Genomic DNA, 57,671 nt, shown 5'->3' on the forward strand with positions numbered 1-57,671 from the left:
GCGCGGGGGACGTCGCGTGCACGCGCCGCGAGGTCCACCGCCCGTCCCGGACCGCGGGGCCTGTGAACCCGGCGAGTCCTGTGAGGTACCCCACAGGAGTGGTGCCGGGCCGCCCGGAGGAGTGGATTTCCCCGCCGCCGCGCATCCCGCGTCCGGCGGCCGCCACGCGCGGGCCGGTTGATTGACCGCGAGACAGGGTGGACTAAAGTTGAGCGAAGCGGGAGGCACGGTCCTCCCTGCTGGACTGACTTCCCCCGTGAGGCCCCGGCGTGACCGGGCGTCTCCCCGCGTGCGCGGCGCGTACGTACGGCTCGGCCTCCTCCCGCTCCCGGTCGGCTGACGCCTCCCGGCGCCGGCGGGCCTTCCCTTCACGGAGCGGGCGGGGACCCGGCGGTGCGGACCGCCCGCCGGATCTGAGAGGGCCCCTTGAGCAGCAGTCGACACGTCCCGGTGATGCTCCAGCGATGCCTGGACCTGCTCGCCCCCGCCCTGCAGGAGCCCGGCGCGGTGGTCGTGGACTGCACCCTCGGCCTCGGCGGGCACAGCGAGGCGCTGCTCGCCCGGTTCCCCGAGGCCCGCCTGGTCGCCCTCGACCGCGACAAGGAGGCCCTGCGCCTGTCCGGGGAGCGACTCGCCCCCTACGGCGAGCGGGCCACCCTCGTCCACGCCGTCTACGACGAGTTGCCCGAGGTGCTGGCGCGGCTCGGCATCGCGCGCGTGCAGGGCGTGCTGTTCGACCTCGGGGTCTCCTCCATGCAACTCGACGAGGCCGACCGCGGCTTCGCCTACGCCCAGGACGCCCCGCTCGACATGCGCATGGACCAGACGACCGGCATGAGCGCCGCCGAGGTCCTCAACACCTACCCGCCCGGCGAACTGGTGCGCATCCTGCGCGCGTACGGCGAGGAGAAGCAGGCCAAGCGGATCGTCGCGGCCGTCGTGCGCGAGCGCGAGAAGGAGCCCTTCACCACCAGCGCGCGGCTCGTCGAGCTGATCCGGGACGCCCTGCCGCAGGCCGCCAAGCGCACCGGCGGCAACCCCGCCAAGCGCACCTTCCAGGCGCTGCGCATCGAGGTCAACGGCGAACTCTCCGTCCTGGAGCGGGCGATCCCCGCCGCCGTGCGGTCCCTCGCGGTGGGCGGGCGGATCGCCGTCCTGTCGTACCACTCGCTGGAGGACCGGCTGGTCAAGCAGGTCTTCGCGGCCGGCGCCGCGTCCACCGCCCCGCCCGGACTGCCCGTCGTCCCCGAGCGCTACCAGCCCCGGCTCAAGCTGCTCACGCGCGGTGCCGAACTTCCCACCGAGGAAGAGATCGCCGAGAACCGGCGGGCCGCCCCCGCACGGCTGCGCGGGGCCGAGCGCATCAGGGAGGACGTCGAGTGAGGGATCCGCACCGTGCCAGTGAGTAGGAAACCGCGCCTGAAGGGCCGGGCCGCGCGGCTCGCCCGGCTGCTGCCGGGCCGGCCGCGCCAGGCCGCCCGCACACCCTTCGTCCTGCTCGTCGTCCTCCTCCTCGGCGGTGGACTGATCGGCCTGCTCGTCCTCAACTCCGCGCTCAGCGAAGGCGCGTTCCAGATGGACGACCTCCAGCGGGACACCAAGAACCTCACCGACGAGGAGCAGGCGCTCCAGCGCGACATCGACTCCTACTCCGCGCCGGACGCCCTCCAGCACCGCGCCCGCGAACTCGGCATGGTGCCCGGCGGCGACCCCGCGTTCCTGGACCCCGACGGCACCGTGAAGGGCGTTCCCTCGCCCGCCGCGCAGGCCGACGGCGACTCCGGGTACGTACAGCCCCCGGAGGCCATCACGCTCGGCCAGACCCTCGCAGCGACCTCACCGAGCCCGGAGCCGGTCACGACCGACGACCCGGGCCGGGCGGCCGACGACGGCCAGAGCACCGGTCCGGGGCAGACCGGCACCGGTCAAGCCACCACCGGCCAGACCGGCACGGGGCAGACCGGCACCGGTCAGAACCCCGCCGGCCGGACCGCCGACTCCGGTCAGGCCGGCTCCGGCGGTCCCGCGCAGGCCCCCGTGCCCGGCGCGGACACCCTGTCCCGCACGTCCCCGACTCCGACCCCCGGCAGGTGACGGAAGTGGTCGACCCCTCCCGCAGGCAGCCGCCGCGCCGACGCGTGCCCGGCCCCGCCCGCCCCGCCTCCGCGCAGCGCCGCCCGGGCCCCGGCGCCCGGCCCGCCCGCCGCCCCGCGCCGGGCCGCCCGGCCGCCCCGCGCGTCATCAAGCTCGGCAGCCCTCGGCCCCGGCTGCGCATGGTCGGCCTGGCGCTGACCCTGGTCCTGGCCGCGTTCGTGCTGAGGCTGTTCCAGGTGCAGGCCGTCGACGCGAGCACCTACGCGGCCAAGGCCGACCAGAACCGGTACGTCGGACAGGTCCTGGCCGCCGAGCGCGGCGAGATCACCGACCGCACCGGGGTCGCCCTCGCCACCAGCGAGGACGCCTACGACATCACGGCCGACCCCACGATGTTCAGCCGCGCGCAGCTCAAGGTCGACGACGGACCCGAACAGGCGGCCGCCCTCCTCGCCCCGATCCTCGGCCAGGAACAGTCCGCCCTGGTCAAGAAGTTGCGGCCGAAGAACCCCGACACGCGCTACGCCAAGCTCGCCGGACGCCAGACCCCGCAGGTCTGGAAGCAGATCAAGGACCTCAAGAGCGCGCTCGCCGCCAAGGCCGGGACCGACCGCTCCACGGTCAACGTCCTCGCGGGCGTCTTCTCCGTGCCCAGCACCAAGCGCGTGTACCCCAACGGCACCCTCGCCGCCGGGATACTGGGCTGGGTCAACGCCGAGGGCAAGGGCGGCGGCGGTGTCGAACAGCAGCTCGACAGCACGCTCTCCGGCAAGGACGGCAAGATCCGCTACGCCCAGTCCGGCGGCCGCCAGGTGCCCACCGTGGGCTCCGCCGAGACGCCCGCCGTGCCCGGCGCCGACGTCGAGCTGACGATCGACCGGGACATCCAGTGGGCCGCGCAGAACGCCATCACCGAGCAGGTGGCCAAGTCCAAGGCGGACCGCGGCTACGTCATCGTGCAGGACGCGCGCACCGGCGAGATCCTCGCCATGGCCAACTCGCCCGGCTTCGACCCCAACGACCTGTCCTCCGCGAACCCCGCCGCGCTCGGCAACGCGGCCCTGCAGGACGCGTACGAGCCCGGCTCCACCGCCAAGGTCATGTCGATGGCCGCCGTGCTGGAGGAGGACGCCGCGACCCCGCTCACCCACGTCACGGTGCCCAACCGGCTGCACCGCGGCGACCGGCTCTTCCAGGACGACGTCGACCACGCGACCTGGTACCTCACGCTCAACGGCGTGCTCGCCAAGTCGTCGAACATCGGCACCATCCTGGCCACCGGACAGCTCGGCAAGACCCAGGCGGAGGCCAACAAGGTCCTCTACTCGTACCTGCGCAAGTTCGGCATCGGCAGCTACACCGGCCTCGACTTCCCCGGCGAGACCAAGGGCATCCTCGCGCCGCCCGGCACGTGGTCCACCTCGCAGCAGTACACGATTCCTTTCGGCCAGGGCGTGTCCATCAACGCCTTGCAGGCGGCGTCCGTCTACTCGACGATCGCCAACGGCGGCGTCCGGGTCCAGCCCACCCTGGTGCGCGGGACCAAGGGCCCCGACGGGCACTTCACCCCGGCCCCCGCCCCCAAGAAGACCCGGGTGGTCAGCGCCAAGACGGCCAAGGAGCTGTCGCAGATGCTGGAGTCGGTCGTGGACGACCGGGAGGGCACCGGCACCAAGGCCCGCATCCCCGGCTACCGCGTGGCGGGCAAGACCGGCACGGCCAACCGCGTGGATCCGGCCACCGGCAAGTACCGCGGCTACACGTCCTCGTTCGCCGGGTTCGCCCCCGCCGACAACCCGCGGATCACGGTGTACTGCGCCATCCAGAACGCCACCGCGGGCAGCTACTTCGGCGGCCAGATCTGCGGCCCCATCTACCAGCAGGTGATGGAGTTCGCCCTGAAGACCCTCCAGGTCCCGCCGACCGGCGGCAGGCCCGCGAACCTGCCGGTCTCCTTCGCCCCCTGACCCCCGGCCGCCCGGCCCTCCCCGCCCTCGCCCGCCCTCACCGACCTCTCCGTTCAGCGCCGAACAGCCAGGATCCAGCCCGTGACCATGATCACTCCCGATCCCGGGAACCACCGCCCGCCCGCGGCCTCGCTTCGCCCGCAGGCGGGTGCGCCCGGTACGCTCACCGCCGTGCCACACGCTGATCAGTCCCGAACCACCCAGAAGGGGCATCCTGTGACCTACCCGGGACTGCCCCGGCCGGAGCGGCTCTCCGCCACACCCCTCGCGGAGCTGGCCGACCAGCTGGGTACCGCCACGCCCGACGCCGCCGCCGGGATCACGGGGATCACCCACGACTCCCGCGCCGTGCGCCCCGGCGACCTGTACGCCGCCCTGCCCGGCGCGCGCGCCCACGGCGCCGACTTCGTCACCCAGGCCGCCGGACTCGGCGCCGCCGCGGTGCTCACCGACCCGGCCGGCGCCGAACGCGCCGCCGCGACCGGCCTGCCGGTCCTCGTGGTCGACGACCCGCGCGGACGGATGGGCGAACTGGCGGCCACGATCTACGGCCGGCCGGGCCGCGACCTGCTCCAGATCGGCATCACCGGCACCTCCGGCAAGACCACCACCGCCTACCTCGTCGAGGGCGGCCTGAAGACCGTGCGCAGCACCGGTCTCATCGGCACCGTCGAGATGCGCATCGGCGACGAGCGGATCAAGTCCGAGCGCACCACCCCCGAAGCCACCGACCTGCAGGCGCTGTTCGCCGTCATGCGCGAACGCGGCGTCGAGGCCGTCGCCATGGAGGTCTCCAGCCACGCCCTGGTCCTCGGCCGGGTCGACGGCTGCGTCTTCGACGTCGCCGTCTTCACCAACCTCAGCCCGGAACACATGGAGTTCCACTCCGACATGGAGGACTACTTCCGGGCCAAGGCACAGCTCTTCACGCCGCGGCGCAGCAGGCTCGGCGTGGTCAACGCCGACGACGACCACGGCCGCCGGCTGGCCCGGGAGGCGACCGTCCCGGTCGTCACCTACTCCGCCGAGGGGCACCCGGACGCCGACTGGCGCGCCGAGGACGTCCGGATCGGCCCGATGGACTCGACGTTCACCGTCGTGGGCCCGCAGGGCGAGCGGATCACCGCCAGATCCCCGCTGCCCGGCCCGTTCAACGTGGCGAACACCCTCGCCGCGATCGTCGCCCTCGCCGCCGCCGGGCTCGACCCGCAGGCCGCCGCCGACGGCGTCGCCGCCGTGCCCGGCGTACCGGGCCGCCTGGAGCGGGTGGACGCCGGACAGCCGTACCTCGCGGTCGTCGACTACGCCCACAAGACCGACGCCGTCGAGTCGGTCCTCAAGGCCCTGCGCAAGGTCACCAAGGGCCGGCTGCACGTCGTCCTCGGCTGCGGCGGCGACCGCGACCGGACCAAGCGGGCCCCGATGGGCGCCGCCGTCGCGCGGCTCGCCGACACCGCCGTACTGACCTCCGACAACCCCCGCTCGGAGGACCCCCTCGCGATCCTCGCCACCATGCTCGAGGGCGCGGCCTCCGTGCCCGCGCACGAGCGCGGCGAGGTCGTGCTGTTCGAGGACCGGGCGGCCGCGATCGCCGCCGCCGTGGCCCGCGCGCAGCCCGGGGACACCGTGCTGGTCGCGGGCAAGGGCCACGAACAGGGCCAGGACATCGCCGGGGTGGTCCGTCCGTTCGACGACCGCCAGGTGCTTCGCGAAGCTATCCAGAAGACCCAGGGATGAACTTGTGATCGCCCTCTCCCTCGCCGAGATCGCAGCAGTCGTCGGCGGGCAGACGCACGACATACCGGATCCGTCCGTGAAGGTCACCGGGCCCGTCGTCCGGGACTCCCGCGAGGCGGTCCCCGGCAGCCTCTTCGTCGCCTTCGTCGGCGAACGCGTCGACGGCCACGACTTCGCGGCGCAGGTGGTCGAGGCCGGTGCCGTCGCCGTCCTGGCCGCACGCCCGGTCGGCGTCCCCGCGATCGTCGTGGACGACGTCCAGCGGGCACTCGGCGCCCTCGCCCGCCGCGTCGTCACCGACCTCGGCGCGACCCTCGTCGGCCTCACCGGGTCCGCCGGCAAGACCAGCACCAAGGACCTCATCGCCCAGGTGCTGCAGCGCAAGGCGCCCACCGTCTACACCCCCGGCTCCCTCAACAACGAGATCGGGCTGCCGCTGACCGCGCTGACCGCCACCGAGGAAACGCGTTTCCTGGTGCTGGAGATGGGCGCGCGCGGCATCGGCCACATCCGCTACCTCACCGAGCTGACCCCGCCCCGGATCGGCCTCGTCCTCAACGTCGGCAGCGCCCACATCGGCGAGTTCGGCGGCCGGGAGCAGATCGCCCAGGCCAAGGGCGAGTTGGTGGAGTCGCTCCCGCCGGCCGAGGAGGGCGGCACCGCGGTCCTCAACGCCGACGACCCGTTGGTCCGGGCCATGGCCTCCCGTACGAAGGCGAAGGTGGTCCTTTTCGGAGAGTCCGACGAAGCGGACGTTCGCGCCGAGAACGTGCGACTCACGGACAGCGGACAGCCCGCCTTCAGGCTTCACACACCCTCCGGTGCAAGCGATGTGACCATGCGCCTGTACGGTGAGCACCACGTGTCGAACGCGCTCGCCGCGGCCGCCGTCGCCCATGAGCTGGGCATGTCCGCGGAAGAGATCGCCACCGCGCTCTCCGAGGCGGGCTCCCTCTCCCGCTGGCGCATGGAGGTCACCGAGCGCCCGGACGGCGTGACCATCGTCAACGACGCCTACAACGCCAACCCCGAGTCCATGAAGGCCGCTCTGCGCGCGCTGGTGGCCATGGGCAGGGGACGGCGCACCTGGGCGGTGCTCGGCAAGATGGCCGAGCTCGGGGACGAGGCTCTCGCCGAGCACGACGCGGTCGGACGGCTCGCCGTCCGGCTCAACGTCAGCAAGCTCGTCGCGGTCGGGGGGATCGAAGCCTCCTGGCTGCAACTGGGCGCATATAACGAGGGTTCGTGGGGTGAGGAGTCGGTGCACGTGTCCGACGCACAGGCGGCGGTCGACCTGTTGCGCAGCGAGTTGCGCCCGGGGGACGTCGTCCTCGTGAAGGCGTCCCGTTCGGTCGGCCTGGAGGGCGTCGCGCAGGCGCTGCTCGAGACCGGTGCCGAGGGTGAGGTTTCCGCCCGATGATGAAGCAGATCCTGTTCGCCGGTGTCATCGGTCTGTTCCTGACACTGATCGGCACCCCGCTGCTGATCAAGCTGCTCGCGCGCAAGGGCTACGGCCAGTACATCCGGGACGACGGCCCGCGCGAGCACGCCAGCAAGCGCGGTACGCCGACGATGGGCGGCATCGCCTTCATCCTGGCCACGATCGCGGCCTACTTCCTGTCGAAGCTCATCACCGGCTACCCGCCGACCTACTCCGGTCTGCTGGTGCTGGGCCTGATGTTCGGCATGGGCCTGGTCGGCTTCCTCGACGACTACATCAAGATCGTCAAGCGGCGCTCGCTGGGCCTGCGGGCCAAGGCGAAGATGGCGGGCCAGCTCCTCGGCGGCATCGCCTTCGCCGTGCTGTCGCTGCAGTTCGCCGACTCCCGCGGCAACACCCCGGCGTCCACCAAGCTGTCGTTCATCACCGACTTCGGCTGGACCATCGGCCCGGTGCTGTTCGTCGTCTGGGCGCTGTTCATGATCCTCGCGATGTCGAACGGCGTGAACCTCACCGACGGCCTGGACGGCCTGGCCACCGGCGCCTCCGTCCTCGTCTTCGGCGCCTACACCTTCATCGGCGTCTGGCAGTTCCAGGAGTCCTGCGCCAACGGCGAGACCCTCACGAACCCCAACGCCTGCTACGAGGTGCGCGATCCGCTGGACCTCGCCGTGGTCTCGGCCGCCCTGATGGGCGCCTGCCTCGGCTTCCTGTGGTGGAACACCTCGCCGGCCAAGATCTTCATGGGCGACACCGGTTCGCTCGCGCTCGGCGGTGTGCTCGCGGGCCTCGCGATCTGCTCCCGCACCGAGCTACTGCTCGCCATCCTGGGCGGCCTGTTCGTCCTGATCACCATGTCGGTGGTCATCCAGGTCGGCTCGTTCCGGCTGACCGGCAAGCGCGTCTTCCGGATGGCGCCACTGCAGCACCACTTCGAACTCAAGGGCTGGTCCGAAGTCCTGGTCGTGGTCCGCTTCTGGATCATCCAGGGCATCTGCGTCATCGTCGGACTGGGCCTCTTCTACGCGGGATGGGCAGCGGACAAGTGACCGACTGGCAGGGCAAGCACGTCACCGTCGCCGGACTCGGCGTCTCCGGCGTCCCGGCGGCCAAGGTGCTGCACGGGCTCGGCGCGCGGGTCACCGTCGTCAACGACGGCGACGACCCACGCACGCGGGAGCAGGCCGCAGAGCTTCAGGCGCTGGGCGTCACCGTGCGCCTCGGCGACGGCGCGACCCTGCCCGAGGGCACCGAACTCGTCGTCACCGCGCCCGGCTGGCGGCCCGACAAGCCGCTGTTCCTCGCCGCCGAGCGGGCCGGCGTGCCGGTCTGGGGCGACGTGGAGCTGGCCTGGCGGCTGCGGGGCACCGTCCCCGGCAAGCCGGTGGCGCCCTGGCTGTGCGTCACCGGCACCAACGGCAAGACCACGACCACGCAGATGCTGGCCTCGATCCTGCGGGCGGCCGGCCTGCGCACCGCGGCCGTCGGCAACATCGGCGTCTCGCTGCTCGACGCGGTCCTCGGCGACGAGCCGTACGACGTCCTCGCGGTGGAGCTGTCCAGCTACCAGCTCCACTGGGCGCCCTCGCTGCGCGCCCACTCCGCGGCGGTGCTCAACCTCGCCCCGGACCACCTCGACTGGCACGGTTCCATGGAGGCGTACGCCCGCGACAAGGGCCGCGTCTACGAGGGCAACCAGGTCGCCTGCGTCTACAACGTGGCCGACAAGGCCACCGAGGACCTGGTGCGCGAGGCCGACGTCGAGGAGGGCTGCCGGGCCGTGGGCTTCACCCTCGGCACCCCCGGCCCCTCCCAACTCGGCGTGGTGGAGGGCATCCTGGTCGACCGCGCGTTCGTGGAGAACCGGCGGGAGAGCGCCCAGGAGCTCGCCGAGGTGTCCGACGTGAACCCGCCGGCCCCGCACAACATCGCCAACGCCCTTGCCGCGGCGGCCCTCGCCCGCGCCTTCGGGGTGCCGCCGCAGGCCGTACGGGACGGCCTGCGGGCCTTCACCCCGGACGCCCACCGCATCGCCCACGTCGCGGACGTGCACGGTGTCGCGTACGTCGACGACTCCAAGGCCACCAACACGCACGCGGCCGAAGCCTCGTTGGCCGCGTACGGGTCGATCGTGTGGATCGCGGGCGGTCTCGCCAAGGGCGCCACCTTCGACGAACTGGTCGCGCGCTCCGCCGGGCGGCTGCGCGGCGTCGTCCTCATCGGCGCCGACCGGGCGCTGATCCGGGAGGCGCTCGCGCGACACGCCCCCGAAGTCCCCGTGGTGGACCTCGACCGGACGGACACTGGGGCGATGCTCCAGGCCGTCCAGGAGGCCGCACGGCTGGCGCAGCCCGGCGACACGGTGCTGCTGGCCCCGGCCTGTGCCTCCATGGACATGTTCGCCAACTACAACAAGCGCGGTGACGCGTTCGCGGAGGCGGTCCGCGAACTCGGCGCGGGCGCCTGACGGCGGGTCTCGGCCGCGACAGTCGCTCGGGACCCATGGAGGGACGCGTGACTCGGATGTCGCTGGGACCAGCCGGCTCGGGTACCCGGGCGGTGAGCGCCGATGGCCGGTAGCCGTACCGGAGGGCCGCCCGTCCAGCGGGCCGTGCGGCGGCCCGCCGCCCCGCGGGCGCCGCGCGAGAACCCCGTGCTGCGGACGTACACCCGCGCCCGCCGGGCCTGGGACCGGCCGCTGACCGCCTACTACCTGATCCTCGGCGGCAGTCTGCTGATCACCGTGCTGGGGCTGGTGATGGTCTACTCGGCCTCCCAGATCACCGCGCTGCAGATGTCGTTGCCGGGGTCGTTCTTCTTCCGCAAGCAGTTCCTGGCCGCCGCGATCGGCGCCGGGCTGCTGCTGGTCGCCTCGCGGATGCCGGTCCGGCTGCACCGGGCGCTGGCCTACCCGATCCTGGCCGGCGCGGTCTTCCTGATGGCCCTGGTGCAGGTGCCGGGGATAGGGATGGCGGTCAACGGCAACCAGAACTGGATCTCGCTCGGCGGCTCCTTCCAGATCCAGCCCAGCGAGTTCGGCAAGCTCGCCCTGGTGCTGTGGGGCGCCGACCTGCTGGCCCGCAAGCAGGACAAGAGGCTGCTCGCGCAGTGGAAGCACATGCTGGTGCCGCTCGTCCCGGTCGCCTTCCTGCTGCTCGGGCTGATCATGCTCGGCGGCGACATGGGCACCGCGATCATCCTCACCGCGATCCTGTTCGGCCTGCTGTGGCTGGCCGGTGCCCCGACCCGGCTGTTCGTCGGGGTGCTGTCGATCGCCGGCGTGCTCGGTGTGATCCTGATCAAGACGAGCCCCAACCGGATGGCCCGGCTGGCCTGCATCGGCGCCACCGAGCCCAAGTCCGGCGCCGCCGACTGCTGGCAGGCCGTGCACGGCATCTACGCCCTGGCCTCGGGCGGGATCTTCGGTTCCGGACTCGGTGCGAGTGTGGAGAAATGGGGCCAACTCCCCGAAGCCCACACCGACTTCATCTTCGCCGTCACCGGTGAGGAACTGGGCCTCGCGGGGACGCTGTCGGTGCTCGCCCTGTTCGCGGCTCTAGGCTATGCGGGTATCCGCGTGGCCGGTCGCACGGAGGACCCCTTCGTGAGGTATGCCGCGGGAGGCGTGACCACCTGGATCACGGCGCAGGCCGTGATCAACATCGGTGCGGTGCTCGGCCTGCTGCCGATCGCCGGTGTCCCGCTCCCGCTGTTCTCCTACGGGGGGTCCGCCCTGCTGCCGACCATGTTCGCCATCGGGCTGCTGATCGCCTTCGCGCGTGACGAGCCCGCTGCGCGGGCGGCGCTTGCGATGCGGCAACCCCGCTTTGGTAGAAAGCGGGGGGCTGGGGGCACTCTTTCCGATCGACGTCCCCGGAGATGGAACACGATGCGACGGCGTGCCTCGGCGGCGCGTTCGTCCGGAGAGCGGTGAATTTCGGTGCATGTCGTACTCGCCGGTGGGGGGACCGCCGGCCACATCGAGCCCGCGCTCGCCCTCGCGGACGCCCTGCGCAGGCAGGATCCGACCGTGGGGATCACGGCCCTGGGCACGGAGCGCGGCCTGGAGACCCAGCTCGTCCCGCAGCGGGGCTACGAGCTGGCGCTGATCCCGGCGGTGCCGCTGCCGCGCAAGCCCACCCCCGAACTGATCACCGTCCCGGGCCGGCTGCGCGGCACGATCAAGGCGACCGAGCAGATCCTGGAGCGCACCAAGGCGGACGCCGTGGTCGGCTTCGGCGGCTACGTCGCGCTGCCCGGCTACCTGGCCGCCAAGCGCCTCGGCGTGCCCATCGTGGTCCACGAGGCCAACGCCCGCCCCGGCCTGGCCAACAAGATCGGCTCCCGGTACGCCGCCCAGGTGGCCGTGGCCACCCCGGACAGCAAGCTGCGCAACTCCCGCTACATCGGGATCCCGCTGCGGCACTCCATCGCCACCCTGGACCGGGCCGCCGCCCGCCCCGAGGCCCGGCACCTGTTCGGCCTGGACCCCAACCTGCCCACGCTGCTGGTCTCCGGCGGCTCGCAGGGCGCCCGCCGCCTCAACGAGGTGGTCCAGCAGGTCGCACCCTGGCTGCAGCAGGCCGGTATCCAGATCCTGCACGCGGTCGGCCCGAAGAACGAACTGCCGCACGTGCAGCAGATGCCGGGGATGCCCCCCTACATCCCGGTAAGTTACCTGGACCGGATGGACCTCGCGTACGCCGCGGCCGACATGATGCTGTGCCGCGCGGGCGCGATGACCGTCGCCGAACTCTCCGCCGTCGGGCTCCCGGCCGCCTACGTCCCGCTGCCCATCGGCAACGGCGAACAGCGGCTGAACGCCCAGCCGGTGGTGAAGGCCGGCGGCGGACTGCTGGTCGACGACGCGGAGCTGACCCCGGAGTGGGTCCGGCAGAACGTCCTGCCCGTGCTCGCCGACCCGCACCGGCTGTACGAGATGTCCCGCGCCGCCGCCGAGTTCGGCCGCCGGGACGCGGACGACCTCCTCGTCCGCATGGTGTACGAGGCGATCGCCGCGCATCGTGCACAGCGCTAGGAGCACATGACGAAAGGGCAGGAGCGTGGCCGGACCTACTTCCACCGCCGAACGCGGTGCACGCCGACAGGAGTCGTCCGGCCCGCCCCCCGCCCGGGCCGCGGCCCGGCGGCGCCTTCGTACGATCATCATCCTCGCGTTCCTCCTGGTGGTGCTCGGCGCGGGCGGCACCTGGCTGCTCTACGGCTCGCCGTGGCTGCGGGCGGAACGGGTCGCCGTCTCCGGCACGGACGTGCTGACGCCCCGGCAGGTGCGTGAGGCGGCCCACGTGCCCGTCGGGCAGCCGATGGTCTCCCTGGACACCGACGCCATCGCCGCCCGGGTGCGGCGGGCGCTGCCCCGTGTGGACCGGGTGGACGTGACGCGCTCCTGGCCGCACGGCATCCGTCTCGACGTCACCGAGCGCAGGCCGGTGCTGCTCCTCGCGGGCACCGGCCGCAGGGCCGGCCACTTCACGGAAGTCGACGACGACGGCGTGCGGTTCGCGACCGTCCCCCGGGCGCCGAAGGGCGTGCCGCTGCTGGAACTGGCCACCTCCCCGCACGGCTCCGCCTCGGCCAGCCTGCGCCGCTTCGGCGAGGACCGGCTCGTACGGGAGGCGGTCCGGGTCGCCGGGGACGTACCGGCCGCCGTGGCCCGCGTCACCAGGGCCGTGAAGGTGCGCTCCTTCGACGCCGTCTCCCTGGAGTTGGGCGACGGGCGCACAGTCGCCTGGGGGAGCTCCGAGCAGGGGGCCGCGAAGGCCCGTACGCTCACCGCTCTCATGAAAGCATCCCCGGACGCACGGCACTTCGACGTCAGCGTCCCCACCGCCCCCGCGTCATCGGGGAGTTGACGCACATCAGCGCAGGCCAGCACCCTGGTTGGGCAGCGACATGGCTGATCACATAGGGTGAAAAGAAAAACGGGAGGTTCGGCGTGTTCGTTGAACGGGCGCCACTTGTCGACTTAGTGTCCTGTTCAGAAGACTCCAAGGAACGGACACACTGGTAACCCTAAACTTCAGCGTTAGGGTTCGGGTCGGCGCAACGGACCGTCCCATTCGGCATCAGTCGGCGGAGCGCGGACGACCGCGCACCGGCGACACGTAACTCGAGGCGAGAGGCCTTCGACGTGGCAGCACCGCAGAACTACCTCGCAGTCATCAAAGTCATCGGTGTCGGCGGCGGTGGTGTCAATGCCATCAACCGGATGATCGAGGTCGGTCTCAAGGGCGTCGAGTTCATCGCCATCAACACCGACGCGCAGGCGCTGTTGATGAGCGACGCCGACGTCAAGCTCGACGTCGGCCGCGAACTCACCCGCGGGCTCGGCGCCGGCGCCAACCCGGCCGTCGGCCGCAAGGCCGCCGAGGATCACCGCGAGGAGATCGAGGAGGTCCTCAAGGGGGCCGACATGGTCTTCGTGACGGCCGGTGAAGGCGGCGGCACCGGCACCGGCGGAGCCCCCGTCGTGGCCAACATCGCGCGCAATCTCGGCGCCCTCACCATCGGCGTGGTCACCCGCCCGTTCACCTTCGAGGGACGGCGCCGCGCCAACCAGGCCGAGGACGGCATCGCCGAACTCCGCGAAGAGGTCGACACCCTCATCGTCATCCCCAACGACCGGCTGCTGTCCATCTCGGACCGCCAGGTCTCGGTCCTCGACGCCTTCAAGTCGGCCGACCAGGTGCTGCTCTCCGGCGTCCAGGGCATCACCGACCTGATCACCACCCCCGGCCTGATCAACCTCGACTTCGCCGACGTCAAGTCGGTCATGTCGGAGGCCGGTTCGGCGCTCATGGGCATCGGCTCCGCCCGCGGCGACGACCGCGCGGTGGCGGCGGCCGAGATGGCGATCTCCTCGCCGCTGCTGGAGGCGTCCATCGACGGCGCCCGCGGTGTGCTGCTGTCCATCTCCGGCGGCTCCGACCTCGGCCTGTTCGAGATCAACGAGGCCGCCCAGCTCGTCAGCGAGGCCGCCCACCCCGAGGCGAACATCATCTTCGGCGCGGTCATCGACGACGCCCTCGGCGACGAGGTGCGGGTCACCGTGATCGCGGCCGGCTTCGACGGGGGCCAGCCCCCGGCCCGCCGGGACAACGTCCTCGGCTCGTCGTCCGGGTCCTCGTCGGTCTCGGCGCCCTCCCCGGCGGCCCGCCGCGAGGAGCCCACGCCGGTCCGGCAGCCCGAGTCCCGGCCGAGCTTCGGCTCGCTCGGCAGCGTGACGCCGAAGGAGGAGCCGGAGCCCGCGCCCGAGCCCGAGCCGGCCGCCGACCTCCCGGTCGCCCCGCCGGTGCCGCCGTCGCGGACCTACGCCGACAGCGCGGCCGAGGAACTGGACGTCCCGGACTTCCTCAAGTGATCCTTCTGACGTGACAGCACAGCGCGAGAACCTGAGCGGCGCGCACTTCGCCTTCACCGACCGGTGGGGCGGGGTGAGCGCCGCTCCGTATGCGGAGCTCAACCTCGGCGGCGCGGTCGGCGACGACCCCGCCGCCGTGCGGACCAACCGGGAGCTGGCGGCCAAGGCGCTCGGCCTGGACCCGGACCGGGTGGTCTGGATGAACCAGGTGCACGGCCGCGACGTCGCCGAGGTCGACGCACCGTGGGGGACCCGGCCGGTGCCGGAGGTGGACGGCCTGGTGACCGCGGCCCGGGGGCTCGCCCTCGCCGTGCTCACCGCCGACTGCGTGCCGGTCCTGCTGGCCGACCCCGTCGCCGGCGTGGTCGCCGCCGCGCACGCCGGCCGGCCGGGAATGGTCCAGGGGATCGTGCCCGCCGCCCTCGACGCGATGCGGGCGCTGGGCGCCGACCCGGCCCGGATCGTCGCCCGCACCGGACCCGCGGTCTGCGGCCGGTGCTACGAGGTGCCCGAGGCGATGCGCACCGAGGTCGCCGCCGTGGAGCCGGCGGCGCACGCCGAGACCAGTTGGGGCACGCCCGCGGTGGACGTCGCCGCCGGAGTGCACGCCCAGCTCGCGCGCGCCGGGGTGCGCGACCGGGAGCAGTCGCCGGTGTGCACCCTGGAGTCGGTGGATCACTTCTCGTACCGCCGCGACCGCGCCACCGGGCGACTCGCGGGATATGTCTGGCTGGACTGAGAGAACATGACGGAGCGTAGGGACGAACTCGCCGGGAACCTGGCGAAGGTGGAGCGGCGCATCGCCGCCGCGTGCGAGGCCGCCGGGCGCAAGCGCGAGGAGGTGACCCTGATCGTGGTCACCAAGACCTACCCGGCGAGCGACGTGCGCATCCTGGCGGAGCTCGGGGTGCGGCACGTCGCCGAGAACCGCGACCAGGACGCGGCACCGAAGGCCGCCGCGTGCGCGGATCTGCCCCTGTCGTGGCACTTCGTCGGTCAGCTCCAGACCAACAAGGTGCGCTCCGTGGTCGGTTACGCCCACACCGTGCAGTCCGTCGACCGGTCCCGGCTGGTCACGGCCCTGTCGAAGGAGGCGGTGCGCCGGGAGCGCGAGCTCGGCTGCCTGATCCAGGTCGCGCTCGACGCCGGGGTGAGCGGGCGCGGCGAGCGGGGCGGGGTCTCGCCGGACGGTGTCGAGGAGTTGGCCCGTCTCGTCGCCGACTCCCCGGGACTGCGGCTCGACGGGCTGATGACCGTCGCACCGTTGACCGGAGAGTATGCCGGACGGCAACAGGCGGCGTTCGGGCGGTTGATGGAATTGTCGACCTCAGTGCGCCGAGCCCATCCGGCTGCAACCATGGTCTCGGCAGGGATGAGTGCGGACCTCGAGCAGGCCGTGGCGGCCGGGGCGACACATGTACGCGTCGGTACGGCGGTACTCGGAGTCCGCCCCAGGCTCGGGTAACGTCGCCAGGAAGTCGGACCACAGCAGAAAATATGGTCATTTCCGCCACAGGGCGGGGCAGAAGGACCACGTGGATCGCGGGACTTGGCAGTCGTCAGCCGATCCACCACAGAGCGGAGGACTCAGAGCATGGCCGGCGCGATGCGCAAGATGGCGGTCTACCTCGGCCTCGTGGAGGACGATGGGTACGACGGCCGGGGGTTCGACCCCGATGACGACTTCGAGCCCGAGCTCGACCCCGAGCCGGAGCGCGACCACCGACGGCACGAGCCGTCCCACCCGTCACACTCCGCACACCAGTCCCAACGGGACGAAGAGGTGCGAATCGTACAACCGCCCGCGCCCCGCGAGCCGGTGGCCCGCTCGACTTCGCTTCCCGCGGAATCGGGTCGTCCGGCGCGGATCGCCCCCGTGGCATCCATCACACAAGAACGCCAGTCCCTGGAGAAGAACGCACCGGTGATCATGCCCAAGGTCGTGTCGGAACGAGAGCCGTACCGGATCACCACACTTCACCCGCGGACCTACAACGAGGCCCGTACCATCGGGGAACACTTCCGTGAGGGCACCCCGGTGATCATGAATCTGACTGAGATGGATGACACAGACGCGAAGCGACTTGTCGACTTTGCGGCCGGTTTGGTGTTTGGTCTTCACGGCAGCATCGAGCGGGTGACGCAGAAGGTGTTCCTGTTGTCGCCTGCTAACGTCGATGTCACGGCGGAGGACAAGGCCCGCATCGCAGAGGGCGGGTTCTTCAACCAGAGCTGAGACGCACGACCGGAAAACAGCAGTACGCAGCACGGAAAACAGGGGAGAGGGAAGCACCGAACATGGGCGTGGTCCTGGATGTCGTCTACATCGCGCTGATGGTGTTTCTCATCGTGCTCATCTTCCGGTTGGTCATGGACTACGTCTTCCAGTTCGCCCGCTCATGGCAGCCCGGCAAGGCGATGGTGGTCGTTCTGGAGGCCACCTACACTGTCACCGATCCACCGCTCAAGCTTCTGCGGCGGGTCATCCCGCCGCTGCGTCTCGGGGGCGTGGCGCTCGACCTGTCCTTCTTCGTACTGATGATCATCGTCTACATCCTGATCTCGATCGTGAGCCGGCTGTGAGCGATGTGAACTACCGTCTTGCCGAATGCCGACGACTACGTTGAGGTGAAGAGATGCCGTTGACCCCCGAGGACGTGCGGAACAAGCAGTTCACGACCGTCCGCCTCCGAGAAGGCTATGACGAGGACGAGGTCGATGCCTTCCTCGACGAGGTCGAAGCCGAACTGACCCGGCTGCTCCGCGAGAACGAGGACCTGCGCGCCAAACTGGCCGCCGCGACGCGTGCTGCTGCCCAGAACCAGCAGAACATGCGCAAGCCGCCGGAGCAGCAGGACCAGCAGCAGCAGGGCATGCCTCCCCAGCAGGGGATGCGAGGCCCCGGCGCTCCGGTGCCCGCCGGGATATCGGGCCCGCCGCAGCAGCAGATGGGTGGCCCCATGGGTGGTCCGCCCCAGCTGCCGAGCGGTGCCCCGCAGCTGCCCGCCGGCCCCGGTGGCCAGGGCGGTCAGCAGGGTCCCGGCCCCATGGGCCAGGGTCCGATGGGCCAGGGCCCCATGGGTCAGGGCCCGATGGGCGGTCAGCCGCCCATGCAGCAGATGGGCGGTCCGATGGGCGGCCCCGGCCAGGGTCCCGGCGGCGACAGCGCCGCGCGCGTCCTGTCGCTGGCCCAGCAGACCGCCGACCAGGCGATCGCCGAGGCCCGTTCCGAGGCCAACAAGATCGTCGGCGAGGCGCGTTCGCGTGCCGAGGGTCTCGAGCGTGACGCCCGTGCCAAGGCCGACGCCCTGGAGCGGGACGCGCAGGAGAAGCACCGCGTCGCGATGGGCTCCCTGGAGTCCGCCCGCGCCACGCTGGAGCGCAAGGTCGAGGACCTGCGCGGCTTCGAGCGCGAGTACCGCACGCGGCTGAAGTCGTACCTCGAGTCCCAGCTGCGTCAGCTGGAGACCCAGGCCGACGACTCCCTCGCCCCGCCGCGCACCCCGGCCACGGCCTCCCTGCCGCCGTCCCCGGCGCCCTCGATGGCCCCGGCCGGCGCGAGCGCCCCGTCCTACGGCGGCAACCAGGGCATGGGCGGCGGTCCGAGCCCCGCGGGTCCGTCCTACGGCGGCCAGCAGCAGATGTCCCCGGCGATGACCCAGCCCATGGCTCCGGTCCGCCCGCAGGGTCCGTCGCCGATGGGCCAGGCGCCCTCGCCGATGCGTGGTTTCCTGATCGACGAGGACGACAACTGACGGCCGCTCGTACGCCTTAGGCGTCGGCAGCGTTCGAGGGGCGGGGCCCCGGATTCCGATCCGGGGCCCCGCCCCTTTTACGCGTGTTGCGGAGGGCCGGGCACCGACGGGCCACGGCCGGGGTGCCCGGTGCCGGACAGCGCAACGGCGGCCGCCCCCGAGGGGCGACCGCCGTGCGGCACGGGCGCGGCCCGCGCGTTACGCCTTGCGCAGGCGGAACGTCAGGGACAGGCCCTCGTCCGTGAAGGGCGCACCGTAGGTGTCGTCCGCCTCGCCCTGGGCGAAGTCCGTCGCCAGGACCTCGTCCGCGATCAGCCCACCGTGCCGGCTGAGCGCGTCGATCGTCGCCGGGTCGGTCGCCGTCCAGCGCAGCGCGATGCGGTCGGCCACGTCCAGCCCGCTGTTCTTGCGGGCCTCCTGGATCAGCCGGATCGCGTCCCGGGCGAGCCCCGCCCGGCGCAGCTCCTCGGTGATCTCCAGGTCCAGGGCGACCGTGGCGCCGGAGTCGGACGCCACCGACCAGCCTTCGCGGGGCGTCTCGGTGATGATGACCTCGTCCGGGGCCAGCGTCACCGTCTCGCCGTCGACCTCGACCGACGCCGTGCCCTCGCGCAGCGCCAGGGACAGCGCGGCCGCGTCCGCCGCGGCGACCGCCCGGGCCACGTCCTGCACCCGCTTGCCGAACCGCTTGCCCAGCGCCCGGAAGTTGGCCTTGGCGGTCGTGTCGACCAGGGACCCGCCGACCTCGCTCAGCGACGCCAGCGACTCGACGTTCAGCTCCTCGGTGATCTGGGCGTGCAGCTCCGGGGAGAGCGCGTCGAAGCCGGTCGCCGCGATGAGCGCCCGCCGCAGCGGCTGACGCGTCTTGACGCCGGACTCGGCGCGCGTGGCACGGCCCAGCTCCACCAGCCGCCGCACCAGCACCATCTGCTTCGACAGCTCCGGGTCGATCGCCGACAGGTCGGCCTCCGGCCACGAGGACAGGTGCACCGACTCCGGGGCGTCAGGGGTGACCGGGACGACCAGGTCCTGCCAGACCCGCTCGGTGATGAACGGGGTCAGCGGGGCCATCAGCTTGGTGACCGTCTCCACGACCTCGTGCAGCGTGCGCAGCGCGGCCTTGTCGCCCTGCCAGAACCGGCGCCGCGAGCGCCGCACGTACCAGTTGGACAGGTCGTCGACGAACGCCGAGAGCAGCTTGCCGGCGCGCTGGGTGTCGTAGGACTCTAGGGACCGGGTGACCTGGTCGGTCAGCGCGTGCAGCTCGGACAGCAGCCAGCGGTCCAGCAGCGGGCGGTCGGCCGGGGCAGGGTCGGCCGCGGAGGGGGCCCACCCGGACGTACGGGCGTACAGCGCCTGGAAGGCCACCGTGTTCCAGTACGTCAGCAGGGTCTTGCGGACGACCTCCTGGATCGTGCCGTGGCCGACGCGGCGGGCCGCCCACGGGGAGCCGCCGGCCGCCATGAACCAGCGCACCGCGTCCGCGCCGTGCTGGTCCATGAGCGGGATCGGCTGCAGGATGTTGCCCAGGTGCTTGGACATCTTGCGGCCGTCCTCGGCGAGGATGTGGCCCAGGCACACGACGTTCTCGTACGACGACTTGTCGAAGACGAGGGTGCCGACCGCCATCAGCGTGTAGAACCAGCCGCGGGTCTGGTCGATCGCCTCGGAGATGAACTGCGCCGGGTAGCGGCTCTCGAACAGCTCCTTGTTCTTGTACGGGTAGCCCCACTGCGCGAACGGCATCGAACCCGAGTCGTACCAGGCGTCGATGACCTCCGGCACGCGCGTGGCCGTGCGGCCGCAGCCGTCCTGCGGGCAGGCGAAGGTGACGTCGTCGATGAACGGGCGGTGCGGGTCCAGCTCCGACTGGTCGCTGCCGGTCAGCTCGGTCAGCTCCGCGCGCGAGCCCACGCAGGTGAGGTGGTCGTCCTCGCAGCGCCAGATGGGCAGCGGCGTGCCCCAGTAACGGTTGCGGGACAGCGCCCAGTCGATGTTGTTGTTCAGCCAGTCGCCGTACCGGCCGTGCTTGACCGTGTCGGGGAACCAGTTGGTCTTCTCGTTCTCCTCGATCAGCCGGTCCTTGACGGCCGTGGTGCGGATGTACCAGGACGGCTGCGCGTAGTAGAGGAGCGCGGTGTGGCAGCGCCAGCAGTGCGGGTAGCTGTGCTCGTACGGCAGGTGCCGGAAGAGCAGGCCGCGCTCGGCGAGGTCCTCGGTGAGCTTCTCGTCGGCCTTCTTGAAGAAGACGCCGCCGACCAGCGGGACCTCCTCGCCGAAGGTGCCGTCCGGGCGGACGGGGTTGACGACGGGCAGGCCGTAGGCGCGGCAGACCTTGAGGTCGTCCTCGCCGAAGGCGGGGGACTGGTGGACCAGACCCGTGCCGTCCTCGGTGGTGACGTACTCGGCGTTCACCACGTAGTGGGCCTCGGTGCCCTCGGGGAACTCCACCAGCTCGAACGGGCGCTGGTAGGTCCAGCGCTCCATCTCGGCGCCGGTGAAGGTCTCCCCGGTGGGCTCCCAGCCCTCGCCGAGCGCCTTGGCGAGCAGCGGCTCGGCCACGACCAGCCGCTCCCGGCCGTCGGTCGCGACGACGTAGGTGACGTCGGGGTGCGCGGCGACCGCGGTGTTGGACACCAGGGTCCAGGGGGTCGTCGTCCACACCAGCAGGGCGGCGCGGCCGGCGAGCGGGCCGGAGGTGAGGGGGAAGCGGACGTAGACGGAGGGGTCGACGACCGTCTCGTAGCCCTGGGCCAGCTCGTGGTCCGACAGGCCGGTGCCGCAGCGCGGGCACCAGGGGGCGACGCGGTGGTCCTGGACGAGCAAGCCCTTGTTGAAGATCTCCTTCAGGGACCACCAGACGGACTCGATGTACTCGGGCTCCATCGTGACGTACGCCTCGTCGAGGTCGACCCAATAGCCCATGCGGGTCGTCAGCTCGGCGAAGGCGTCCGTGTGGCGCAGGACCGACTCACGGCACTTGTAGTTGAACGCGGCGATGCCGTACGCCTCGATGTCCTTCTTGCCGCTGAAGCCGAGTTCCTTCTCCACCGCCAGCTCGACCGGCAGGCCGTGGCAGTCCCAGCCGGCCTTGCGGGCCACGTGGTAGCCGCGCATGGTGCGGAAGCGCGGGAAGACGTCCTTGAAGACGCGCGCCTCGATGTGGTGGGCGCCGGGCATGCCGTTGGCGGTGGGCGGGCCCTCGTAGAACACCCATTCGGGGCGGCCCTGGGACTGGTCCAGGCTCTTCGCGAAGATCTTCTGCTCGCGCCAGAAGTCGAGCACCGCGTGTTCGAGCGCGGGCAGGTCGACCTGGGCGGGCACCTGGCGGTACTGCGGCTGCGTGTTCAACGCGCTTTCCTCCGGCGGACGTGCTGCCTTCCGTCGGAGGGACGAGAGCCGTGTCCTGCTCGTACGCCGGTTCGGCGGGCTCCCGCGGTACCACCCTCCTTGGCCCCCGGTGCGCCGTACGCGCCGGTGAGCCCCCTCATTGGGCTCGCGATGCCGGTTCTACTGACCGCTGCGGCGGCTTTCTTCCGGCGGCTCCGGGGTGATCTTCACGTCGCGCTCGCCCCCGGGCTCCCACCGTCCCCGGGTCGCTCTGGGCTGCGTACGCCGCTACTCGTCCCCATCCACGCTTCTCGCTCCGCCCAGTGTACGGCGCGGCGGGGGCGGCGGCCGACCGGATTGCCGGGGCGGGGGTGACCCGAACGGCGAGGGGGTGCCGGGCGGGTGCGGGGGCGCTCGCGGGGGCGGCCCGTGCGGCGGATTACCGGGCGGGGAGCCGGGCACAACGCAGGCAGGCTCACCGCGCGGCGTGCGCGGGGCGGGCGAATCGGGCGGTGTGCCCCGTTGCCGCGGGACTCAAGTCGATTTATCGTCCCAGCACGATACGCGCGCAAGATCACAATATGTGAAGGGGCCGCGGCCATGGTGGCGAAGAAGACCGCCGTACAGCAGTCGGCGCCGGGCAGGTCCCGGAACCCGGACACCTCCGCCGGGGTGGCCGAGGGGGTCGGCGGAGGGGCCTCGGGACGGGCTCGTGGCGCGCGGGCGGCCGAGGCGACGGGGGCGGTGAAGCGGGTACGGACGAGGACCGCGGCCGGTGCGGGCCCCGAGCGGGGATCGGAGACGACGTCCGGAGGCGCACCCGCGAAGAAGGCGGCCACCGGGCAGAACGCGGCCACCGGGAAGAACGCGGCCACCGGGAAGAACACGGGCGCGACCGCAGCGGCCTCGGGCACCGGTACGGCCGGACGCAGGGCCACGGCGAGGACGGCCTCGGCGAAGAGCGGGGCGGGTACGGGAGCGGCGTCCCGGAAGGGGGCCGCGGGGGAGGCGACCGCGAAGAAGACCGCGGCGGCGCCCGGAACCGGGGCGGCCGCGAAGACCGCCTCCGCTGGGAAGGGCACCGCCGCGACGGCGGGGACGCGGGCCGCGAAGAAGGCGGCCGGTGCCAGGAAGTCGGCCGCGGCGGCCGAGAAGGCGCCGGCCGGCGGTGCGGACCCGGCCGTCGGTGAGGAGGCCGTGACGGGGAACGTGACGGGGAACGGGACGGGGAAGAAGAGCGCGGGGAGCGGGAACGTGAAGGGGGGCCGCGGGGGGAAGGCTGCCGGGGCCGGGGCGGTGTCGGGTGCCCGGGGGAAGAGCAGGGCCAAGAAGGCGGGCGCGGCCTCGGCCGCGGAGCAGACGGGAGCCACGACGGTGGTTGCGAAGAAGACTCCAGGCACGGCCACGGCGGCGAAGACCGCCGTACCCAAGGCGAGGATCGGGGCGGCCGAGCCCGGCGACCTCGCGGTGCGCCCCGGCGAGGAGCCCTGGACGCCGGAGGAGGTCGAGGAGGCCCGCACCGAGCTGACCGGCGAGAAGGACCGGCTGCGCGCCGAGCTCGCCTCGTCGGAGGCGGCGCTCGCCGGCCTGATGCGCGACTCGGGCGACGGCGCCGGCGACGACCAGGCGGACACCGGGACCAAGAACATCACCCGGGAGCACGAGCTGGCGCTCGCCGCCAACGCGCGCGAGATGCTGGAGCAGACGGAGCACGCCCTGGAGCGGCTCGACGCGGGCACGTACGGCCTGTGCGAGAACTGCGGCGACCCCATCGGCAAGGCCCGCATGCAGGCGTTCCCGCGCGCGACCCTGTGCGTGGAGTGCAAGCAGAAGCAGGAACGCCGGTAGGGAACCCGGCAGGCCGGCGGGGAGGGCGTGCCGTACCCTCGTCCTCAGTCAGGTACCTAGCTTGAGGGACTCACGTGGCAGAGGCGGAGCGGATCATCGGTACGCCGGACACCCCCGGGGCGGGGCCCGGGCCGGAGCAGCCCGACGCGAGCGGCACGGACCGTGCGGACGGCGCGGGGCGTGCGGACACCGCGTCCGACGCCTCCGCCGCCCGCCCCCGCAGCCGGCGGATCGCCGTGCTGTTCGCGGTCGCCGCGTTCGCCTACGCGCTCGACCTCGCCAGCAAGATGCTCGTGGTCGCCAAGCTGGAGCACCACCGCCCCATCGAGATCGTCGGCGACTGGCTGAAGTTCGAGGCGATCCGCAACGCCGGGGCCGCCTTCGGCTTCGGCGAGGCCTTCACGGTGATCTTCACCGTGATCGCCGCCGCGGTGATCGTGGTCATCGCCCGGCTCGCCCGCAAGCTGTACAGCCTGCCCTGGGCGATCGCGCTCGGCCTGCTGCTCGGCGGGGCCCTCGGCAACCTCACCGACCGGATCTTCCGCTCGCCCGGCGTGTTCGAGGGCGCGGTCGTGGACTTCATCGCGCCCAAGCACTTCGCCGTGTTCAACCTGGCCGACTCGGCGATCGTGTGCGGCGGCATCCTGATCGTGCTGCTGTCCTTCCGGGGCCTCGACCCGGACGGGACCGTCCACAAGGACTGAGTAACCCCGACGGTACGGCCGCCGGAGCACCGAGCGGGCGTACGGGCGGGCCGGACCCGTCCGGCATACTCGACGGGTGAGCACGATTCCCGAGATCCGTACCCTGCCCGTGCCCGACGGCCTGGAGGGCGAGCGCGTCGACGCCGCCATCTCCCGCATGTTCGGCTTCTCCCGCACCAAGGCGGCCGAGCTCGCCGCCTCGGGGAAGGTCACGGTCGACGGGTCGGTGGTCGGCAAGTCGGAGCGGGTGCACGGCGGGGCCTGGCTCGAGGTGGAGATGCCGCAGGCGCCCCAGCCCGTCCAGGTGGTCGCCGAGCCCGTCGAGGGCATGGAGATCGTGCACGACGACGACGACGTCGTCGTGATCGTCAAGCCGGTCGGGGTCGCCGCCCACCCGTCGCCGGGCTGGACCGGGCCCACCGTGATCGGCGGGCTCGCCGCCGCCGGGTACCGCATCTCGACCTCGGGTGCCGCCGAACGCCAGGGCATCGTGCACCGCCTGGACGTCGGCACCTCCGGCCTGATGGTCGTCGCCAAGTCGGAGCGCGCGTACACCTCGCTCAAGCGCCAGTTCAAGGAGCGCACGGTCGACAAGCGCTACCACACGCTCGTCCAGGGCCACCCGGACCCGACCAGCGGCACCATCGACGCGCCCATCGGCCGGCACCCCCAGCACGACTACAAGTGGGCGGTCACCGCCGACGGCAAGCCCTCGGTCACGCACTACGACCTGATCGAGGCGTTCCGCGCCGCGTCCCTGCTCGACGTGAAGCTGGAGACCGGCCGCACCCACCAGATCCGCGTCCACATGGCCGCCCACCGCCACCCGTGCGTCGGCGACCTGACCTACGGCGCCGACCCGACGCTCGCCAAGCGGCTGCGGCTGACCCGCCAGTGGCTGCACGCCGTGCGCCTGGGCTTCGAGCACCCCGGGGACGGCGAGTGGGCGGAGTTCGCCAGCGACTACCCCGAGGACCTGCAGCGTGCGCTGGACCAGGTCCGTGAGGAGACCTACGGATGACCGGGGCACCGGGCGTCCCGTCGTACACCGTGCGGGTCGTCGAGGACCTCGCCGGCCGTGAGGCGTGCTTCGCGGTGCGCAAGGAGGTCTTCGTCGCCGAGCAGGGCGTCCCCGAGGAGATCGAGTACGACGCGTACGACGCCGTCGCCGTGCACGTGCTGGCGGTCCGCGAGGACGGCCTGCCGCTCGGCACCGGGCGGCTGCTGCACGGCGAGGCGGCCGTGGGCAGGACCGGGGGCGACGCCTCGGTGGGTTCGCTGGGGCGGCTCGCGGTCGCACGCGCGGCGCGCGGCCTCGGCGTGGGCGCCGCGCTGGTGCGGGCCATCGAGGAGGCGGCCCGCGCGCGGGGCCTGGCGGCCGTGGACCTGCACGCGCAGACGCACGCGCTGGGGTTCTACGAGCGACTGGGGTACACGGCGTACGGACCGGAGTTCCCCGACGCCGGGATCGCGCACCGGGCGATGCGCAGGGTTTTGCCCGCGGTGTGATCGCGTCGGCGTGGCACGCTGGAGATCCGTTCCCGCGCCGTCGACCTGCCCGGAGTGCTGACCGTGGACCAGCTGGCCCTGTTGTTCGTGCTGCTGCTCGGGGCTGTGCTGAGCGTCCCGGTGGGGGACCGGCTCGGACTGCCCGCGCCGGTGCTGATGACCCTGCTGGGGATCGCGCTCGCGCTGCTCGACTTCGTGCCCAACGTGCAGGTGCCGCCCGACCTGATCCTCCCGCTGGTGCTGCCGCCCTTGCTGTACGCGGCGGTGCGGCGCACCTCCTGGCGGCAGTTCACCGCCAACAAACGGCCGATCTTCCTGCTGGCCGTGGCGCTGGTGTTCGTCACGACGGCGTGCGTCGCCGTCGTCGCGCACACCGTGGTGCCCGGCCTGCCGATCGCCGCCGCCGTGGCGCTGGGCGCGCTGGTCGCGCCGCCCGACCCGGTCGCCGCCACCGCCGTCGCCGGACAGCTCGGGCTGCCGCGGCGCCTGGTGTCCATCCTGGAGGGCGAGGGCCTGTTCAACGACGTGACCGCCATCGTGCTCTACCACGTGGCGATCACCGCCGTCGTCAGCGGCAGCTTCGAGCTGGGCGGCGCCGCGCTGGAGTTCGTGCTCTCCGCCGTGGTCGCGGTCGCCGTCGGGCTGGCGCTCGGCTGGGGCGCCAACAAACTCCTCGACCGGCTCGGCGAGGCGACCCTGCAGATCGGCCTCACGCTGCTCGTGCCGTACGCCTCCTACGTCCTCGCCGAGGAGCTGCACGGCTCCGGAGTGCTCGCCGTGCTCACCACCTCGCTGTTCATCGCGGAGTACGCCACCGACCCCGACGACGTGCTGACCCGGCTCGCCGGGCACGCCTTCTGGGACATCGTCGACACGCTCGTCACCGGCGTGGCGTTCGGCCTGATCGGGCTGGAGCTGCACAACGCGGTCCGTACGGCGTCCGGGCGGTGGAGCGAGATGCTGGGGTGGGCGGGGATCGTGGTGGCCGTCGTCATCGTCGTACGGCTGCTCTGGCTGCTGCCGGCGACCTGGCTGACGCAGCGGCTGCACGCCCGGCGGGACCGGGACGAGGACATCCCGGTGAGCTGGCGGGAGACCGTCGTCATGTGGTGGTCCGGGATGCGGGGCGTGGCGTCGGTGGCGCTGGCCCTGGCCGTCCCGCTCAAGACCGACGACGGCGGTGCGTTCCCCGACCGGGACGAGATCATCTTCATCGCCTTCGGGGTGATCATGGCGACGCTGGTGGTGCAGGGGCTGACGCTGCCGTGGCTGGTGAAGCGGCTCGGGGTACGGGCCGACACGGAGCGGGAGAAGGCGTTCGAGCGGGAGCTGGCGGTGCGCGCCGCGAAGGCGGCGAAGGCGCGGCTGCGGGAGATCGAGGCGGTGGAGGAGCTGCCCGAGGACTTCTCCGAGCAGATGCTGCGGCGGGCGTTCGAGATCGGTGTGCGGATCAGCCCGGACATCGGCGAGGAGGAGCGCAAGGAGGGGCACGAGAAGCGGGTGCGCCGGCTGAAGCGGGTGCGGCGGATCCAGGGGGAGATGCTCAGCGCCGCGCGGCACGAGGTGCTGGCGGCGCGCAGCGAGGCGGGGGCGAACCCGGAGGTGGTGGACCGGGTGCTGCGGCAACTGGACGTGCGCAGCCTGCGGTGAGCCGTCCGGGGGCACGGTGCCGGCCCCGCTTTCCCGCCCGTTTCGCGACAGTCGTGTCAAGGGCGGCCCTCGGCCCGGCCCCTGCGGGTACGCTCCGATCATGGCTCGGAACATCGTTGTCAGTGGTGGGGGCAGTGGAATCGGGTTGGCCGCGGCGCGGGTGTTCGCCGCCGACGGGGACCGGGTGCTGCTGCTCGGGCGCCGGGCGGAGGTGCTCGAGCGGGCCGGGGTGCCCGGGGCGCTCACCCGGGCCGCCGACCTGAGCGACGTGGACGACGTGCGGGGCGTCGCCCGGTTCGTCGCGGAGGAGCTGGGCACCGTCGACGTGCTCGTCCACTGCGCGGGCGGCACCGGGCAGCTCGAACCGCTGGCCGGCACCGACGACCCCCTGGAGCGCGTCGCCCACGACTGGGGCGTGAACTTCCGGCTCAACACCCTCACGGCCGTGCTGCTCACCGAGGCGTTGAAGGAACGGCTCGCCGAGCCCGGCGGGCGGGTGCTCTTCCTCAGCTCGGTCGCCGCCTACCGGGGGTCGGGCAGCGGGGCGTACGGCGGGGCCAAGGCGGCCCTGCACCCCTACGCGCACGACCTGGCCCGGCAGGTGGGGCCGCGCGGGATCACGGTGAACGTGGTGGCGCCCGGCTACGTCGAGGACACCGAGTTCTTCGGGCCGGCCATCGACCCGGCCCGCCGGGAGCGGCTGGTCGCCGAGACCTCCACCGGGCGGGCCGGGACCCCGGGGGACGTCGCCGCCACCCTGCACTGGCTGGCGTCGCCCGGCGCCGCCCACGTCACGTCCCAGATCATCCAGGTCAACGGCGGCGCCGAGCGGGGCCATTGAGGACGGCCGGGGCTCTCAGCCCCGGCCGGTGCGCGGCTTCTCGTACGCCCGGTGGTCGCTCCGGAACTCCTCCCACGGCGTCTGCGAGGGCACCCGGCCCGGCGGGGGCACCGCGCCCGCGGTGTTGACCCGGGGCAGCGCGTACGGGTGGTGCTCGGCCAGCCAGCGGATCATCTGCTCGCGCACCGCCACCCGCACCGTCCACACGTCGTCGGCGTCCTTCGCCGTCACCAGGGCGCGCACCTGCAGGGTGTTGGGCGTGGAGTCGGTCACCACCAGGCCGTAGTCGCGGCCGTCCCAGGCGGGGCACTCGCGCAGGATGTCGCGCAGCTTCTCGCGCATCAGCTCGGTCGGCGCCGAGTGGTCCAGGTGCCAGTACACGATGCCGGTCATCTGGGGGGTGCCGCGCGACCAGTTCTCGAACGGCTTGGAGGTGAAGTACGACACCGGCATGGTGATCCGGCGCTCGTCCCAGGTCCGCACGGTCAGGTAGGTCAGCGTGACGTCCTCGACCGTGCCCCACTCGCCGTCCACGACCACCACGTCACCGAGGCGCACCATGTCGCCGAAGGCGATCTGGAACCCGGCGAACATGTTGCTCAGGGTCGACTGCGCGGCCACACCGGCGACGATGCCGACGATGCCGGCCGAGGCGAGCAGCGAGGCGCCGGCCGCGCGCATGGCGGGGAACGTCAGCAGCATCGCCGCGACGGCCACCACCCCGACGACCGCCGACACCACCCGCATGATCAGCGCGACCTGGGTGCGCACCCGGCGCACCCGTGCCGGGTCGCGCTGGGCGCGGGCGCTGGCGTACCGCTCGTACGAGGTCTGCACGATCGCGGAGGCGATCCGGATGATCAGCCAGGCCGCGGAGCCGATCAGCACCAGCGTCAGGAAGCGGCCGATGCCGACCCGGTGTTCCAGGAGCAGTTCCGCCTGGTCGTAGGAGCCTCTGAGCAGGGCCGCGCACAGCACGAGCTGGTAGGGGATGCGGCCGCGGCGCAGCAGGCCCCACAAGGGTGTCTCGTGGTGCCGGGCGTCCGCCTTGCGCAGCAGAAGGTCGGAGGCCCAGCCGATGACGAGTGTCAGTACGACCGCACCCCCGACCACGATCACGGGTCGGAGCAGGTTCTCCATGTCTTCGAACGTAACCGGGACCGCAGGGGGCTGAACCTGAGGTTCCTGTGACGATCGCCATGAACTTCTGTGCGCGGGGTGCCCCGAGCGGTGTCGTGAGGGCCGTCGGCGGGGCTGGCACCATGGTCCCCATGAACGTCATGCTGTTTCACTCGACCCATGGCCTCAGGCCCGCCGTGCACGCGGCGGCGGACCGGCTGCGTGCCGCCGGGCACGAGGTGTGGACGCCGGACCTCTTCGACGGGCGCACGTTCGAGGACGTCGAGGAGGGCATGGAGTTCAAGGAGCGCCTCGGCAAGGAGGAGCTGCTGCGGCGGGCCGTGCTGGCGGCCGCGCCCTACTCGGAGCGGCACCTGGTGTACGCCGGGTTCTCGCTCGGCGCGTCGGTCGCGCAGACCCTGGCCCTCGGTGACGACAAGGCGCGCGGGCTGCTGCTCCTGCACGGCACCTCCGACCTCGCGCCGAACGCCTCGGTGGACGACCTGCCGGTGCAGCTCCACATCGCGGAGCCGGACCCCTTCGAGACGGAGGACTGGCTCGGCTCCTGGTACCTGCAGATGCGCCGGGCGGGCGCCGACGTGGAGATCCACCGGTACGCCGGGGCCGGCCACCTCTACACCGACCCCGACCTGCCCGACTACGACCGCGAGGCCGCCGAGGCCACCTGGCGGGTGGCGCTCGGCTTCCTCGCGTCGCTCCAGGAGGATCAGCCCGCGCGGTAGGCGGCCCAGCTCTGCTGCATGCGGGTCACCTGGCCCGGGGTGAACTGGTACATGCAGGCGTCGTACGTGTAGTCCATGAAGTTGTGGATGGGGTCGACGCCCGCCTTGTTGGTGCAGGTGTCACGGCCCGTCGGGCACTGGTACGCGGCGCTCTTCTCGGCCGGGGTGTCGTCGACGTAGTCGCCGCTGCCGCTGCAGCCGCCCTGGAAGGTGTGGTAGAGCCCCAGCCAGTGGCCGACCTCGTGGGTGGCGGTGTCGCCCTGGTCGTAGTTGGTCGCGGTGCCGCCCGGCAGGGACGCGTCGAGGATGACGACGCCGTCCATGGACGGGCTGGACTTGTAGGAGCTGGGGAAGGTGGCCCAGCCGAGGAGGCCGCCGCCGAGGTTGGCGGTGTAGATGTTCAGCGCGTTGGCGCCGCCCTTGCGCAGCGCGGTCTTCATGGCCTTCTCGGCGGTGGAGCCGGAGGACAGGTTGTACCAGGTGGCGTTGTCCGTGTAGTCGGTGCCGGCCAGCGTGAACTGGAAGCCGGAGTCGGTGTTCCCGGTGCCCTGGCCGGCGTAGGCCGCGTTCAGCACGTTGATCTGGGAGCTGATCGCCGAGGAGCTGAGCTGGCCCTTGGCGCCGTCGTGGATCACGTGGAAGTAGACCGGGATGCTGGCCGCGGCCACTGCGGAAACGTTTCGGCCGCTGACGCGCAACTGGTCCAGCTTCTTGCGCAGGTCGGCGTTCATGGCCTGGGCCCCCGCCTCGGTGACCTCGTTGGGCTCGGCGGCGTGCGCGCCGTTGCCGGGGCGGGCCTGGCGGGCCGTCGCGTCCGCGGTGTCCGCGCAGGCGGAGGCGGCGGTGTGGGCGAGGGTGCCGGCCGCGGCCACACCGGTGGGCGTCGACAGCGGGGCGAGCATCAGGGTGCCGGCCACGGCGGCCGTGCCGAGAAGGCGTCTGCGCGTCTGGGGGGACGTCCGGGCGAACGCACGCATGCTGACTCCTGGTGGAATCGGTGGGGAGAGGGGCGCAGGGGTCTTCCTGGCCACCGCCCGGAGATTACGTGGACATGACCATGTCCGAAGAGCATCGTTCCAGCCATCAACTGCCCGGTGACCGTGGGTGATCGAAGCGGGGGTGGCGGGTCGAGCGGGTGGAGGCATGAGACGGTGTGCGCCGGTTCGTGACCGGAACACGCCGCCCGTCGTCCCCGCCTGACCCGCCGAGGCGGGTACGGGGGTGGCCCGTACCCGCCTCGGGGGTGACCCGCAGGTGGCGCCGAGGTGGCCGGAAAGCGCCCCTCACGCACCGTCGTTACGTCGTCCACACACAGCTTTTACACAGGGTCGTAGGTCCGCTCGACCTTCTGCGTGCCGCTGCGCGTGCGGTACGAGCGCGCCCAGGACGAGGTCGCGTCGGGCCGGGTGCGGTCGGAGAGCACGTAGTAGTCCATCTGCGCGCGGGCGGCGGTGATGTCCAGGACGCCGTAGCCGTGGCGGTCGGTGTCGACCCAGTGGACGTGCCGGTTGGCGGCGCGGATGAGCGGCGCGGCCACCGCGGAGACCGTGCCCTCGGGGACCTTCACCAGGTCGTCGAGGTTGTCGGAGGTCACCGAGGTCACCACGAACTCGGTGGCGGCGGAGGCGGACAGCGGGTACGTGCCGGCGTCCACCGGCACGTCGTTGGCCCACGCCATGTGGATGTCGCCGGTCAGGAAGACGGTGTTGCGGATGGCGTGCGCGCGCAGGTGGGCCAGCAGCTCGCGGCGGTCGTCGGTGTAGCCGTCCCACTGGTCGGTGTTGAGGGCGAGGCCCTCCTTCGGCAGGCCCAGCAGCTCCGCCAGCGGCTTCAGCAGGTCCGCGGTGAGCGCGCCGATCGCGAACGGCGAGATCATGACCGAGTTGCCGACCAGCCGCCAGGTGGTGTCGGAGGACTGCAGGCCCGCCTTGAGCCAGTCGAGCTGGGCGCGGCCGGTGAGGGTGCGGTCCGGGTCGTCGACGCCGCCGTTGCCGGTCTTGACCTGCTGGGAGCGGAACGAGCGCAGGTCCAGCAGCGACAGGTCGGCCAGCTTGCCGAAGCGCAGCCGGCGGTAGGTGGTGCCGGCGATGGCCGGGCGGACCGGCATCCACTCGAAGTAGGCCTGGCGTGCGGCGGCCTGACGGGCCGTCCAGGTGCCCTCGGCGCCCTCGGTGTGGTTCTCGGCGCCGCCCGACCAGGCGTCGTTGGCGAACTCGTGGTCGTCCCAGATCGCCACGACCGGCGCCTTGTGGTGCAGCGCCTGGAGGTCCGGGTCGGTCTTGTAACGGCCGTGCCGGGTGCGGTAGTCGGCGAGGGTGAGGATCTCGTGGGCCGGCGCGTGCGGCCGTACGACCGTGTCGCGGGTGCCGTACTGGCCGGTGCCGTACTCGTAGATGTAGTCGCCCAGGTGCAGCCAGGCGTCCAGGTCGGAGCGGGCGGCGAGGTGGCGGTAGGCGGAGAAGTAGCCGGCCTCCCAGTTGGCGCAGGAGACCACGCCGAAGCGCAGGCCCGGCACCGCGGCGTCCACCGCCGGCGCGGTGCGGGTGCGCGCCACCGGGGAGTCGGTGCCGCCGGCCGAGAAGCGGAACCAGTAGTCGGTGGCGGGCTGCAGGCCGCGCACGTCCGCCTTGACGGTGTGGTCGGAGGCGGCGGTGGCGGTGACGGACCCCTTGGCGACGACGGTGGTCAGCGCCTTGTCCTGGGCTATCACCCACTCGACCTTGATGTCGGGGCCGATGCCGGAACCCGGTGTCGCCCCGGCGGTCGGGGTCACGCGGGTCCACAGCAGGATGCCGTCCGGGAGCGGGTCGCCGGAGGCGACGCCGTGCAGGAAGGCCGGCGTGTCGTCGGCGGCCCGGGCGGGCAGCGCGGCGGCGAGCGGTCCGGCCAGGACGGCGGTGGCCGCGGCGGCCTTGACGACCGTACGGCGGCGCGGGGCAAGCGGCTTGAGGCCTTGTGAGGCTCTGTCTCGACTGGTCACGGGCGATCAGGTTACTCAGCGGTACGCCGAAAAGCGGGCGAACTCCCGAAAGTTCGCCCGCTCTTCGCGTGCCGGTCGGCAGTACCGGGCCGGCGAGCCGTGCCGGGCCCGCGTGCCGGATCGCGCCGTGCGCCGGGTCAGCCCTTGAGGGCCGCCGTGAGCGCCGTGGTGAAGTCGGCCACCGTCATCGGGGCGTTCTTGCCGTCCGAGCCGGTGAGGGTCTTGCCGTCCATCTTCAGCGTCGGGGTGCCGCTGACGCCGCTCTTGTCGAACACCTTGGACATCTCCAGCGCCCACCGGTCGTAGGTGCCGTCCTTGACCGCCTTCTGGAACTTGGCGTTGCCCTTCAGCGCCGGGACGGTGTCCGCGATCTTGATCAGGTAGGCGTCGCTCTTGAACTTGTCGTCGGTCTCCTCGGGGTGCCACTTCGCCGAGTACATGGCGGTCTTGTACTCGAAGAACGCCTCGGGGCTGACGTCGAGCGCGGCACCGAGCGCGCTGAGGGCGTTCTTGGAGCCCTCACCGCTCATGGTGTTGTCCAGGAAGGTGGCGCCGATGTACTGGATCTTGAACTTGCCGGCGTCCAGGTCGGACTTCACCGTCGGGCCGACCGTCTGCTCGAACTGGGAGCAGATCGGGCAGCGCGGGTCCTCGTACATCTCGAGGGTCTTCTTGGCGGTGCTCTTGCCGACCACCACGGTGGTGCCGTTCTTGCCGCTGGAGTTCGCGGGCTTGACCAGGGTGGCCGTCTTCGCCTCTTCCCAGTGGCCGGGCTTGTTGGCCTGGACGACGGCGTAGCCTATGCCGCCGGCCGCGGCCAGCACGGCCACCGCGGAGGCGGCGACGATGACCTGGCGGCGGACCTTCGCGCGCTTGGCAGCGCGCTCGCGCTCGATGCGCAGCCGCTCGCGGGCCGCCGTCTTCGCGGCCTGGCTGTTGCGCTTGCTCATGTCTGTGTTCTCCCTGGGGGACGCGCACGGGCTCGTGCGCGGATACGTGTGGGGGTGCTGCTCGTGCTCGACGAGGTGCGCGGGGGCCGCGCAGGAGGATCTCCCGGCCCGCCGCTCAGGCGGCGAGGCGCAGGGCGTCGGGGCGCGGGGGGCCGCGTCGGCCCGGGCCGTGCACGAGGAGCGGGTCCCGAGGGAGGTCCGGACGCAGCGCGGAGCGCGGCGGGCGGGCGGCCGACGGGGCGCGTCGTACGGTCGAGGCGGCCACCGCCAGCAGCAGCGGGCGGAACGTCGTCGCGGTCGCCGCGCGCAGGAGCTGGGCCAGGGCCCGCTCACCCCGGCGCAGCCAGGCCGCGGCGGTCAGGCCCACCGTGAGGTGCGCGGCCAGCAGCAGCCAGGCCGTCCCGGGGTCGGAGTGGGCCAGCACCCCGCCGAGGCGGTCGGCGTCGGTGCCCGTGAGTCGGGCCAGCGGGGTGCCCACGCGGGTGCCGTCGCCGCACAGGACGTCCCAGCCGACCGAGCGCAGCGGGCCGGTCACCGGGCCGCCGGCCGGGCCGTAGCAGACGTGCTGGCCGGTGGTGAGGACCGTGTCGGCCGCCAGCTCCAGCGGCACCAGCAGCGCGGCGATGTGCCCGAAGCCGCGCTCGCGGCCCGCCAGGGCGTAGGCGAGCGCGAACACGGCGGCCGCGACGGCGGCCACCGTGTTCAGCGGCAGGGGAGCCCGCGACAGCAGCACGTGCGACGCGGTGCTGAGCGTCACGACGAGTGCCGTGAACAGCGCCGCGCGTACGGCTCTGAGGCGGGTCCCGGATATGTCCATAGCGACAACGAGTGTGGCACGCGCTCCTGTAAGGGACCCCTAAAGGGGACCTGTGAGCGTCCTTTCCGTCACAGACCCGGAATCCGCCCGTTGCGGAACAGGTCCACGAAGATCTGGTGGTCCGCCCGCGCGCGGGCGCCGTAGCGGTGCGCGAAGTCGACCAGCAGCGGCGCGAAGCCCTCCTCGTCGGCCGCGATCGCCGCGTCGATGGCCCGCTCGGTGGAGAACGGCACCAGGGACTCCCCGGAGGTGTCGTCCGCCGCCGAGTGCATCGACGCCGTGGCCCGGCCGAGGTCGGCGACGACCGCCGCGATCTCCTCCGGGTCGTCGATGTCGCCCCAGTCCAGGTCCACCGCGTACGGCGAGACCTCCGCGACGAGCTGCCCGGCGCCGTCCAGCTCGGTCCAGCCCAGCCACGGGTCGGCGTGCGCCTGCAGGGCGCGCTGGGAGATCACCGTGCGGTGCCCCTCGTGCTGGAAGTAGTCCCGGATCGCCCGGTCGGTGATGTGCCGGGAGACGGCCGGGGTCTGGGCCTGCTTGATGTAGATCACGACGTCGTTCTCCAGGGCGTCGCTGTGGCCCTCCAGCAGGATGTTGTACGACGGCAGGCCCGCCGAGCCGATGCCGATGCCGCGCCGGCCCACGACGTCCTTGACGCGGTAGGAGTCCGGGCGGGCCAGCGAGGAGTCCGGGAGCGTCTCCAGGTAGCCGTCGAAGGCGGCCAGCACCTTGTAGCGGGTGGCCGCGTCCAGCTCTATCGAGCCGCCGCCGGGGGCGAAGCGGCGCTCGAAGTCGCGGATCTCGGTCATCGACTCCAGCAGGCCGAACCGGGTCAGCGAACGGGCGTCGCGCAGGGCGTCCAGCAGCGGGCCGGTCGCCGTGTCCAGGGTGAACGGGGGCACCTCGTCGCTCTTGGCGCCGGTCGCCAGCGAGCGGATGCGTTCGCGGTACGCGCCCGCGTAGATCCCCACCAGCTCGCTGATCTGCTCGTCGCTGAGCGCCTTGGCGTACCCGATCAGCGCGATCGACGCCGAGAAGCGCTTCAGGTCCCAGGTGAAGGGGCCGACGTAGGCCTCGTCGAAGTCGTTGACGTTGAAGATCAGCCGGCCGTTGGAGTCCATGTACGTGCCGAAGTTCTCCGCGTGCAGGTCGCCGTGGATCCACACGCGCGAGGTGCGCTCGTCCTGGTAGGGCCCGCTGTCCCCGCGCGACTCGCCCGGTCCGTTCGCCGCGTCCAGGTCGTGGTAGAAGAGGCAGGCCGTGCCCCGGTAGAAGGCGAACGCCGAGGCCGCCATCTTGCGGAACTTCACCCGGAACGCGGCCGGGTCGGCGGCCAGGAGCTCGCCGAAGGCGGTGTCGAAGACGGTGAGGATCTCCTCACCGCGCTGCTCCTCGTTGAGCGGGGTGACCGACATCGCGGGGTGCCTCCTGGTGCATGACGTGTACGACAGCGTTCCTGTCGTCTCCCAACGGACGGGGCCGCCGGGAAGTGCCCGCGGCCCTCGCTGTGAAGGTACGCGGGGCGACCCGCCCGGTGTCAGTCCCGAGGCATAGACTTCGACGCTGACCCCGGACTGTCCGCCGTCCCGTCGCCGCTCGTTCCCCTGGAGGCCGCACCGTGTCGAAGCCGCCGTTCACGCACCTGCACGTCCACACCCAGTACTCGCTGCTGGACGGTGCCGCGCGGCTGAAGGACATGTTCAACGCGTGCAACGAGATGGGCATGACCCACATCGCCATGTCCGACCACGGCAACCTGCACGGCGCGTACGACTTCTTCCACTCCGCGAAGAAGGCCGGGATCACCCCGATCATCGGGATCGAGGCGTACGTCGCCCCCGAGTCCCGGCGCAACAAGCGCAAGATCCTCTGGGGCCAGCCGCACCAGAAGCGCGACGACATCTCCGGTTCCGGCGGCTACACCCACAAGACGATGTGGGCGGTGAACCGGACCGGACTGCACAACCTCTTCCGGCTGTCCTCCGACGCCTACGCCGAGGGCTGGCTGCAGAAGTGGCCCCGGATGGACAAGGAGACCATCGCCCAGTGGTCCGAGGGCATCGTGGCCTCCACCGGCTGCCCCTCCGGCGAGGTGCAGACCCGGCTGCGCCTCGGCCACTTCGACGAGGCGCTGAAGGCCGCCGCCGAGTACCAGGACATCTTCGGCAAGGACAAGTACTTCCTGGAGCTGATGGACCACGGCATCGAGATCGAGCGCCGGGTCCGCGACGGCCTGCTGGAGATCGGCCGCAAGCTCGGCATCCCCCCGCTGGTCACCAACGACTCGCACTACACCTACGCGCACGAGGCGACCGCCCACGACGCCCTGCTGTGCATCCAGACCGGCAAGAACCTCTCCGACCCCGACCGCTTCAAGTTCGACGGCACCGGCTACTACCTGAAGTCCACGGACGAGATGTACGCCATCGACTCCTCGGACGCCTGGCAGGAGGGCTGCGCCAACACGCTGCTCGTCGCCGAGATGGTGGACACCACCGGCATGTTCGAGAAGCGCGACCTCATGCCCAAGTTCGACATCCCCGAGGGCTACACCGAGGTCACCTGGTTCAAGGAGGAGGTCCGCCGCGGCATGGAGCGCCGCTACCCGGACGGCATCCCCGAGGACCGCCAGAAGCAGGCCGAGTACGAGATGGACACCATCATCTCGATGGGCTTCCCGGGCTACTTCCTCGTGGTCGCCGACTTCATCATGTGGGCCAAGAAGCAGGGCATCGCGGTCGGCCCCGGCCGTGGCTCCGCGGCCGGCTCGATCGTCGCCTACGCCATGGGCATCACCGACCTCGACCCCATCCCGCACGGCCTGATCTTCGAGCGGTTCCTCAACCCCGAGCGCATCTCCATGCCCGACGTCGACATCGACTTCGACGAGCGCCGGCGCGTCGAGGTGATCCGGTACGTGACCGAGAAGTACGGCGCCGACAAGGTCGCCATGATCGGCACCTACGGCACCATCAAGGCCAAGAACGCGATCAAGGACTCCGCGCGCGTGCTGGGCTACCCGTACGCGATGGGCGACCGCATCACCAAGGCCATGCCCGCCGACGTCCTCGGCAAGGGCATCCCGCTGTCCGGCATCACCGACCCCAGCCACCCCCGCTACTCGGAGGCGGGCGAGGTCCGGGCGATGTACGAGAACGAGCCGGACGTGAAGAAGGTCATCGACACCGCGCGCGGCGTGGAGGGCCTGGTGCGGCAGATGGGCGTGCACGCCGCCGGCGTGATCATGTCCAGCGAGACCATCACCGAGCACGTCCCGGTCTGGGTGCGCCACACCGACGGCGTGACCATCACCCAGTGGGACTACCCGAGCTGTGAGTCGCTCGGCCTGCTGAAGATGGACTTCCTGGGCCTGCGCAACCTCACGATCATGGACGACGCGGTCAAGATGGTGAAGGCCAACAAGGGCCTCGACATCGACCTGCTGTCCCTGCCGCTGGACGACCCCACGACCTTCGACCTGCTCCAGCGCGGCGACACCCTCGGCGTGTTCCAGTTCGACGGCGGCCCGATGCGCTCGCTGCTGCGGCTGATGAAGCCGGACAACTTCGAGGACATCTCCGCCGTGTCGGCCCTGTACCGGCCGGGCCCGATGGGCATGAACTCCCACACGAACTACGCGCTGCGCAAGAACGGCCAGCAGGAGATCACGCCGATCCACCCCGAGCTGGAGGAGCCGCTCAGGGAGGTCCTGGACGTCACCTACGGCCTGATCGTCTACCAGGAGCAGGTGCAGAAGGCCGCCCAGATCATCGCGGGCTACTCGCTCGGCGAGGCCGACATCCTCCGCCGCGTGATGGGCAAGAAGAAGCCCGAGGAACTGGCGAAGAACTTCACCATCTTCCAGGCCGGCGCCCGCAAGAACGGCTACAGCGACGAGGCCATCCAGGCGCTGTGGGACGTGCTGGTCCCGTTCGCCGGCTACGCGTTCAACAAGGCGCACTCCGCCGCGTACGGCCTGGTGTCGTACTGGACCGCCTACCTCAAGGCGAACCACCCCGCCGAGTACATGGCCGCCCTGCTGACCTCCGTCAAGGACGACAAGGACAAGTCGGCGGTCTACCTCAACGAGTGCCGCCGCATGGGCATCCGCGTCCTGCCGCCGAACGTCAACGAGTCCGAGGCGAACTTCGCCGCGCAGGGCGACGACGTGATCCTCTTCGGCCTGTCCGCCGTGCGCAACGTCGGCACCAACGTCGTCGAGTCGATCATCAAGTGCCGCAAGGCCAAGGGGAAGTACACCTCCTTCCCCGACTACCTCGACAAGGTCGAGGCGGTCGTCTGCAACAAGCGGACCACGGAGTCCCTGATCAAGGCCGGCGCCTTCGACTCGATGGGTCACACCCGCAAGGGCCTCACCGCGCAGTACGAGCCGATGATCGACAACGTGGTCGCGGTCAAGCGCAAGGAGGCCGAGGGCCAGTTCGACCTCTTCGGCGGGATGGGCGAGGAGCAGAGCGACGAGCCGGGCTTCGGCCTCGACGTGGAGTTCACCACCGACGAGTGGGACAAGACCTACCTGCTCGCGCAGGAGCGCGAGATGCTCGGCCTGTACGTCTCCGACCACCCGCTGTTCGGGCTGGAGCACGTGCTGTCCGACAAGGCCGACGCGGGCATCGCCCAGCTCACCGGCGGTGAGCACGCGGACGGCGCGGTCGTGACCATCGGCGGCATCATCTCCGGCCTCCAGCGCAAGATGACCAAGCAGGGCAACGCCTGGGCCATCGCCACCGTCGAGGACCTCGCCGGCTCCATCGAGTGCATGTTCTTCCCGGCGACCTACCAGCTCGTGTCGACCCAACTGGTCGAGGACGCCGTGGTGTTCGTCAAGGGCCGGCTCGACAAGCGCGAGGACGTGCCCCGCCTGGTGGCGATGGAGCTGCAGGTCCCCGACCTGTCCAACGCGGGCACCAACGCGCCCGTGGTGCTCACCATCCCGGCCACCCGGGTCACCCCGCCGATGGTCAGCCGCCTCGGGGAGATCCTCACCCACCACAAGGGCGACAGCGAGGTCCGCATCAAGCTCCAGGGCCCGACCCGGACCACCGTGCTGCGCCTGGACCGGCACCGGGTCAAGCCCGACCCGGCGCTGTTCGGCGACCTGAAGGTGCTGCTCGGCCCGTCCTGCCTGGCCGGCTGAGCCGCCGGCCGGGCGCGGGCGCGGGGCGCCGGGCGGCCCGGACGCGCGTGAGGGGCGTACCCGGTACCTGGTACGCCCCTCAGGCACGTGTGCGGTCACAACCCGTCACACGGACGTCAGTTGTGGCCGAAGCTGCGCTTCCGCTTGTGTGTCGCCACGTCGCCGGGGGTCATCTCGACCTCGGGCTGGGGCTCCGCCTCCGCCGTGGGACGACGGTCCGGGCTCTGCCCGCGGTCGGTCGGACGCTGCTGCTTGCGGTCACGGTTCTTGTTCTTGGCCATGGTGATGCCTCCTGTGGGGATCTAGGGGCCAGGGCCGGATCCAGATTCACACAAGCCGACTTGCCGTGCATGTCGGATAATTACCCTGTGTCACACGGCAGGTCGTCGGGCCCCGTCCCGAAACGCCACGCCGAAGATCGAGTTGCGAGCCGTTAACCTCCGCGTGGTCGGGCAGACTCGAAGCAAGCCCGAAGCAAACCTCCCGGGAAGAGGGTGAGTCGCGTGGACCGCTGCGTCGTCCTGGTGGACGCCGGGTATCTGCTGGGAGCCGCCGCCAGCCTCCTCGCCGGGGAGCCCTCCCGGTCCCGGATCACCGTCGACCACTCCGCCCTCGTCCAGGGCCTGCGGGACCAGGCCGAGTCCGACACGGAACGGCCGCTGCTGCGGATCTACTGGTTCGACGGCGCCCCCGACCGCGTCCCGCAGCCCGAGCACCGCCGGCTGCGCGTGATGCCGCGGGTCACCGTGCGGCTGGGCGCGCTCACCCGCAGCGACGGCCGCTGGGCCCAGAAGGGCGTCGACGCGGCCATGCACGCCGAGCTGACCGAGCTGGCCCGCAACCGCGCCTGCTCCGACGTCGTGCTCGTCACCGGCGACGGCGACCTGCTGCCCGGCATGATGGCCGCCAAGGAGCACGGCGTCGCCGTCCACCTGTGGGCCGTCCAGGCCGCCGACGGCGACTACAACCAGTCCGAGGACCTGGTCGCCGAGGCCGACGAACGGCGCGTCCTGGACCGCACGTGGATCACCAAGGCGGTCCGCGCCAAGGAGTTCGGCGGGGCGTGCGCGCCGCCGCCCGTGCCCCGGCCCGAGATCGCCGCGATCCTCTCCGCGCCCCTGCCCGACGCCCCGCCGCTCGCCCCGGCCGCCGAGCGGCCCCCCGACGAGCCGGAGCACACCGCCGCCAGGGCGGCCGACGCCGCCCAGGAACGGGTGGCCGCCGCCAAGGGCGTCCCCACCCCCAAGGACCTCGCCGAGCTGCGCGCCGGGGCGCAGAGCCCGCACCACCCGGCGAACGCGACCCTGCGCTGGTCCTCCGACAAGGGCTGGGTGGAGCGGCCCGGCAGCGCCCCGGAGCCGCCCGAGGCGGCCGCGATGCCGACGCTGGCCCAGCTCACCACCGCCGAGCAGCGCTGGGCCGACCGCGAGGAGGACATCACCACCGTCGGCGGTGACCCGTACGAGGTGGGACAGGTGTTCGCACGGCGCTGGATGGCCCGGCTCGGCGACCAGGGCCACCTGCAGCGGCTGTCGGGCATGTACCCGCGCATCCCGCACCGCGTCGACGGCGAGCTGCTGCGCTACGCGGCCCGCTTCGGCCTGCTCGCGCACAAGGACGACCAGATCGACGAGCACGACCGGTACGCGATCCGGGCCGGCTTCTGGCGCGAGATCGACGTGCGCACCGCCGCCGAGCACGCCACGGCCGGCGACTGAGGCGCATCCCCGGGCCGCCCCGAAGGCGAGCAGAGCTTGCCGACCCCGTAGGCTCGTCCCTTGTGAGTACGCGCGTGGCACCGGCGGTCCGGCCCAGGGACGAGGTCGTGTGTGCCGTGCGCGGGCTGACCAAGACCTACCCCGCGGTGCGCGGCCGGCGCGGCACCCCGGCCACCCCCGAGGTGCGGGCCATCGACGACGTACGGCTGGACATCCGGCGCGGTGAGATCTTCGGGCTGCTCGGTCCGAACGGGGCCGGCAAGTCCACCCTCGTCCGCCAGCTCACCGGCCTGATGCGGCCGGACACCGGCAGCGTGGAGATCCTCGGGCACGACATCGTGCGGCACCCGGAGCGGGCCGCGCGGATCCTCGCCTACCTGGGGCAGGAGTCCACCGCCCTGGATGAGCTGACCGTGTCCCTGGCCGCCGAGACCACCGGCCGGCTGCGCGGGCTCGACGTGCGGCGGGCGCGCTCCGAGCGGGACGCGGTGCTGGACGAGCTGGGGCTCACCGCGATCGCCGGACGCCCGCTGAAGAAGCTCTCCGGCGGCCAGCGGCGGCTGGCCTGCTTCGCCGCCGCGCTGGTGGGCGAGCGGCCCCTGCTGGTCCTCGACGAGCCGACCACGGGCATGGACCCGGTGGCCCGGCGGGCCGTGTGGTCGGCCGTCGACCGGCGGCGCGCCGAGCACGGCACGACGGTGCTGCTGGTCACCCACAACGTCATCGAGGCCGAGACCGTCCTCGACCGGGTCGCCGTCCTCGACCAGGGCCGGATCATCGCCTGCGACACCCCGGCCGGCCTCAAGGAGCAGGTCGCCGGCGAGGTGCGGGTGGAGCTGGTGTGGCGCGAGCGGGCCCCGCTGGACGTGCCCGAGGTCGCCGGACTCCGCGAGCGCGCCGCGGAGTCCGGACGCCGCTGGACGCTCCGGCTGGCCCCCGAGGAGGCCCGCGCGGTCGTCGCCACCGTCACCGGTGGCGCCGCCTTCGCCGCCCTGGACGACTTCACCCTGGCCACACCGAGCCTGGAGGACGTCTACCTCGCGCTGGGCGGGGCGGCCCGCCAGGGGCTGGTGCGGACATGAGCGCGGCACGGGTGAGCCGACCGGGGGTGCGGTGCGTATGGTCCTGGAGAGCGGTAGGGAAAGGGAGCAGCGCCAGGTGAGTGTGGTACCTGCCGAGGTCCTGTCGGGCGGCGCGCCGGCCGTGGACGAGCCGGTCCGGCGCCCGGCCGAGCTCGGGCCGCGCGCCCGGCTGTGGCCGTCACTGGTGGCCGTGTACCGGGCGCAGCTCTCGCGTGCGCGGGTCGCGCGCATCCCGCTGCTGTTCGTGGCGACCTTCCAGTCCGTCGGCATCCTGGTCATGATGCGCGGGGTGGTGGAGGGCGGCCGCGAGGCCGAGTCCGTCGTCGCCGGGTCGGCCGTGCTGGTGGTGGCGTTCGTCGCGCTCAACCTGCTCGCGCAGTACTTCGGGCAACTGCGGGCGAGCGGCGGTCTCGACCACTACGCCACGCTGCCCGTGCCGCCGGCCGCCGTGGTGCTGGGCGCGGCGGGCGCGTACGCCTCCTTCACCGTGCCGGGGACCGTGGTGACCGCGGTGTTCGGGTGCGCGCTGTTCGGGCTGCCGGTGACCCACCTGTGGGTGCTGGCGGCGGTGATCCCGCTCGCCGGCGCCGCGCTGGCCGGACTCGGCGCCGCCTGCGGGCTGCTCGCGCCCCGGCCGGAGCTGGCCACCCTGCTCGGCCAGCTCGGCATGTCGGCGGCGCTGCTGCTGGGCGTGCTGCCCCCCGACCGGATGCCGGAGCCGGTGCGCTTCCTGCGCGACCTGCTGCCGTCGACGTACGGCGTGGAGGCACTCGCGCGCACGTTCGGCAAGGGGCCCGACTGGGCGTACGTCGGGGTGGACCTCGCCGTGTGCGCCGCGGTGGGCGTGGTCTCGCTGGCCGTGGCGACCTGGGCGTACCGCCGGGCCGCCGTCCGGTGACGCGCCGCACAGGCGGGCCTGGCACGATGGCAGGGTGACCGCTCCACTGACTCCGCCCCCGCCGCCGCACGATCCCTCCTCGCAGGGCGCGTGGCCGCCCCCGTCGGGTCCGTACGGCTACGCGGCCCCGGCGCCGCACGACGGCGGCCCGCAGGGACCCGGGCTGCTGACCGAGCTGCGGGACGCCGCCGTCGTGACGGTGCTCGTGACCGTCCTCGGGGTGCTCCTCGGGCTGCTGTGGGTCTGGCTCGCGCCGCGGGTGCCGCTGGTCGGGGACGTCGTGGACGGCGGCTGGGTCGTCTACCTCAAGGACACCGAGGGCGAGCAGGCCGTCGGCGCCGACGGAACGTTCACGCTGCTGGGGCTCGCGTTCGGCGCGGTGACCGCGGCGGCGGTGTTCCTGTGGCGGCGCCGCGGGGGCGTGCCGCTGGTGGTGGCCCTCGCCCTGGGCGGGCTGTTCGCCTCGCTGATCGCGTGGCGGATCGGGCTGTGGCTCGGGCCCACCGACGACGTGCTGACGCACGCGAAGAGCGTGGGCAAGGGCGTGACCTTCTCCGCGCCGCTGAAGCTCGGCGCCCACGGGGCGCTGCTCGCGTGGTCCATGGCCGCGATGGTCGTCCACCTGGGCCAGACGGCGCTGTTCGGCCCCCGCGACCCCGAGCTGTACGGGACGCCGCCGGCGGGCTGAGCCGGGCCGGGCCCGCGCCGGAGGACTACGGGCGCCCGATCGGGGCCAGCGTCGCCCCCGTCAGGGCCGCGAGGTCCGCGGGGGAGAGCTCGACCTCCAGGCCGCGCCGGCCCGCCGAGACGCAGATCGTGGCATGGCCGCCCGCGGAGGCGTCCAGGACCGTGGGCAGCTTCTTGCGCTGCCCCAGCGGGGAGATGCCGCCCCGCACGTAGCCCGTGGTGCGCTCGGCGAGGGCCGGGTCGGCCATCGCCGCCTTCTTGCCGCCCACCGCCGCCGCCAGCGCCTTGAGGTCGAGCTGGCCGGCCACCGGGACCACCGCCACGGTCAGCGCGCCGTCGACGTCCGCGACGAGGGTCTTGAAGACGCGCTCGGGGGAGACGCCCATCGCCTCGGCCGCCTCCTCGCCGTAGGACGGGTGGTTCGGGTCGTGGTCGTAGGCGTGGACCGTGAAGTCCACCCCCGCCGCCGTCAGCGCCACCGTCGCGGGCGTCCCGCCCGCCTGCTGCTTCCTCGACTTCTTCGCCACGGGTCGCTCGTGCCTCAGTTCAGACTCGTCGGGCCGCGCGTCAGGTCCGACGCCGGCAGGGACGGCAGACTACGGAGGATGGCCGTCTCCGCGCGAAGGAGTTTCAGCTCGTCGCGCAGGCGGGACGCGGTGTCGGGGGACTGGAGCAGGCGCTGCTTGGTGGGGGTGTCGAGCAGCATCGCCGCCGCCACCAGGTAGGAGACGACCGCGGGCTCGTCGGGCAGCTCCGTGCCGGTCGACAGGGAGCGTTCCCGGGCGCCGGCCAGGCGCTTCTGGTACTGGCGGAACGCCCGCAGCACCCCCTCGGCCAGCGGGCCCGCCTCGTCGCCCGGCTCCTCCGTCAGCTCCTCCAGCTCGGCCGTGAGGAACGGACCGGAGGTGTCCAGCGACAGCAGCCTGACCCGGGTCGTGCCCGTGGCCAGGACCTCGAAGGAGCCGTCGGCGCGCTCGCGGATCGTCGCCGCGTCGGCCACGCAGCCCACACCGTGGAACGCCTTCAGCGGGTCGGTGCCGAACCCCGCCGACGGGCCGCGCTGCGGCAGGGCCGTGAGGTCGGGCATCCCCGGTTCGCTGGGCGCGACCTCGTGGCCGTCGCGGATCGCCACGACGGCGAACCGGCGCGGTTCCTCCTCGGGGGTCTTCAGCAACTCGCGCATCATGGCGCGGTAGCGCTCCTCGAAGACGTTCAACGGAAGCACCAACCCCGGGAACAGCACCGAGTTCAGGGGGAAGAGCGGCAGACGGACGGTGGTCACGAACCCAGAGCCTAATGGTCTTCGCAGGGCCCGCGTCCGCCGTGGTCCCCACGGGCGGCCCACTCGGGCGCCGCGGGCGCGCCCCGCCGGATGCGGTCGCGCACCGCGAGGAAGTGGCCGAGCGGGTCGTCGGAGAGCTGGTCCCAGGGGAACGAGGTGGCGTACGGGCCCAGCACGCGGAGCTGGTCCAGGGCCTCGTCCAGCCGGCGCAGGCGCTTGAGCACGTAGGCCAGGACGTTGCGGATCTCGGCCGGCCAGGGGTCGGACACCGGCAGGCGGGCGGACAGCGCGAGCGCCCGGTCGGCCGCCGCGTCGAGCCGCTCGCGCGCCACGTCGGGACCGCAGCCGTCCGTGAGGTACGCGAACGCCGCCTGCAGCGGAAGCGCCTGGACCAGGGAGTCCTCGGGCGCGTCCTGCGCGGCCCGGTCGGCGAAGTCGAAGCACTCGCGGGTCGCGCCGTGCCAGGACGCGGCGAGGTAGCGCAGCGCGGCGACGTGGCAGCCGTAGTGGTGCGGGGAGCGGCGCACCGCCGCCTCCCACAGCTCGCTGAAGTACTTGTGCCCGGCGCGGGCCCCGCGCGCGTGGTCCAGCGCGATCCGCCACGGCACCGGGTCGGGCACGTGCGCCTGCGCCGCCGCGGTGACCAGCGGGCTCACCTCGCGCAGCAGCTCGGTGCGGGCGGGGGAGCGCCAGGCGCGGTGCACGGCGAGCTGGGCGGCGACCAGCAGCACGTCCGGATCGCGCGGCGCGTCGGCGCGCCACCGCTCGAACCAGTCCGGCCGGGCGTGCGCGAAGGACGCCAGCCGTACGACGTAGCCGTCGCGGTGCTCCCACTCGCCCCGCACGCGCGTGCCGGCCAGCAGCTCGGCGGCGGCGTCGTACTCGTCCCGCCCGGCGGCGACCAGTGCCGGGCCCAGCCGGTCGTCGGGCGCGTCGAGCAGCACCTCGTCGTCGGCGGGGAGGCCGGCGGCGGTGTGCGGGGCGACGGTCCGGGCGCCCCGGGACGCGGGCGTCCGGGAGCCTCGGATGAACGGGGGCAGCAGAGCCATGGTGACGTCCATTGAAAAGCCGCAGGTCGCGGGTGCGCCAGAGGGAACGGTCAAGCCGGCGAAAGTTGTACGTCCGGAAGTCAAGGAGAGGTAAAAGCTGAGAGTTCAACAAGAACAGGAGTTCCCCCTTCCGAGCAAGAGCACCATTCGGATCACGGGCACCATCCGAACCGCCAGCCCCCGACCGGCCCTCGGTCAGCCCCGCCGCAGCAGCCGGGTCGCGCCCGCCGCCACCGCCGTGGCCAGCACCCAGCCGAGCAGCACCAGGGCCACCGACAGCCACTGCCAGCCGCCGCGCAGCTGCCACTGGCCGCTCTGCCCGAAGTCGATCACCGGCAGCAGCAGGTCGAGCGCGTACAGGGCCGGGTCCCACTGCGGGTGGCGGCCCGCGTCGACCGGGCGGTGCGCGGCCTGCGCGAAGGCCAGCGAACCCGCCGCCCACAGCACCGCCAGCCACAGGGCGGCCCGGCCGGGCCGGTACCCGTAGGCGACCGTCCAGTCCTGGGCGTACCCCCACAGCCTGGCGGCCGGCGGCAGGCTCGCGCGGCGGTGGCGCTGCTTGGCGAGCAGCACCTCGCGCGCGCCCTCGTCCTCGCCGCTCGCCCGCAGCACCGCGGCCAGCCGCTCGTACGGCTCCGGCTGGTACTCGGCGGTCGCCGCCGACACCCAGCGCAGCCGCTCGGCCAGCGGGAACGGGCCCCGCGGCACCAGGTTCTCGTAGGTGAAGCCGCTCATCTGCAGGCTGCCCGGGCCGGGCCACGCGGCGGCCCGGTCCATCAGGTTGACCACCCGCGCCCCCGACAGCACGACCCGCCCCCGCGCCGGCCGCTCCCCGAGGAAGCGCAGCTCGGGCGTCTGCACCCGGCGCAGGGATATCTCCTGGTCGTCGGTGAGCGTGAAGCGGGCGTCCTGGAAGTCGACCGCGTCCCCGAACCGGCCGTCGTCCAGCCGGGCCCCGCCCCGGCACTCGAACCGCCGGACGCGCGTGCCCCGCGCGGGGGTCGCCCCGCTCGGCACGCCCCCGCCGAGCCCGGCCGGGGTCAGGTACAGCGTGCGCTCCACGGTGAGCTGGGGCGCGTTCAGCGCTAGCCGGGCGTCCGGGTTGACCAGCCGCGCCCCCCGCAGGCTCAGCGAGACCCCCACCTTGGCGCTGCGCAGGCTGAGCTCGCCGTAGGACTCCAGCAGCTCGGCCTGGAGGTCCTGGCCGACGCTCAGGCCGTCGCCGGCGATCGAGCGGCCGGTGCGGTCCGGGTGCACGACGGCCTGGTTCAGCATCAGGTCGGTGCCGATGTGCGCGTCGGTCAGCCGGACCCCGCGCAGGAACCGGCAGCGCGGCAGGTGCAGGTCGCCCTCGGTGTGCACCCGGGCCGCCTCCAGCCGCGGCACCGCGCAGTCCTCCAGCCGCACCGTGGTCAGCCGGGCCTCCGGCAGCAGCACGTCCCGCTCGAACCGGCAGCGCCGCATCTCCACGTACGGCACCACCGTGCCGCCCGACAGGTCCAGCGAGCCGCTCAGCCGCACCCCGGCCAGCTTCAGCGAGGCCACCCGCCCGGTCAGCGGCGGCGGGCCGTCCAGCAGCAGCCAGGCCACGATCCGGGCCCGCACGGTGCGCTCCGGGCCCCACGGGTGCCCGCCGTGCGGGTCGTCGACCAGCGCGTCCCCGCTGCTCAGGTCGTACACGCTGCCGTTGCGGAAGGCCTGCCACATCCCGGCCTCGGCGGCGCTCAGGTCGTCCGGCAGGTCCCCCGCGCGCGGGCGGGTCCCCTCGTCCACCACGCCGCCACCTCCGTCCCGCGCGCCACATCCCGCTCCTCGCACATCTGTTCATGCCCGCTGTGTGACGAGATAACCACCGAGCGTGAGGGAGATTTACGGAACGTTACCGACTACCCGGCTCGGGGCCGGTGGACGTTCTGTATCAGCCATTGATACGCGCGGACGGCACGCGGGCGGGGTCTGAGAGAATTGGGACCGTGATCTCCCGAATCGATCTGCGCGGCGACGCCCTCCCCGAGGGACCCGCCCTGCGCGACCTGCTGCCCCGAGCCGACTTCGACGTCTCGGCCGCCCTGGAGAAGGTGCGTCCGATCTGCGAGGCCGTGCATCATCGGGGCGACGCGGCGCTGATCGACTTCGCCGAGAAGTTCGACGGCGTCCGCCTCGACCAGGTCCGGGTCCCGGCCGCAGCCCTCGCCCGCGCCCTGGACGAGCTCGACCCGGCCGTGCGCGCGGCCCTGGAGGAGTCGATCCGCCGCGCCCGCCTCGTGCACCGCGCCCAGCGCCGCACCGACCACACCACCCAGGTCGTGCCCGGCGGCACGGTGACCGAGAAGTGGGTGCCGGTCGAGCGCGTCGGGCTGTACGCCCCCGGCGGCCGGTCGGTGTACCCGTCGTCCGTGGTGATGAACGTCGTCCCGGCCCAGGAGGCCGGCGTACCGTCGATCGCGCTGGCCTCGCCCGCCCAGGCCGAGTTCGGCGGGCTGCCGCACCCGACGATCCTCGCCGCGTGCGCGCTGCTCGGCGTCGACGAGGTCTACGCGGCCGGCGGCGCGACCGCCGTCGCGATGTTCGCCTACGGCACCGAGTCCTGCCCGCCCGCCACCATGGTCACCGGACCGGGCAACATCTGGGTCGCCGCCGCCAAGCGCTACTTCACCGGCCGCATCGGCATCGACGCCGAGGCCGGCCCGACCGAGATCGCGGTCCTCGCCGACGCCACCGCCGACCCGGTGCACGTCGCCTCCGACCTGATCAGCCAGGCCGAGCACGACCCGCTGGCCGCCGCCGTCCTGGTCACCGACTCCGTGGAGCTCGCCGACGCGGTCGAGAAGGAGCTGGAGCCGCAGGTCGCGGCCACCCGGCACGTCGACGACCGGATCGTGCCCGCCCTGACGGGCCGGCAGTCCGCGATCGTCCTGGTCGACGGCGTCGACGAGGGCCTCAGGGTGGTCGACGCCTACGGCGCCGAGCACCTGGAGATCCAGACCGCCGACGCCGCCGCCGTCGCCGACCGCGTGCGCAACGCGGGCGCGATCTTCGTCGGCCCCTGGGCGCCGGTGTCCCTCGGCGACTACGCCGCCGGGTCCAACCACGTCCTGCCCACCGGCGGCTGCGCCTGCCACTCCTCGGGCCTGTCCGTGCAGTCCTTCCTGCGCGGCATCCACGTCGTCGACTACACGAAGGACGCGCTCGCCGACGTCGCGCACCACGTGGTCACGCTGGCGGAGGCGGAGGACCTGCCCGCGCACGGCGCCGCGATCAAGGCGAGGTTCGGCTGGAAGGTGCCCGAGAGCAAGTGAGCGACGTGAGGATCGACGATCTCCCCGTACGGGACGAGCTGCGCGGCAAGTCCCCCTACGGAGCGCCCCAGCTGGACGTGCCCGTACGGCTGAACACCAACGAGAACCCCTACCCGCTGCCCGAACCGCTGGTCGAGCGGATCGCGGAGCGGGTGCGCGAGGCGGCCCGCCACCTCAACCGCTACCCGGACCGCGACGCCGTCGAGCTGCGCACCCGGCTCGCCGGGTACCTGACCCGTACCTCGGGCCACGCGGTGGGCCTCGGCAACGTCTGGGCGGCCAACGGCTCCAACGAGGTCATCCAGCAGCTCCTGCAGACCTTCGGCGGACCGGGACGCACGGCGATCGGCTTCGAGCCGTCGTACTCGATGCACGCGCTCATCGCGCGCGGCACCGGCACCGGCTGGATCTCCGGGCCGCGCGGCGAGGACTTCACCATCGACGTCGCCGCCGCGCGGGCGGCGATCGCCGAGCACCGGCCGGACGTCGTCTTCGTCACCACCCCCAACAACCCCACCGGCACGGCCGTCCCGCCGGAGACCGTGACGGCGCTGTACGAGGCGGCGCAGGCCGCGAAGCCGTCGGTGGTCATCGTGGACGAGGCGTACATCGAGTTCAGCCACGGCGCCTCGCTGCTGCCGCTGCTCGAGGGCCGCCCGCACCTGGTGATCTCGCGGACCATGTCGAAGGCGTTCGGCGCGGCCGGCCTGCGCCTCGGCTACCTCGCCGCGCACCCGGCCGTCGTGGACGCCGTCCAACTGGTGCGGCTGCCGTACCACCTGTCGGCCGTCACCCAGGCGACGGCGCTGGCCGCGCTGGAGCACACCGACACGCTGCTCGGCTACGTCGAGCAGCTCAAGGCCGAGCGGGACCGGCTGGTGGCCGAACTGCGGGCGATCGGCTACGAGGTGACCGCCTCCGACGCCAACTTCGTCCAGTTCGGCCGCTTCGCCGACGCGCACGCCGCCTGGCAGCGGATCCTCGACCGGGGCGTCCTCGTCCGGGACAACGGCGTCCCCGGCTGGCTGAGGGTCACCGCCGGCACCCCGCAGGAGAACGACGCGTTCCTCGACGCGGTCCGTGAACTGAAGAAGGAGCAGAGCGCATGAACCGCGTGGGACGCGTGGAGCGGGTCACCAAGGAGACGTCGGTGCTCGTCGAGATCGACCTCGACGGCAGCGGCAAGGTCGACGTGGCGACCGGGGTCGGCTTCTACGACCACATGCTCGACCAGCTCGGCCGGCACGGCCTGTTCGACCTCACCGTGAAGACCGAGGGCGACCTGCACATCGACTCGCACCACACCATCGAGGACACCGCCCTCGCGCTGGGCGCCGCCTTCAAGCAGGCCCTCGGCGACAAGGTGGGCATCTACCGCTTCGGCAACTGCACGGTCCCGCTGGACGAGTCGCTCGCCCAGGTCACCGTCGACCTGTCCGGCCGCCCCTACCTCGTGCACACCGAGCCCGAGAACATGGCGCCGATGATCGGCGAGTACGACACCACCATGACCCGGCACATCCTGGAGTCCTTCGTGGCCCAGGCCCAGATCGCCCTGCACGTCCACGTGCCCTACGGGCGCAACGCGCACCACATCGTGGAGTGCCAGTTCAAGGCCCTCGCCCGCGCCCTGCGCTACGCGAGCGAACGCGATCCGCGCGCGGCGGGCATCCTCCCCTCCACGAAGGGCGCGCTGTGAACGGGCTGTCGACCCTCCTCATCGTCGTCGGGCTGTTCCTGGCCGGCGGCATCTACTCGTTCGTGAAGCAGGACATGCCGCGCAGCCTGATCGTGCTGCTCTCCATCGGTGCCGGGATGTGCCTGCTGGCCGGCGTCATGCGGCTGGAGGTGTGGAACTGATGAGCACGCCGAAGAAGGTCGTCGTCTTCGACTACGGCTTCGGCAACGTCCGCTCCGCCGAGCGCGCCCTCGCGCGCACCGGGGCCGACGTCGAGATCACCCGCGACTTCGACCGGGCGATGAACGCCGACGGCCTGCTGGTGCCGGGCGTCGGCGCGTTCGCCGCCTGCATGCAGGGCCTGAAGGAGGCGCGGGGCGACTGGATCGTGGACCGCCGGCTGTCCGGCGGGCGGCCCGTCATGGGCATCTGCGTCGGCATGCAGATCCTGTTCGCGCGCGGGATCGAGCACGGCGTGGAGACGGAGGGCCTCGCCGAGTGGCCCGGCACCGTCGGACCGCTGAAGGCCGACGTCGTGCCCCACATGGGCTGGAACACCGTGGACGCCCCGGCCGGCTCCGAGCTGTTCGCCGGCCTGGACGCGGACGCCCGCTTCTACTTCGTGCACTCCTACGCCGTGCACGACTGGAGCCTGGAGACGCACAACCCGCTCCTGACGGCACCCCGGGTGACCTGGTCGACGCACGGCGAGCCGTTCGTGGCCGCCGTGGAGAACGGCGCCCTGTGGGCCACGCAGTTCCACCCCGAGAAGTCCGGCGACGCCGGAGCCCAGCTCCTCACCAACTGGATCGGAACCCTGTGACCGCCTCGTCCGCACACGTGCTCGAACTCCTCCCCGCCGTCGACGTCCGCGACGGCCAGGCCGTCCGCCTCGTCCACGGCGAGTCCGGCACGGAGACCTCCTACGGCTCCCCGCTGGAGGCCGCCCTCGCCTGGCAGCGCTCGGGCGCCGAGTGGCTGCACCTGGTCGACCTGGACGCCGCGTTCGGCACCGGCGACAACCGCGAGCTGATCGCCGAGGTCGCCCGCGCCATGGACATCAAGGTCGAGCTGTCCGGCGGCATCCGCGACGACGACACCCTCGCCGCCGCCCTGGCCACCGGCTGCACCCGTGTCAACCTCGGCACGGCCGCCCTGGAGACCCCCGAGTGGGTCGCCGAGGTCATCGCCCGGCACGGCGACAAGATCGCCGTCGGCCTCGACGTGCGCGGCACCACCCTGCGCGGCCGCGGCTGGACCCGCGACGGCGGCGACCTCTACGAGACGCTGGAGCGCCTCGACAAGGAGGGCTGCGCCCGCTACGTCGTCACCGACATCGCCAAGGACGGCACGCTCCAGGGCCCCAACCTGGAGCTGCTGAGGAACGTCTGCGCGGCGACCGACCGCCCCGTCGTGGCCTCCGGCGGCGTGTCGTCCCTGGACGACCTGCGCGCCCTGGCCGGCCTGGTCCCGCTCGGTGTCGAGGGCGCCATCGTCGGGAAGGCGCTGTACGCGAAGGCGTTCACCCTGGAAGAGGCCCTGGAGGCTGTGTCGTCATGACGTCGGAAGCCGTACGGCGCGTGCAGAGCGGAAGTCCCTGGGAGGAGTCCTTCGGTTTCGCCCGCGCCGTCGCGGCCGGCGACCGTGTGCTGGTGGCGGGCACCACGGCCTTCCGGGGCAGTGTGCTGCACGGGGAGGGCGACCCGTACGAGCAGGCGAAGGCCGCGTTCACCGGCGCGCTGGAGGCGATCGCCGGGTTCGGGCTGGGCCCGGAGTCGGTGGTCAGGACCCGGATGTACCTCTCGCACGCGCGCGACGTGGACGAGGTGGGCCGGGCCCACAAGGAGCTGTTCGACCGGGTGCGCCCGGCCTCGACCCTGGTGGTCGTGGAGGGTTTCGTGGACCCGCGCATCCTGGTCGAAGTGGAACTCGAAGCATTCAGAGGCTGAAAGGCCGGTTGAGGAGCCGTGGATTCATGACCCTGGCGGTCCGAGTCATCCCCTGCCTGGACGTGGACAACGGCCGGGTCGTCAAGGGCGTCAACTTCCAGAACCTGCGCGACGCGGGAGACCCCGTCGAGATGGCGAAGGTCTACGACGCCGAGGGCGCCGACGAGCTGACGTTCCTGGACATCACCGCCTCGTCGGGCAACCGCGAGACCACCTACGACGTGGTGCGCCGCACCGCCGAGCAGGTGTTCATCCCGCTGACCGTCGGCGGCGGCGTGCGCAGCGCGGAGGACGTCGACAAGCTGCTGCGGGCCGGCGCGGACAAGGTGGGCGTCAACACGGCCGCCATCGCGCGGCCGGAGCTGATCCGAGAGATCGCCGAGCGGTTCGGCAGCCAGGTGCTGGTGCTGTCGGTGGACGCCCGCCGCACACAGGACGGCACCTTCGAGGTGACCACCCACGGCGGCCGCCGGGGCACCGGCATCGACGCCGTCGAGTGGGCGCACCGGGCGGCCGAGCTGGGCGCCGGCGAGATCCTGCTGAACTCGATGGACGCCGACGGCACCAAGGACGGCTACGACCTGGAGATGATCGCGGCCGTCCGCAAGCACGTCACGGTCCCGGTGATCGCCTCCGGCGGCGCCGGCCGGCTCGCGGACTTCGCCCCGGCGGTCGCCGCGGGCGCCGACGCGGTGCTCGCCGCGTCCGTGTTCCACTTCGGCGACCTGCGCATCGGCGAGGTCAAGCAGGCCCTCGGCGCGGCCGGCCACCCCGTGCGCTGACCGCCTCCGCCCCGGACCTGACCGGGGGAGAGGGCGGCCGGGCGGGTCAGATCCCGAGCTGCTTGCCCGTCCGGAGCTGCTCGATGGCGTTCTCCTCGCCCTCCAGGTCCACCGTGGCGGCGCTCAGCCGTCCGTACAGGAACAGCAGCAGCTCGGACGGCTCGCCCGTCGCCGTCACCACGGGCGTGCCGCGGTTGGCGACCGCCGTGCGGCCGTCCGGGCGGCGCAGCACCAGGCCGGTGGCCGCGCCGCGGCCCGTCAGCCGGGCCGTGCGCTCCAGCCGGGTCCACAGGGCGTCCTGGAACACCGGGTCCAGCGGGCGCGGCGTCCAGTCCGGCTGGGCCCGGCGTACGTCCTCGGTGTGGACGTAGAACTCGATGATGTTCGACGCCTCGTCGATCTGCTTGAGCTGGAAGGGTGAGAAGCGCGGCGGGCCGGTGCGGATGAGCTGGATCAGCTCCTCGTACGGCTTGGCCGCGAACTCCTCCATCACCCGGTCGAGGCGGGAGGCGAGCTGCTTGATCAGGATGCCCCCGGCGGCGTCCGGGCGCCGCTCCCGCACCACCACGTGCGCGGCCAGGTCACGGGTGAGCCAGCCCTCGCACAGCGTCGGGGCCTCGGGACCGGCGGTTTCCAAGAGGTCGGCGAGCAGGAGCCGTTCACGCTTGGCGAAGGTCGACATGGGGCCAGCCTACGACCACCCCGCGGACGCGGCACCGGTGTTGTCACCTGCGCGCGGCACAATGGCACCCATGACCAGCACCGACCGGCCCAGCGACCTCGACCCGCGGATCGCGGCGCGCCTCAAGCGCAGCCCCGACGGCCTCCTGCCCGCCATCGCCCAGCAGTACGACACCGGTGAGGTGCTGATGCTGGGCTGGATGGACGACGAGGCGCTGCACCGCACCCTCACCACCGGCCGCTGCACCTACTGGTCTCGCAGCCGCCAGGAGTACTGGGTCAAGGGCGACACCTCCGGGCACGTCCAGTGGGTGAAGTCCGTCGCCCTCGACTGCGACGCCGACACCGTCCTCGTCAGGGTCGACCAGGTCGGCGCGGCCTGCCACACCGGCGCGCGCACCTGCTTCGACACCGATGTGCTGCTCGCGGACGCCGGTTCCGGCGCCGCGGCCCGCGGTCAGTAGGGTCGGCCGTCATGGACCTCGAGACGTTCCGCAAGCTGGCCGCCGACCGGCGCGTGATCCCGGTCACCCGCAAGCTCCTCGCCGACGGCGACACCCCGGTCGCCCTGTACCGCAAGCTCGCCGCCGAGCGCCCCGGCACCTTCCTGCTGGAGTCCGCCGAGAACGGCCGCACTGCGTATCTGTGGTCTCGGTACTCCTTCGTGGGCGTGCGCTCCGCCGCGACGCTCACCTCCCGCGACGGCCAGGCCGCCTGGCTCGGCACCCCGCCGGTCGGCGTCCCCACCGACGGCGACCCGCTCGCCGCCCTGCGCGCCACCCTCCAGGCCCTGCACACCCCCCACCAGGAGGGCCTGCCGCCCTTCACCGGCGGCCTGGTCGGCTACCTGGGCTACGACGTCGTCCGCCGCCTGGAGAAGATCGGCCCCGGCGAGCGCGACGACCTGCGGCTGCCCGAGCTGACCATGCTCCTCACCAGCGACCTCGCCGTGATGGACCACTGGGAGGGCTCGGTCCTGCTGATCGCCAACGCGATCAACCACAACGACCTCGACACGGGCGTGGACGAGGCGTACGCCGACGCGGTGGCACGTCTGGACGCCATGCAGGCGGACCTCTCGCGCGCCGTCCCCCAGCCGCCCGCCGTCCTGCCGCCCTCCGAGCTGCCCGAGTACACCGCGCGCTGGGGCGGCCCCGACTTCCAGCGGGCCGTGGAGGACGTCAAGGAGCGCATCCGCGCGGGCGAGGCCTTCCAGGTCGTGCCCTCGCAGCGGTTCGAGACCCCGTGCACGGCGAGTGCCCTGGACGTCTACCGGGTCCTGCGGGCCACCAACCCTTCGCCGTACATGTACCTGTTCCGCTTCGACGGGTTCGACGTCGTCGGCTCGTCCCCCGAGGCCCTGGTCAAGGTCGAGGACGGGCGGGCCATGGTCCACCCCATCGCCGGCACCCGGCACCGCGGGGCGACACCGCAGGAGGACCAGGCGCTCGCCGAGGAGCTGCTCGCCGACCCCAAGGAGCGCGCCGAGCACCTCATGCTGGTCGACCTCGGCCGCAACGACCTCGGCCGGGTCTGCGAGCCCGGCTCGGTGGAGGTCGTGGACTTCATGTCCGTCGAGCGGTACTCCCACGTGATGCACATCGTCTCCACGGTCACCGGCACCGTCTCCGCGGGCCGCACCGCCTTCGACGTGCTCACCGCCTGCTTCCCGGCGGGCACCCTCTCCGGCGCCCCCAAGCCCCGCGCGATGCAGATCATCGACGAGCTCGAACCCTCCCGGCGCGGCCTGTACGGCGGCTGCGTCGGCTACCTCGACTTCGCCGGCGACTCCGACACCGCCATCGCCATCCGCACCGCCCTGCTGCGCGACGGCACCGCCTACGTGCAGGCGGGCGCGGGCGTGGTCGCCGACTCCGACCCGGTCGCCGAGGACCAGGAGTGCCGCAACAAGGCGGCCGCGGTCCTGCGGGCGGTGCACACGGCGAACCGCCTGCGCGCGTAGACCCCCGCGCGCGATGGGGCGCGTCTCACGCAACCCCGGGTGACCGTTCGCCCGGGGTTCGGGCGACACTGGAGCACGTGACTGCCGTACCGCACCCCCGAACCGAAGCCGACGGCCCCGCGCGGGCCGGCCGCCGGAGCCTCGCCGTCGCCCTGCTGAGCGGAGCGCTCGGCGCGGCCGTGGCGCTCCTCGCCACCCGGCAGCGCTGGTCGGAGGGCACCGCCACGGTGGCCGGCGGGTCCTTCCCGCTGACCGCCCGGGGCAGCGACGTGACCGGCGTCCCCGCCGCGCTGGCCATAGTGGGCCTCGCCGCGCTGGTCGCCGTGTTCGCCGTCCGCCGGGCCGGCCGCCTCGCGGTCTCCGCGCTGCTCGCCCTGTCCGGCCTCGGCATCGTCGTCGCCGCCCTGGTCGGCGCCTCCGACTCCGGCGCGCTCGACGAGCAGGCCGCCCAGGCATCCGGGGACACCTCCGCCACGGTCGCCTCCTTCAGCCACACCGCGTGGCCGTACGTGGCGGCCGCCGGCGGCCTGCTGATCCTGCTGGCCGGCCTGCTCGCCCTGCGCTACGGCCGCCTGTGGC

General features: G+C 72.6%; 52 protein-coding genes (1 of these 52 running past the window's edge). 39 read left to right on the forward strand and 13 right to left on the reverse strand.

The genetic code is table 11. The features are described 5' to 3' along the window. The first annotated feature begins 426 nt into the window (after positions 1-426). From rsmH to E4U92_RS12335, 16 genes are all read left to right on the forward strand, one after another. Positions 427-1,383 (forward strand): 16S rRNA (cytosine(1402)-N(4))-methyltransferase RsmH, encoded by a 957-nt coding sequence (rsmH, locus tag E4U92_RS12260; RefSeq protein WP_137300363.1) that lies wholly within the window; start codon positions 427-429, stop codon positions 1,381-1,383. 18 nt (positions 1,384-1,401) lie between these two features. Next, positions 1,402-2,094 (forward strand): cell division protein FtsL, encoded by a 693-nt coding sequence (gene ftsL / locus E4U92_RS12265; RefSeq protein WP_137300364.1) that lies wholly within the window; start codon positions 1,402-1,404, stop codon positions 2,092-2,094. Next, positions 2,091-4,061, forward strand: a complete 1,971-nt coding sequence (locus tag E4U92_RS12270) for a peptidoglycan D,D-transpeptidase FtsI family protein (RefSeq protein WP_137300365.1) — start codon at positions 2,091-2,093, stop codon at positions 4,059-4,061. The genes ftsL and E4U92_RS12270 overlap by 4 nt, the downstream gene beginning before the upstream one ends. Before the next feature lie 81 nt (positions 4,062-4,142). Next, positions 4,143-5,798 carry a UDP-N-acetylmuramoyl-L-alanyl-D-glutamate--2,6-diaminopimelate ligase gene (locus E4U92_RS12275; protein WP_174863814.1) on the forward strand — a complete coding sequence of 552 codons (1,656 nt, stop codon included), beginning with the start codon at positions 4,143-4,145 and terminating at the stop codon, positions 5,796-5,798. A gap of 4 nt (positions 5,799-5,802) precedes the next feature. Beyond that, a complete protein-coding gene (locus E4U92_RS12280; RefSeq protein WP_137300367.1) occupies positions 5,803-7,218 on the forward strand; it encodes a UDP-N-acetylmuramoyl-tripeptide--D-alanyl-D-alanine ligase in 1,416 nt (471 codons plus the stop codon). Continuing rightward, positions 7,218-8,288 (forward strand): phospho-N-acetylmuramoyl-pentapeptide-transferase, encoded by a 1,071-nt coding sequence (gene mraY / locus E4U92_RS12285; protein ID WP_137300518.1) that lies wholly within the window; start codon positions 7,218-7,220, stop codon positions 8,286-8,288. Before E4U92_RS12280 ends, mraY begins: the two co-directional genes overlap by 1 nt. Further along, the gene (murD, locus tag E4U92_RS12290) at positions 8,270-9,706 is read left to right on the forward strand and encodes a UDP-N-acetylmuramoyl-L-alanine--D-glutamate ligase (RefSeq protein WP_137300368.1); all 1,437 of its coding nucleotides are present in this window, start codon (positions 8,270-8,272) and stop codon (positions 9,704-9,706) included. Before mraY ends, murD begins: the two co-directional genes overlap by 19 nt. Before the next feature lie 102 nt (positions 9,707-9,808). Beyond that, the gene (gene ftsW, locus E4U92_RS12295) at positions 9,809-11,173 is read left to right on the forward strand and encodes a putative lipid II flippase FtsW (protein ID WP_137300369.1); all 1,365 of its coding nucleotides are present in this window, start codon (positions 9,809-9,811) and stop codon (positions 11,171-11,173) included. Between the two features lie 6 nt (positions 11,174-11,179). Then, positions 11,180-12,277, forward strand: a complete 1,098-nt coding sequence (gene murG, locus E4U92_RS12300; RefSeq protein WP_137300370.1) for an undecaprenyldiphospho-muramoylpentapeptide beta-N-acetylglucosaminyltransferase — start codon at positions 11,180-11,182, stop codon at positions 12,275-12,277. Positions 12,278-12,302: 25 nt separating this feature from the next. Further along, positions 12,303-13,112 carry a cell division protein FtsQ/DivIB gene (locus E4U92_RS12305; protein ID WP_137300371.1) on the forward strand — a complete coding sequence of 270 codons (810 nt, stop codon included), beginning with the start codon at positions 12,303-12,305 and terminating at the stop codon, positions 13,110-13,112. A gap of 278 nt (positions 13,113-13,390) precedes the next feature. Next, positions 13,391-14,620 carry a cell division protein FtsZ gene (ftsZ, locus tag E4U92_RS12310; RefSeq protein ID WP_137300372.1) on the forward strand — a complete coding sequence of 410 codons (1,230 nt, stop codon included), beginning with the start codon at positions 13,391-13,393 and terminating at the stop codon, positions 14,618-14,620. A 10-nt stretch (positions 14,621-14,630) separates the two neighbouring features. Next, complete coding sequence (pgeF, locus tag E4U92_RS12315) at positions 14,631-15,359, forward strand: peptidoglycan editing factor PgeF (RefSeq protein ID WP_137300373.1); 729 nt, start codon at positions 14,631-14,633, stop codon at positions 15,357-15,359. A gap of 6 nt (positions 15,360-15,365) precedes the next feature. Then, positions 15,366-16,085, forward strand: a complete 720-nt coding sequence (locus tag E4U92_RS12320; RefSeq protein WP_137300374.1) for a YggS family pyridoxal phosphate-dependent enzyme — start codon at positions 15,366-15,368, stop codon at positions 16,083-16,085. Positions 16,086-16,214: 129 nt separating this feature from the next. Beyond that, positions 16,215-16,856, forward strand: coding sequence for a cell division protein SepF (locus E4U92_RS12325; RefSeq protein ID WP_067231862.1), 642 nt, complete (start codon positions 16,215-16,217; stop codon positions 16,854-16,856). A gap of 62 nt (positions 16,857-16,918) precedes the next feature. Next, positions 16,919-17,203 (forward strand): YggT family protein, encoded by a 285-nt coding sequence (locus E4U92_RS12330; RefSeq protein WP_055633825.1) that lies wholly within the window; start codon positions 16,919-16,921, stop codon positions 17,201-17,203. Positions 17,204-17,256: 53 nt separating this feature from the next. Beyond that, positions 17,257-18,375 (forward strand): DivIVA domain-containing protein, encoded by a 1,119-nt coding sequence (locus E4U92_RS12335; RefSeq protein ID WP_137300375.1) that lies wholly within the window; start codon positions 17,257-17,259, stop codon positions 18,373-18,375. 198 nt (positions 18,376-18,573) lie between these two features. Here the strand turns inward: E4U92_RS12335 and ileS are convergent, their stop codons facing one another. After that, a complete protein-coding gene (gene ileS, locus E4U92_RS12340; RefSeq protein ID WP_137300376.1) occupies positions 18,574-21,726 on the reverse strand; it encodes an isoleucine--tRNA ligase in 3,153 nt (1,050 codons plus the stop codon). A gap of 579 nt (positions 21,727-22,305) precedes the next feature. On the opposite strand from ileS, the gene E4U92_RS12350 reads away from it, so the two are divergent. The 6 genes from E4U92_RS12350 (at position 22,306) to E4U92_RS12375 (ending at position 28,257) form a co-directional block, all read left to right on the forward strand. Further along, the gene (locus tag E4U92_RS12350; protein WP_137300377.1) at positions 22,306-23,553 is read left to right on the forward strand and encodes a TraR/DksA family transcriptional regulator; all 1,248 of its coding nucleotides are present in this window, start codon (positions 22,306-22,308) and stop codon (positions 23,551-23,553) included. 74 nt (positions 23,554-23,627) lie between these two features. Beyond that, positions 23,628-24,257: a signal peptidase II gene (gene lspA, locus E4U92_RS12355; protein ID WP_137300378.1), complete on the forward strand. Its 630-nt coding sequence runs from the start codon at positions 23,628-23,630 to the stop codon at positions 24,255-24,257. 76 nt (positions 24,258-24,333) lie between these two features. Continuing rightward, a complete protein-coding gene (locus E4U92_RS12360; RefSeq protein WP_137300379.1) occupies positions 24,334-25,278 on the forward strand; it encodes an RluA family pseudouridine synthase in 945 nt (314 codons plus the stop codon). Continuing rightward, positions 25,275-25,766 carry a GNAT family N-acetyltransferase gene (locus tag E4U92_RS12365; protein WP_137300380.1) on the forward strand — a complete coding sequence of 164 codons (492 nt, stop codon included), beginning with the start codon at positions 25,275-25,277 and terminating at the stop codon, positions 25,764-25,766. The genes E4U92_RS12360 and E4U92_RS12365 overlap by 4 nt, the downstream gene beginning before the upstream one ends. 63 nt (positions 25,767-25,829) lie before the next feature. Next, positions 25,830-27,416 carry a Na+/H+ antiporter gene (locus E4U92_RS12370; protein WP_137300381.1) on the forward strand — a complete coding sequence of 529 codons (1,587 nt, stop codon included), beginning with the start codon at positions 25,830-25,832 and terminating at the stop codon, positions 27,414-27,416. A gap of 100 nt (positions 27,417-27,516) precedes the next feature. Then, positions 27,517-28,257, forward strand: a complete 741-nt coding sequence (locus E4U92_RS12375) for an SDR family NAD(P)-dependent oxidoreductase (RefSeq protein WP_137300382.1) — start codon at positions 27,517-27,519, stop codon at positions 28,255-28,257. 15 nt (positions 28,258-28,272) lie between these two features. On the opposite strand, the gene E4U92_RS12380 is transcribed toward E4U92_RS12375, so the two are convergent. After that, positions 28,273-29,397 carry a mechanosensitive ion channel family protein gene (locus E4U92_RS12380; protein ID WP_137300383.1) on the reverse strand — a complete coding sequence of 375 codons (1,125 nt, stop codon included), beginning with the start codon at positions 29,395-29,397 and terminating at the stop codon, positions 28,273-28,275. A gap of 131 nt (positions 29,398-29,528) precedes the next feature. On the opposite strand from E4U92_RS12380, the gene E4U92_RS12385 reads away from it, so the two are divergent. Further along, positions 29,529-30,119, forward strand: a complete 591-nt coding sequence (locus E4U92_RS12385) for a dienelactone hydrolase family protein (RefSeq protein ID WP_137300384.1) — start codon at positions 29,529-29,531, stop codon at positions 30,117-30,119. On the opposite strand, the gene E4U92_RS12390 is transcribed toward E4U92_RS12385, so the two are convergent. From E4U92_RS12390 to E4U92_RS12410, 5 genes are all read right to left on the reverse strand, one after another. After that, positions 30,104-31,096 (reverse strand): zinc metalloprotease, encoded by a 993-nt coding sequence (locus tag E4U92_RS12390; protein WP_137300385.1) that lies wholly within the window; start codon positions 31,094-31,096, stop codon positions 30,104-30,106. The two genes, E4U92_RS12385 and E4U92_RS12390, sit on opposite strands and share 16 nt — an antisense overlap. A gap of 341 nt (positions 31,097-31,437) precedes the next feature. Next, entirely contained in the window at positions 31,438-33,099 is a 1,662-nt protein-coding gene (locus E4U92_RS12395; RefSeq protein WP_137300386.1) for an alkaline phosphatase D family protein, read from the reverse strand. A gap of 137 nt (positions 33,100-33,236) precedes the next feature. Then, positions 33,237-34,049, reverse strand: coding sequence for a thioredoxin domain-containing protein (locus E4U92_RS12400; protein ID WP_137300387.1), 813 nt, complete (start codon positions 34,047-34,049; stop codon positions 33,237-33,239). Positions 34,050-34,164: 115 nt separating this feature from the next. Further along, on the reverse strand, positions 34,165-34,866 hold the full coding sequence (locus E4U92_RS12405; RefSeq protein WP_137300388.1) for a hypothetical protein: 702 nt from the start codon (positions 34,864-34,866) through the stop codon (positions 34,165-34,167). A gap of 68 nt (positions 34,867-34,934) precedes the next feature. Next, complete coding sequence (locus tag E4U92_RS12410; protein WP_137300389.1) at positions 34,935-36,281, reverse strand: DUF2252 domain-containing protein; 1,347 nt, start codon at positions 36,279-36,281, stop codon at positions 34,935-34,937. Between the two features lie 203 nt (positions 36,282-36,484). Between E4U92_RS12410 and dnaE the strand changes: the two genes are divergently transcribed. Next, complete coding sequence (gene dnaE, locus E4U92_RS12415) at positions 36,485-40,024, forward strand: DNA polymerase III subunit alpha (RefSeq protein WP_137300390.1); 3,540 nt, start codon at positions 36,485-36,487, stop codon at positions 40,022-40,024. 116 nt (positions 40,025-40,140) lie between these two features. Here dnaE and E4U92_RS12420 read toward each other — a convergent pair whose 3' ends face one another. Beyond that, complete coding sequence (locus E4U92_RS12420) at positions 40,141-40,305, reverse strand: hypothetical protein (RefSeq protein WP_229862190.1); 165 nt, start codon at positions 40,303-40,305, stop codon at positions 40,141-40,143. 222 nt (positions 40,306-40,527) lie between these two features. Here E4U92_RS12420 and E4U92_RS12425 point away from each other — a divergent pair, with 222 nt between their 5' ends. The 4 genes from E4U92_RS12425 (at position 40,528) to E4U92_RS12440 (ending at position 44,410) form a co-directional block, all read left to right on the forward strand. Next, complete coding sequence (locus E4U92_RS12425) at positions 40,528-41,742, forward strand: NYN domain-containing protein (RefSeq protein WP_137300391.1); 1,215 nt, start codon at positions 40,528-40,530, stop codon at positions 41,740-41,742. Between the two features lie 62 nt (positions 41,743-41,804). Next, positions 41,805-42,824: an ABC transporter ATP-binding protein gene (locus E4U92_RS12430; RefSeq protein ID WP_174863816.1), complete on the forward strand. Its 1,020-nt coding sequence runs from the start codon at positions 41,805-41,807 to the stop codon at positions 42,822-42,824. Positions 42,825-42,900: 76 nt separating this feature from the next. Beyond that, positions 42,901-43,722, forward strand: a complete 822-nt coding sequence (locus E4U92_RS12435) for an ABC transporter permease (RefSeq protein WP_168372663.1) — start codon at positions 42,901-42,903, stop codon at positions 43,720-43,722. A gap of 34 nt (positions 43,723-43,756) precedes the next feature. Continuing rightward, positions 43,757-44,410 carry a DUF2567 domain-containing protein gene (locus tag E4U92_RS12440; RefSeq protein WP_137300393.1) on the forward strand — a complete coding sequence of 218 codons (654 nt, stop codon included), beginning with the start codon at positions 43,757-43,759 and terminating at the stop codon, positions 44,408-44,410. A gap of 25 nt (positions 44,411-44,435) precedes the next feature. Here E4U92_RS12440 and ybaK read toward each other — a convergent pair whose 3' ends face one another. The 4 genes from ybaK to E4U92_RS12460 form a co-directional block, all read right to left on the reverse strand. Next, positions 44,436-44,936 (reverse strand): Cys-tRNA(Pro) deacylase, encoded by a 501-nt coding sequence (gene ybaK, locus E4U92_RS12445; protein WP_137300394.1) that lies wholly within the window; start codon positions 44,934-44,936, stop codon positions 44,436-44,438. Positions 44,937-44,950: 14 nt separating this feature from the next. After that, complete coding sequence (locus E4U92_RS12450) at positions 44,951-45,691, reverse strand: LON peptidase substrate-binding domain-containing protein (protein ID WP_137300395.1); 741 nt, start codon at positions 45,689-45,691, stop codon at positions 44,951-44,953. An 11-nt stretch (positions 45,692-45,702) separates the two neighbouring features. Continuing rightward, complete coding sequence (locus E4U92_RS12455) at positions 45,703-46,740, reverse strand: hypothetical protein (RefSeq protein ID WP_137300396.1); 1,038 nt, start codon at positions 46,738-46,740, stop codon at positions 45,703-45,705. Between the two features lie 195 nt (positions 46,741-46,935). Continuing rightward, positions 46,936-48,513: an oxidoreductase gene (locus E4U92_RS12460; RefSeq protein ID WP_137300520.1), complete on the reverse strand. Its 1,578-nt coding sequence runs from the start codon at positions 48,511-48,513 to the stop codon at positions 46,936-46,938. A gap of 200 nt (positions 48,514-48,713) precedes the next feature. On the opposite strand from E4U92_RS12460, the gene hisD reads away from it, so the two are divergent. The 8 genes from hisD to hisF are packed head-to-tail and all read left to right on the forward strand — an operon-like array spanning position 48,714 to position 54,448. Next, positions 48,714-50,039: a histidinol dehydrogenase gene (gene hisD / locus E4U92_RS12465; RefSeq protein WP_137300397.1), complete on the forward strand. Its 1,326-nt coding sequence runs from the start codon at positions 48,714-48,716 to the stop codon at positions 50,037-50,039. Then, the gene (locus tag E4U92_RS12470; RefSeq protein ID WP_137300398.1) at positions 50,036-51,148 is read left to right on the forward strand and encodes a histidinol-phosphate transaminase; all 1,113 of its coding nucleotides are present in this window, start codon (positions 50,036-50,038) and stop codon (positions 51,146-51,148) included. Before hisD ends, E4U92_RS12470 begins: the two co-directional genes overlap by 4 nt. Then, positions 51,145-51,738: an imidazoleglycerol-phosphate dehydratase HisB gene (hisB, locus tag E4U92_RS12475; protein WP_037623339.1), complete on the forward strand. Its 594-nt coding sequence runs from the start codon at positions 51,145-51,147 to the stop codon at positions 51,736-51,738. The genes E4U92_RS12470 and hisB overlap by 4 nt, the downstream gene beginning before the upstream one ends. Further along, positions 51,735-51,899 (forward strand): hypothetical protein, encoded by a 165-nt coding sequence (locus E4U92_RS35870; protein ID WP_168218087.1) that lies wholly within the window; start codon positions 51,735-51,737, stop codon positions 51,897-51,899. Before hisB ends, E4U92_RS35870 begins: the two co-directional genes overlap by 4 nt. Beyond that, entirely contained in the window at positions 51,899-52,540 is a 642-nt protein-coding gene (gene hisH, locus E4U92_RS12480; protein WP_137300399.1) for an imidazole glycerol phosphate synthase subunit HisH, read from the forward strand. The genes E4U92_RS35870 and hisH overlap by 1 nt, the downstream gene beginning before the upstream one ends. Positions 52,541-52,557: 17 nt before the next feature. Continuing rightward, positions 52,558-53,277, forward strand: coding sequence for a bifunctional 1-(5-phosphoribosyl)-5-((5-phosphoribosylamino)methylideneamino)imidazole-4-carboxamide isomerase/phosphoribosylanthranilate isomerase PriA (priA, locus tag E4U92_RS12485; RefSeq protein WP_137300521.1), 720 nt, complete (start codon positions 52,558-52,560; stop codon positions 53,275-53,277). Beyond that, positions 53,274-53,666, forward strand: coding sequence for a RidA family protein (locus E4U92_RS12490; RefSeq protein WP_137300400.1), 393 nt, complete (start codon positions 53,274-53,276; stop codon positions 53,664-53,666). The genes priA and E4U92_RS12490 overlap by 4 nt, the downstream gene beginning before the upstream one ends. 26 nt (positions 53,667-53,692) lie before the next feature. After that, entirely contained in the window at positions 53,693-54,448 is a 756-nt protein-coding gene (gene hisF / locus E4U92_RS12495) for an imidazole glycerol phosphate synthase subunit HisF (RefSeq protein WP_137300401.1), read from the forward strand. A 46-nt stretch (positions 54,449-54,494) separates the two neighbouring features. Here the strand turns inward: hisF and E4U92_RS12500 are convergent, their stop codons facing one another. After that, complete coding sequence (locus E4U92_RS12500) at positions 54,495-55,130, reverse strand: TIGR03085 family metal-binding protein (protein WP_137300402.1); 636 nt, start codon at positions 55,128-55,130, stop codon at positions 54,495-54,497. A gap of 61 nt (positions 55,131-55,191) precedes the next feature. On the opposite strand from E4U92_RS12500, the gene hisI reads away from it, so the two are divergent. The 3 genes from hisI to E4U92_RS12515 all read left to right on the forward strand — a co-directional run. Further along, complete coding sequence (gene hisI / locus E4U92_RS12505; RefSeq protein WP_137300403.1) at positions 55,192-55,593, forward strand: phosphoribosyl-AMP cyclohydrolase; 402 nt, start codon at positions 55,192-55,194, stop codon at positions 55,591-55,593. An 11-nt stretch (positions 55,594-55,604) separates the two neighbouring features. Continuing rightward, complete coding sequence (locus tag E4U92_RS12510) at positions 55,605-57,092, forward strand: anthranilate synthase component I (protein ID WP_137300404.1); 1,488 nt, start codon at positions 55,605-55,607, stop codon at positions 57,090-57,092. 68 nt (positions 57,093-57,160) lie between these two features. Then, positions 57,161-57,671 carry the 5' portion of a TIGR02234 family membrane protein gene (locus tag E4U92_RS12515; RefSeq protein WP_137300522.1) on the forward strand. The gene runs 137 nt beyond the window's last position, so 511 of the gene's 648 nt are visible here — the first part of the coding sequence; the start codon lies at positions 57,161-57,163; its stop codon lies off the right edge, out of view.

Source organism: Streptomyces galbus (assembly GCF_005280195.1).
GTDB lineage: Bacteria > Actinomycetota > Actinomycetes > Streptomycetales > Streptomycetaceae > Streptomyces > Streptomyces galbus.

Excerpts from the sequence above, each read along its gene's own strand:
- E4U92_RS12490 (WP_137300400.1), top strand. The coding sequence starts at position 53,274 with ATGACGTCGGAAGCCGTACGGCGCGTGCAGAGCGGAAGTCCCTGGGAG.
- ftsW (WP_137300369.1), top strand. The coding sequence starts at position 9,809 with ATGGCCGGTAGCCGTACCGGAGGGCCGCCCGTCCAGCGGGCCGTGCGG.
- E4U92_RS12335 (WP_137300375.1), top strand. The coding sequence starts at position 17,257 with ATGCCGTTGACCCCCGAGGACGTGCGGAACAAGCAGTTCACGACCGTC.
- hisF (WP_137300401.1), top strand. The coding sequence starts at position 53,693 with ATGACCCTGGCGGTCCGAGTCATCCCCTGCCTGGACGTGGACAACGGC.
- E4U92_RS12500 (WP_137300402.1), bottom strand. The coding sequence starts at position 55,130 with ATGTCGACCTTCGCCAAGCGTGAACGGCTCCTGCTCGCCGACCTCTTG.
- E4U92_RS12375 (WP_137300382.1), top strand. The coding sequence starts at position 27,517 with ATGGCTCGGAACATCGTTGTCAGTGGTGGGGGCAGTGGAATCGGGTTG.
- E4U92_RS12380 (WP_137300383.1), bottom strand. The coding sequence starts at position 29,397 with ATGGAGAACCTGCTCCGACCCGTGATCGTGGTCGGGGGTGCGGTCGTA.
- hisB (WP_037623339.1), top strand. The coding sequence starts at position 51,145 with ATGAACCGCGTGGGACGCGTGGAGCGGGTCACCAAGGAGACGTCGGTG.
- hisI (WP_137300403.1), top strand. The coding sequence starts at position 55,192 with ATGGCACCCATGACCAGCACCGACCGGCCCAGCGACCTCGACCCGCGG.
- E4U92_RS12455 (WP_137300396.1), bottom strand. The coding sequence starts at position 46,740 with ATGGCTCTGCTGCCCCCGTTCATCCGAGGCTCCCGGACGCCCGCGTCC.
- E4U92_RS12385 (WP_137300384.1), top strand. The coding sequence starts at position 29,529 with ATGAACGTCATGCTGTTTCACTCGACCCATGGCCTCAGGCCCGCCGTG.
- E4U92_RS12325 (WP_067231862.1), top strand. The coding sequence starts at position 16,215 with ATGGCCGGCGCGATGCGCAAGATGGCGGTCTACCTCGGCCTCGTGGAG.
- hisH (WP_137300399.1), top strand. The coding sequence starts at position 51,899 with ATGAGCACGCCGAAGAAGGTCGTCGTCTTCGACTACGGCTTCGGCAAC.
- E4U92_RS12510 (WP_137300404.1), top strand. The coding sequence starts at position 55,605 with ATGGACCTCGAGACGTTCCGCAAGCTGGCCGCCGACCGGCGCGTGATC.
- E4U92_RS12350 (WP_137300377.1), top strand. The coding sequence starts at position 22,306 with ATGGTGGCGAAGAAGACCGCCGTACAGCAGTCGGCGCCGGGCAGGTCC.
- E4U92_RS12330 (WP_055633825.1), top strand. The coding sequence starts at position 16,919 with ATGGGCGTGGTCCTGGATGTCGTCTACATCGCGCTGATGGTGTTTCTC.
- E4U92_RS12365 (WP_137300380.1), top strand. The coding sequence starts at position 25,275 with ATGACCGGGGCACCGGGCGTCCCGTCGTACACCGTGCGGGTCGTCGAG.
- E4U92_RS12390 (WP_137300385.1), bottom strand. The coding sequence starts at position 31,096 with ATGCGTGCGTTCGCCCGGACGTCCCCCCAGACGCGCAGACGCCTTCTC.
- mraY (WP_137300518.1), top strand. The coding sequence starts at position 7,218 with ATGAAGCAGATCCTGTTCGCCGGTGTCATCGGTCTGTTCCTGACACTG.
- E4U92_RS12405 (WP_137300388.1), bottom strand. The coding sequence starts at position 34,866 with ATGGACATATCCGGGACCCGCCTCAGAGCCGTACGCGCGGCGCTGTTC.
- murD (WP_137300368.1), top strand. The coding sequence starts at position 8,270 with ATGGGCAGCGGACAAGTGACCGACTGGCAGGGCAAGCACGTCACCGTC.
- E4U92_RS12420 (WP_229862190.1), bottom strand. The coding sequence starts at position 40,305 with ATGGCCAAGAACAAGAACCGTGACCGCAAGCAGCAGCGTCCGACCGAC.
- E4U92_RS12410 (WP_137300389.1), bottom strand. The coding sequence starts at position 36,281 with ATGTCGGTCACCCCGCTCAACGAGGAGCAGCGCGGTGAGGAGATCCTC.
- E4U92_RS12320 (WP_137300374.1), top strand. The coding sequence starts at position 15,366 with ATGACGGAGCGTAGGGACGAACTCGCCGGGAACCTGGCGAAGGTGGAG.
- E4U92_RS12400 (WP_137300387.1), bottom strand. The coding sequence starts at position 34,049 with ATGAGCAAGCGCAACAGCCAGGCCGCGAAGACGGCGGCCCGCGAGCGG.